Genomic DNA, 57467 nt, shown 5'->3' with positions numbered 1-57467 from the left:
GGAACTGGGCGCGGTGGTCGGCCAGCCAAGCACCATGGGCTGCCGCGTCAGCGTGGAGGAGGCCGAAGGCATGATCTTCGGCTATGTGCTGCTGAACGACTGGTCGGCGCGTGATGTGCAGGCCTGGGAATACCAGCCGCTGGGGCCGTTCCAGTCCAAGGCCCTGGGCACCACCATCGGTCCCTGGATCGTCACCCAGGCCGCGCTGGAACCGTTCCGCAGCAAGGGCGCCGAACGGGCGAACCCGCTTCTGCCCTATCTGCAGGAAAGCCGTCCTGGCCTTTACGACCTGGAGATCGGCTGGAGCCTGAACGGGCAGGTCATGGCGCGCACGAACTACAACGTGATGTATTACTCCTCGGCCCAGCAACTGGCGCATCACACCTCTTCGGGCTGCCCGATGCGGGTGGGCGACCTGCTGGGATCGGGCACGATCAGCGGCCCAGCCCCCGACCAGACCGGCGCCCTGCTGGAGATGACCCAGGGCGGCAAGACGCCGGTCACGGTGAACGGCCAGGCCCGCACCTTCCTCGAGGACGGCGACGAGGTGGCGCTGTTCGCGACAGCCCAGGGCGACGGATACAGGATCGGCTTCGGCCCCTGCACAGGAACCGTGCTGCCAGCACAGCCGTGAACGGGGGGCCGACTGATGGGGTTCGTCAGCCGCCGCGGACGGGCCACATGCGCGACCAGACACCGTCTCGCCGGATCAGCGCGTGCTGCGCCGCCGCAGCCACATGGATCGCCAGAACCGCGATCAGGGTAAAGGCGCCGACGGCATGGATCCCCTGGGCGATGTCCGCGACCCGTTCGGACTTCGCCAGCCACGGTCCCACGCCCAGGCGGTCCAGAAGCTCGATGGGAAACCCCCCTGCCCGGACGCGGATGAAGCCGCTGATCGGCATCACGACCAGCAGGACATAAAGCAGCGCGTGGGACAGGCGCGCCGCGCCGCGCTGCCAGCCGGGGATCGAGGCGGGCAGCGGCGGCGGCCTGTGGGTCAGGCGATAGGCGATGCGCGCCAGGATCACCGGGACCAGCAGGACGCCGATGTTCTTGTGGAACAGATACAGCGCATCCTGCACCGGACGGGCCAGACCCTCGCGCGTCATGATCAGGCCGGCGGGGATCATCAGCAGCACGGCGACCGCGACGGTCCAGTGGAACCATCGGGCGGGCGGGCGATACCTGGGCGGGTGGTCGGCCATGGCGGCTCCTTTCCGGGGACAGCCTAGCAGAAAATGCGGATTTGGCACAGCCGATGCGCTTGACGGATTTCGGGCTTCGCATAGGCTTCCGACATGCGCGACGCCCCCCAGATCCGGCCGATCCGACCGCTCCGCCCCGGCGGCGTCATTCCCGCGCAGATCGCCCTGACCGCCGCAGGGGGCGCCCTGCTGATCGCCGCATCGGGGACGGTGCTTGCGGGCGATGCGGCCGGGGTGATGGCGGGGATCGCGGCCTATCTTCTGGTCTGCGGGGCCGTGGCGGCGCTGATGGGGCGCAGCTATCCCCACCACCGGATCGGCGGCTGCAATGCGGTGACGCTGCTGCGGGCGGCGCTGACCTGCGCGCTGCTGGCGCCGCTGGTGACGGGACAGACGGCGGGCTGGGCCGTGGCAGGGGTGGCGGGCACGGCCCTGGTCCTTGACGGGGTGGACGGTCACCTGGCGCGGAAAAGCGGCTTCGTGTCCCGCTTCGGCGCCCGCTTCGACATGGAGGTGGACGCGGCGCTCGCCCTGGTCCTGTCCCTGCATGTCATCGCCGGAACCGTCGTCGGCCCCGAGATCCTGGTGCTGGGGCTTGCCCGCTATGGCTTCGTGCTGGCGGGGACGGTCCTGCCCTGGATGCGGGCGGATCTGCCCGATCGCCGCTGGCGCAAGGTGATCTGCGTGGTCCAGATCGCCGCGCTGATCCTGTTGCAACTGCCGGTCCTGACGCCCGACCAGGCGATCTGGCTGGCCCGGATCGCCGCCTTGCTGGTCGTCGCGTCCTTCGCAACCGACATCCGCTGGCTGTGGATGCGGCGGCCATGACGGGCCTGCGGCTGCTGGCGGCGGCCTGCGTCATCCATCTTGTGCTGATCCTGCCCGCCGCGCCCATGCCCGTGGGTCAGGCGCTGCTGCGGATCGCGCCGGAACTGCCGCTGATCCTGCTGGCGCTGCCCCTGCTGGGCCGGGTGGGGCGGGCGGCGGTCTTTCTGGCGCTGTCGGTGCTGGCGGTGCAGAAGATCGCCGATCTTGCGATGACCGCGGCCCTGGGGCGGCCGTTCAACGTCCTGGCCGACATGGCGCTGATCGGCGCGGGGGCGGACCTTTTGGCCCAAACGCTGGGCATGGCGCGGCTTCTGGCGGGATCGGCGGCACTGGCGGTTGCAGTCCTTGCCGCCGGGGCGGCGCTGTGGTGGGCCACGGGCACCTGGTCGCGCCTGGCATGGCGGCCCGCCGGGCGGCTGGCCCTGGTGTCCGTGGCGGCCCTGTCGATTGTCCTGGCGGGGATGGGCCTGGGGTGGACCGGCAACGCCCCCTATACCCTGACCCGGGTCGAGCTTCTGCGCCAGACCGCGCAGGATCTGCGCCAGATCAGGACGCTTGCCGCGCGGGACGATCTGGCCGGGGCGACCGGCCTGCTGGCGGAGATCGACCGCGACGTGCTGGTGATCTTTGTCGAAAGCTATGGCCGCGCCAGTTTCGATGCGCCCTATCACGCCAAAAGGCATCTTGAAACGCTGCGCCGGGCGCAAGGGCGGCTGGCAGAGGCTGGGCTGGCGATGCGGTCGGGGTTCCTGACCGCGCCGACCCAGGGCGGGCAAAGCTGGCTGTCGCACGCGACCTTCGCCAACGGCTTGTGGATCGCGGACCAGACGCGCTATGGCGCGGTCCTGGCCAGCGGGCGGCAGGGGCTGTTCCATCATGCGCGGCGGGCCGGATTCCGCACGGCGGCGGTGATGCCCGCCATCACCCGGCCTTGGCCCGAAGGCGACACCATGGGCTTCGACCGCATCCTTGCGGCGGGCGACCTGGGCTATCGCGGGCAGCCCTTCAACTGGGTGACGATGCCCGACCAGTTCACCCTGGCGGCCACCGACCGACTGCTGCGCGGCACGGGCGGGCCGCATCTGTTCGCGCAGGTGGCGCTGATTTCGTCGCACGCGCCATGGGTGCCGGTGCCGCGTCTTCTGGACTGGGACCGGATGGGCGACGGGACCGTCTTCGATGCCATGGCCCAGACCGGCGACCCGCCCGAGGTGGTCTGGCAAGACCGCAACCGGGTGCGCGCGGCCTATCGCGACGCGGTGGATTACAGCTTGGCCACGGTCATGGACTATGCCCTGCGGCACGCGGACGACCCCCCGCTTCTGATCGTCCTGGGCGATCACCAGGCCGTGCCCTGGGTCGCGCAGGACGATGGACCCGATACGGCCATCCACCTGATCGGCCCCGCCCATCTGGTGGACCGGGCGGCGGACTGGGGCTTCGCGCCCGGTCTGATCCCGCCTTCGGAACAACAGGCCCTGCCCATGGACCGGATGCGCGACCTGATCCTGCGCGGCTTCGGCGGCAAGATGCCGCAATCATGACGGGCTTGCCTGATGCCCTGCGGCCGTCCCATGATGCAGGTGACGCCTTTCCCCTGAACGGAGTTCGCCGATGCCCTCCATCCCCCTGACACGACGCGCCATGATCCAGGCCGGGGCGGCGGGGCTGGCCCTGGGGGGAATGGGCCTGATGCGGCCGGCAGCCGCGCAGACGCCCGTCGCGCTGCAACTGTCCTGGCTGCATTCGGTCCAGTTCGCGGGCAGCTATATCGCCAAGGACCGGGGATGGTGGCACGACGCGGGCCTGGATGTCACGCTGCTGCAAGGGGGTCCGAACGCGCCGGTGGAACCGCCGGTGGTGGCGGGAACGGCGCTGATCGGCATTTCGGCCGCCGACTATACCGCGGCGGCGGTCGCGCAGGGCGCACCCTTCAGGATCATCGGCGTGGCGATGCAGAAAAACCCCTTTGCCATCGCCTCGCTGCCCGAAAATCCGGTCCGCACACCAGCCGACCTGCCCGGCAAGCGCATCGGCATGGCGGTGGCGAACACCCCCGTCCTGCAGGCGCTTTGCACCCTGAACGGCATCGAGATTGGCGATATCCAGATCGTGCCCACCCAGTATTCCGCCCAACCCCTGCTGGCGGGCGAGGTCGATTGCCTGCTGTGCTGGGAAACCGACCTGCCCGTCGCGATGGAGATGGAAGGCATTCAGGCCCAGACCATGCTGCTGGCCGATCACGGCTATGTCCTGCATTCCCAGACCTATATCGCCACCGACGACAGCCTTGCCAATCGCCGTGACGAGTTGATCGCCCTTCTGGGCGGAGAGGCCCGGGGCTGGGACGCCTATCGCGCCGACACCGACGCGGCGGCGGAGCTGACCGTCAGGATGTTCCCCGATGCCGGACTGGATCTGGAAACCCAGAAGCTGCAGGCCCGCCGCCAGGTCCCGCTGATGTTTTCCGACCTGACCGACGCCCACGGCTTCGGCTGGTGGAGCGAGGAGTCCGTCGAGGCGACGATCCGCACCCTGTCCCTGATGGACCGGACGGTGACGCCCGACCTGTGGGACCGTTCGATCCTTGAAGCCATCCATGGATAAGCCGGGGCCGCCCGCCTCCATCGAATGCACCGGCCTGTCGCGCCTGTTCGACGGCAGCATCCTGGCCGTGGACGGCATCGACATCACCTTCGCCGCGGGCCGCACCACGGCACTGCTGGGACCGTCGGGCTGCGGCAAGTCCACCCTGCTGCGCCTGATCGCAGGACTGGAGGAGCCGACCACAGGTCAGGTCCGCATCGCGGGCGAGCCCCCCGCCGCCCTGTGCCGCCAAGGGGGGCTGTCCATCGCGTTTCAGGATCCCTGCCTGCTGCCCTGGTTGACGGTGGCGCGGAACGTGGCGCTTGGGCGCAAGCTGGCGCGGCAGGCCCCCGACCCGCAGGGGGTCGACCAGATCATCAATCTGGTGGGCCTTGGCGGGTTCCAGAACGCCCGGCCCGCATCCCTGTCGGGCGGGATGCGGCAGCGGGCGGCCATCGCCCGCGCCCTGATCACCCGGCCGCGCGTCCTGTTGCTGGACGAACCCTTCGGCGCGCTCGACGCCCTGACGCGCAGGCAACTGGCCCAGGATCTGCCGCCCCTGTGGCAGGACCAGGCGGCGACCACGCTGCTTGTGACCCATTCGGTGGACGAGGCGGTGATGCTGGCCCATCGCATCGTCATCCTGTCCCCGCGCCCGGCACGGGTGGTGGCCGACATCGCCGTTCCCCTGCCGCAGCCGCGCAACCCTGAATCGCCGGCCTTCCGGCGGATCGTGGGCGAGGTCCTGGCCCAGCTGGCGCGCGGCGGCGAGATGGCGCAGTCGCTGGCGGCGCAATGACGCCTGCGGCCCGCTGGACAGGATTGGCCGCGCTTCTGGCCTTGTGGCAGGGGCTGGCGCTTGCCGGCGGCGGCTGGCCGCTGGCCGGACCGCTGGAGGTGGCCGGCTGGCTGTGGTCGAACCCCGGCCTGACGGGCCGCGCCGTGGCGGTCACGCTGGCGAATGCCGCCTGGGGCTTCGTGCTGGGCAACGCGGCCGCCCTCGGCCTTGCCGTGATCGCCGCGCTGTGGCCGCGCGCGCAGAACCTGGTGGCGGGGCTGGCGCTTGTGGTCTTCTGCCTGCCCCTGATCGCCACCGGGCCGATCCTGCGCGTGTTGATGGGACCGGGCGACGGACCGCAGATCGTGCTGGCGGCACTTGCCGTGTATTACACCACGCTGATCCCGATGCTGGCGGGGCTGCGGGCGATCCCGTCTGCCTGGCTGGATCTGGTGCAAAGCTATGGCCGGGGCCGATGGGCCGAACTGGCCCATGTCCGCGCCCGCGCCTCGCTGCCCTATCTGCTGGCGGGGCTGCAAATCTCGGCCCCCGCTGCGATCCTGGGCGCCATGGTGGGCGAGTTCACGGGGGCTGAACGAGGCCTGGGCGTCCTGACGATCCGCTTTACCCGCGACCTGGACATTGCCGCGCTGTGGTCGATGGCGGTCGTCGCGGCGGGGTTGTCGATCGCCGTCTATGCCGCGATTGGCTGGGCCGGGCGCAGGGCCTTGCCCGGCGCGCCGCCGGTGATCCTGGCACCCCCGCGCCTGATCCGCGGATCGCCCGCCCGCAGGCTGGCAGACACCGCCCTGCTGACCGCCGCTGCCCTGACGCTGTGGTGGGCGGGGGTAGAGCTTCTGGACCTGAACCCCTTCCTTGCCAAGCGCCCGCCCGATGTCGCGGCGGCCTTTTTCGGATCGCCCGACACGCGGGCGGCCCTGCTTGACGCTGCGGCGAAGACCCTGGCACTGGCGGTTCCCGGATACCTGGCCGGGCTGGCCCTGGGGGCCGGGCTTGCGGTGCTTCTGTCGCTGCGGCCGGGCCTTGCGGGATTGACGGTGCCGCTTGCCGTGGCGCTGCGGTCCATTCCGATCGTGACGACCGCGCCGTTGATCGTGTTGCTGCTGGGGCGGGGCGCAGCGGGAACGGTAACGCTGGTCGCGGTGATGGTGTTCTTTCCCACCTTCGTCGCCTGCCAGCAGGGCTTGCGCCAGGCGCCCGGCCCGATCCTGGATCTGTTCCGCAGCCATGCAAGCGGGCCTTGGCGACAGATGCTGCATGTCCGCATCCCCGCCATGCTGCCCGCCCTGTTCGCATCCGCCAGGATGAGCGTGCCCGCCGCCATCCTGGCCGCGACCGTCGCCGAATGGCTGGCGACCGGGCGGGGCCTGGGCAACCTGATGGCGCTGTCGGCCTCGGTGTCGGATTATACCATGCTGTGGCTGGCGATGGTGGCGGTGACGCTGATCTCGGCGACGATCTATGGGGGCATCGCCTGGGCGGAACGGCGGGTGCTGTCGGTCATGGCCCCCGAACAGGTGCGCCCGTGACGCGCCCGCTGGCCTTTGCCATTCCGGGCGACATCGCCACCCTGACCGGGGGCTTCATCTATGAACGCCGCCTGCTGATGGGGCTGCGGCAGGCGGGCCATGACGTGCGGCACCTGGTGCTGCCCGCCAGCTTTCCCGACCCCTCGGATACCGACACGGCGGCGGCGGTCGCGGCCTTGGCAGAGGTTCCCCCCGACCGGCCCTTGATCCTGGACGGGCTGGTCTTCGGCGCGATTGATACGGCCGGGCTGGCACAGGTCCGTGCGCCGCTGGTGGCGATGATCCATCATCCGCTGGCCCTGGAAACCGGGCTTTCGCCCGCGCGCCGCGACCAGTTGTTCCGCACCGAGCGGGACAATCTGCGGCTGGTCCGGCATGTGCTGGTGCCCAGCCCGCATACCCGCCGCATCCTGACCGACCGCTATGGCGTGGTTCCCGATGCCATCACCGTCCTGCGCCCCGGCGTCGATCGCCCGACGCTGCCCCCTGCCCCCTCCACCCCGCCGCTGATCCTGTCGGTCGGGATCCTGCACCCGCGCAAGGGCCATGACGTGCTGATCGACGCGCTGTCCCGGCTGGCGGATCTGGACTGGCAGGCGGTGATCGTGGGCAATCCCTGGAACCGCGACCATGCCGCAGCCCTGGAACGCCAGCGGGCGGCAAGTCCCGTCACCCCCCGGATCCGCCTGGCGGGCCGTGTTTCGGCGGATGAGCTTGAGACGCTTTATTCGCGCGCCTCGGTCTTTGCCTTGGCGACCTGGTATGAAGGCCACGGCATCGTCTTCGACGAGGCCCTGGTCCGGGGCTTGCCCATCGTCAGCTGCCACGCGGGCGCGGTCCCGGACACCGTGCCGCCGGCGGCGGGCCTGCTGGTCCCGCCGGGGGACGCGGCGGCCTTTGCCGATGCCCTGCGCGGCCTCCTTCGGGACAGGGGCAGGCGGCAGGCGATGGCAGATGCCGCCATGGCCGCAGGCGCGGCGTTGCCGGGCTGGCAGCAGATGGCGGACCACGCCAGCCGGGTGCTGTCAGGCCTGTAACCGCTCAGGCGGGGCGCGCCTCCTCCAGCCGGGCGGCCGGGAAGGCCGCCATCAGCCCGTCCAGTTCGTCCCGGTTCCGCATCAGACAGGCGGCGGTGGACAGCGCATCGGCAAGCGCGGCGCTTGGCGCGGAAATCGTGATGGCTTCCCAGGGTGAAGCCACCGGCCCGCCCGTGCGCGGATCCAGGATGTGCCCGTCCCGCCCGCCCGCGTCGAAGCAGGTGCCCAGAGGCGCTGAACTCGCCAGGGCACGCGCCGACAGCGGGACGCTGCCGCCCTGGGCTGTGCGCACCGGCCAGGACCGCTGGCCCAAGGCGCGCAACTCGCCCGTGTCTATCAGGATGTCGGTCAGCCCCTGCGCTTCCAGCAGCGCCGCCACGCGGTCGGCGACATAGCCCTGGCCGCTGCCGTTCAGGGTCAGCGCCTGGCCGGGGCGCAGGATGATCGCCTCGGGCGACATCCGCACCCCGTCCCAGCCGCCCCGTTCCAGGGCCGCTTCGCGTTCGGCGGGTGTCGGGCGGCGGCCCTGCACAGCGGCTTCGGCCCACACGGCCCACAGCGGTTGCACCGTCACGTCGAACGCCCCGCCGCTGGCGCGATGCACCGCGCCCGCCTGCGACAGGCAGTCCAGCAGCTCGAACGGCGGATTGTCCAGCCGCCCCGTCCGGTTCAACTGCGACAGGGCGCTGTCTGCGCGGTAAAGCGACAGGATGTTTTCCAGCCTGTCGATCTCGGCCAGGCAGCGGGCGGTGATCGCGGGCGCGTCCGGGTGGTCCAGCCGGATCGAGGCGCGCGCGCCAAGCGCCTGCCCCGACCAATACCGGGGCGCGGCGGCAAGCGCGCCAGGCAGGCAGGCTGCGGTGGCGGAAATGGCCAGGAAGCGGCGGCGGGTCAGGGTCATGGCTTATCCCCTCGGCTCGCGCGACAAGGCGCGCAGGCGGTTCTCGAAATCGGCATCGTCGGCGGTTTCCTCGGGGGCGGTTTCCTCGGGCGTCAGGACCAGATCATCGGGGATGTCCCCCAGGCGCATCACTGTGCCGCCTTCCTGCGCGGCAAAGGCCTGGGCTGCGTCATTGGTGCCAAAGGGCACGGCCTCGGGCGCACCCATGCCGCCGGTCCGCGCGGAACCCAGGACGAAGAAGGCGTCATCGGCATCGATCCAGTTGCCTCGGCCCGGATCGTCCCAGGTCGCGCCGGCCGCGCCCATGTCGTTGACCTGCATTGCCAGAATGGGGTGGCTTTGTTCGGGCAGGCGGGCATAGGCGATGGCGTCCCGGACCTGGCTGAAGAACAGGGGCGTGCCGGGCATCCCTTCCAGATGCACCTGCGCCTTGGGGCCGGGATGTTCCAGAAGGTTCATCTGGCAGAAATGGCCCAGCGTCTCGGCGGTCAGTTCGACGGGTGTGGTGTCCTGCGCGACCTCCTCGCGGCAGGCGGCGAGGGACAGGCACAGGGCCAGGATCAGGGCGGGTCTCATGGCGTGACCTTTCGGAAGGCGGCCACGGCCAGCATCAGGGCCAGCAGCGGCCAAAGGGCGATGGACAGTGCCGATTGCCACAGGGGAATGGCCGCCGCCGCGCCGCCCATCCCGCCCGCGGCGGCACTGGCTTCTGCCGCGGCCAGGTTGAACAGGCGGAAGGCATCGGCAGGATTGGCCAGCAGCGCGAAGGGCAGGCCTTGGGTCGTCAGCGCGCCGCCCCCATCCGACACGATCAGCGCCAGCAGCACCAGGTCGTAAAGGACCACCGCCCCCAGCCACAGCCCGACCGCCAGCCCCGCCGCGCCGGACGGGCGGCGCGCCAGGGCCGACAGCGCATAGCCCGCCCCCAGGAAGGTCGCGCCCAGCAGGACGGAACTGGCCACCAGCCGCAGCAGCGCGGGCAGGCCGGCCACCGATGCCGGATCCATCCAGAAGGCCGCCCCCGCCGCCGCGCCATAGCCGGCACAAACCGCCAGCGTCAGGATCGCCAGATGCGCCAGCAGCTTGCCCGCCAGGACCTGCGCCCGCGAAACGGGATAGGTCAGCAGCAGCGGCAGGGTGCCGCGTTCCACCTCGCCCGCGATGGCATCAAAGCTCATCAGAAGCGCGATCAGCGGCACCAGATAGACCGCCAGCGAGGTCAGCGAGGCCACGATGACCGACAGCCGGTCGGCGCCGATGTCGCCCGTGGGCGCGGCCCCTGCGGCGGCCAGGACCAGGGCGAAGACCACCATCAGCAGGACGGCGATGGCGACCCAGCGGTTGCGCAGCGCGATGCGGAATTCGACACCGGCGGTGGACAGGATCCGGTTCATTGCCCGTCCCTTCTGCTGAAATGGGAATAGATGTCTTCCAGGCTGGGCGGGATCACCTCCAGATCCTCGACCTGCGGCAGGCCGGTGATGCGCGCCAGGATCGCCAGCTTGTCGCCTTGGGCGATGTCCAGGTGCAGCCGCCCGTCGCCATTGGCCCGCGCCATCGGCAGCGCGGCGGACAGCGCCGCCTTCTGGCCCTGTGCGGGCGCCACGCTGATTGCGACCGGCAGGGCGGCCTTGCGGCGCAGGTCGGCCAGTGACCCTTCGGCCATCAACCGCCCCCCCGACAGAATCAGGATACGGTCGGTCCGCGCCTCGACCTCGGTCAGGGCGTGCGATGACAGCAGGATCGCCGTGCCCCCCGCCGCCAGATCGTCCAGCAGCGCATAGAAATCGCGCCGCGACACCGGATCAAGCCCCGAGGTGGGTTCGTCCAGGACCAGCAGGCGCGGCCTGCCGATCAGCGCCTGCGCCAGGCCCACGCGCTGCCGCATCCCCTTGGAATAGGTGCCGATGCGCCGTTTCGCGGCACCCTCCAGCCCCACGCGGGCCAGCAGGTCCAGGGCCTGCGCCGGGCGTTCGCCGCGCAGGGACAGGTAATGGCGGATCTGCTCCTCGCCCGTCAGGGCCGGGTGGAAGGCCGCGTTTTCCGGCAGATAGGCCACCTGCGCGCGCGCCGCAGCAGACCCGGGGGCCGCGCCGCAGACCGTGACCGCGCCTTCGTCAAAGGGGATCAGGCCCAGGATGATCTTCATCATCGTGGACTTGCCCGCGCCGTTATGGCCCAGCAGCGCCACCCGCTGCCCGGCTTCCACCGTCAGCGACACGTCGCGCAGCGCCTCGACCCCCGCGAAGCGTTTAGTGAGATGCGATATCGTCAGGGTCGATGTCATCGTAATTTCCTTTGGCCCAGCGTCCGGCGACCTCGGCCTCGAAGGCCTGGATGTCTGGGGCGACGGGGATGGTCAGGGGGCGCATCAGCGGATGGCTGTCGGTGACGCCGCCCGGCAGCGTGGCGGGAAAGCTCGACTGGCTCCAGCGGACAAGCTGCACGGCGGGCGATCCGGTCAGAAGGGCCGCCGCCGGTTGCGACCACAGGATATGGTCGATCAGGTCGTTCGGGCGATAGGTGCCGTCGGCCACCCCGTCGCCGTTCAGGTCATAGGCCGGGTGGTCGGACCAGAAGTTGCCGCGCCCCTCGTGGCTCCATTCCATGAAGCGGGTGCCGACGTATTTCACCTGTTCGCGGTTGCCCACAAAGGCATTGCCGGTCAGCACGTTCTTTTCCGAACCGGCGGTGAAGTGGATGCCGATGCCGCAACCTTCGAAGCGGTTGTCCCAGATCAGGTTCTTGTGGGCGTTATAGATGAACAGGCATTTCTTGGTCCCGCCCCGGATCAGGTTCCCGGTCACGTCGGCATTGTTGGCATAGTTCAGCATCAAGCCGTGTTCCCGATCTCCCAGGCTGAGGTTGTTGAGAATCTTCGCCCGGTCGGAAAACATGATGGCGAAGCCCAGGTGGTTGCCGATGCTGATGTTGCCCGACACTTCCGTGTTGCGGGTATACATGAAATGCACGGCAAAGCGCAGGTCGCGCATGACATTGTTGCGATAGATGCTGGAGGCGCTTGCGTTGGAAAAGATGCCGTCGCGGCCGTATCGGATCACGTTGCCGTCCAGCAGCGTGCCGGGGCTGTTCCAGACATAGATGCCGTTGCCGCGCTTGTTCATGTGCAGGTCCTGACGTCCGGTGATGCGGTTTCCCGTCACCTGGGCGTCGCGTCCGCCATGCACGTCGATGCCGTGCATGTTGTCGGTCAAAACCAGCCGGTCGATCACCGCGCGGTCGGCGCCCTTCAGGATCTTCACGCCCGCGTCCAGATCCTCGTTCTTGCCGCCGGACCCGGTGACGGTGAAGCCGCGCAGCACCACGTCGGGCGCGTCGATGGTGATGACCGTCCCCTGGCGCTGCCCGTCCACCACCGCGCCTTCGGGGCCGGTGATCGTCAGGGGGCGGTCGATGGTGACGGGGCCGGGATAGGCCCCGTCGGTCAGCACCAGCACATCGCCGGGGGCTGCCCCGGCGATGGCAGCGGCCAGCCTGCCCGGTCCGGGCGCCACGTCCTGCTCTGCCCCAAGGGCAGGCAGGGCGCTCAGCAGGCCAAGGATCAGGACAAGCAGGCGCATGGTCAGGCGGCTTTCGGTTCGACGAACATGCGGCCGCGCATCTCCATGTGGAGCGCGTGGCAGAACCACTGGCAGTAATACCAGTAAACGCCGGGCGCGCCCGCCACGAAGGTGACCGAGCTGGTCTGCTGCGGCCCGATCTCCATCGCGACGCTGTGGTTGCCCATGGTGAAGCCGTGGGTCAGGTCGTCGATCTCGTCCATGTTGGTGATGATGACCGTCACCTCGTCGCCTTCCTTCACCGTGAAGCTTTCCAGGCTGAAGTTCGGCGCCACGCTGGTCATGTAGACGCGGACCTTGTTGCCGTCGCGGATCACCGTGTCGGTCCAGTCGTCGATGTTGACGCCGTCCGCCTCGGCCTGCTTGCGGGTCTCGGCCCACATCGGATCCTGACGGTCCCAGACCGACTTGATCCCCGACAGGATCGCCGGATCGACGGCGATCGCGTCATGGGGTTCGGCGAAGGTCGGGCCGTCATGGACCAGCACCATCTTGTCGCCCGAGATGTCGATCAGCTGGTCGTTCTCGGGCTTCAAGGGACCCACGTTCAGGAAGCGGTCCTTCGAGAACTTGCACAGGCAGACCAGCCAGTCGTTCTGCGCGTCCAGCGTCTCGCCCATGACGATCTTCAGGTGGCCCGGCTGGTATTGCACGTCCAGCTTGTCCTTGATCGGATCGACCTGTTCGCCCCCATAGGCGCGGATGGCGTCGGCGATGTTCCACTTGACGACCTGGCTGTCCAAAAACAGCGAGGTATAGGCGTTGCCGCGCCCGTCAAAGGCGGTGTGAAGCGGCCCGAGGCCCAGTTCCGGTTCGGCCACCACCGCGCTGCGCGGATCGGCGTTTTCGGTGAACAGGGCGTCGAATTTCGTCACGTCCAGCACCGTCACCGTGGGCGACAGCTTGCCGCCGATGCACAGGTGCTTCCTGTCAGGGGCCATGTTGCAGCCATGCGGGTTGTTTGCCACCGGGATGTATCGGGTGAACTGGCTGTTGGCTTCCTTGCGGCCGTCCAGAACCTTGACGCCGTTCACTTCCTGATAACGGCCCTCGGCCACGGCCTTTTCGATTTCCGCGATGTTGAAGACGACGACATGGTCCATCTCGGATTCCGTCATCTCGGCCAGGGTCATCCCCATTTCCGAGTTGTAGGAGGTCGAGAAGGCGTATTTGCCGTCGTAATCCGCGTCGCAGTTGTCCAGGTTGCCCGACACCTGCACCTGCCAGGCCACGTCCCACTTGTCGGCATCGACGGCGGTGAAGATGTTCACATAGGTGGACACGTCCGTCATGGTCGAGCCGTCGTTGATCAGCGGCGCCTCGTCCTCGCCATTGCAGAAGACATAGTTCGAGCGCGGCCATTTCTGCGGGCGCAACCCGTGGATGCTTTTCGCGTTCGGGATCTCCAGGATCGCGTCGGCCTTCATCACATCGCAGCGCACGCGGGCCACGCGGGTGTTGGCCTTGTCGTTCATGAACAGATAGCGGCCGTCATACTTGCCCTCGGTGAAGGACATGTGGACGTGGTGCAAGTCGCCGTTGTCGGGGATGCGCTTGTTGTTGGCGGCCAGGATCTTTTTCGTCTTCTCGGTCATCGACCGTTCCAGGACGCGCAGCGATTCGTTCGTCTGCCCCCAGCCGGTCGCGGAACAGCGGTTGAACACCGGCACCCGCATCAGTTCGCGCATGGACGGGATGCCCAGAATGCGCATTTCCCCGGTCTGGCCGGACGACCAGAAGCCGTAATAGGTGTCCAACTGGCCCGGCGCGATGCTGCCGTCCGCCCCGGTGGCCGCAGCTGCCGCGCCTGCGGTTGCCGCGGTCACGCCCGCAGCCCCGCCCAGGCCAAGCGCCAGCCGCCCGCCGAAGGCCGTGGCGGCCGCAGCACCCCCGGCCGTCGCGCCCAGCAGCATCCGCCGGCTGAGGCCCCGTCTTTCGTTGATCTCCATGGTTGTCTCCTGTTGTTGTCTTAGAGAGAGGGTTCGGTGACGCGCGCCGCGTTCGGGTGGCCCGCAGGGGGCCGTCCCAGGTCGGGGATCGCGCTTGCCGCCAGCTTGTCGCGCCGCTTCATCTTCTTGATGACGACGGGACAGACCTTGGGCGAGTGATAGAGCACCTGGCAATGCAGGCAGTTGACGCATTCGTTCGGATTGATCTCTCCGGTCGGATGGATCGCCTGCACGGGGCATTCATGGGCGCAGATCTGGCAGGGATTGCCGCATTCGTGATAGCGCTTCAGCCAGTCGAACATGCGGATCCGCGCCGGGATCGCCAGGGCCGCACCCAGCGGGCACAGATACCGGCAATAGAACCGTTCGACGAACAGCCCCGCCACCAGCAGCGCCACCGCATAGGCGACAAAAGGCCAGGCGCGCACGAATTTCAGGATGATCGCGGTCTTGAACGGCTCGACCTCGGCCAGGCGCTCGGCTTGCTCGACGCTCATCAGGCTGACGCCGAACAGGCCCAGGAAGATCATGTATTTCAAGGGCCAAAGCCGTTCGTGCAGGCCCCAGGGCAGGGTCCATTGCGGGATGCGCAGCTTGCGCGCGACCTGGTTGGTCAGTTCCTGAAGCGCGCCGAACGGGCACAGCCAGCCGCAATAGGCGCCGCGCCCCCAGAACAGCAGGGCGGCGGCGACCGCGAACCACAGGATGAAGGTCAGCGGGTCCAGCAGGAAGGCCTGCCAGCTGAAGCCGGTTGTCAGCGCGCCGAACAGCGCCATCAGGTTCACGACCGACAGTTGCGCGTTGAACATCCAGCCCAGCACCACCAGCGTCACCGCCAGATAGGCCATGCGGAAGATGTAGAAGTGCCGTTCGTTCCTGACCACGTAATGCTGGAAGAAGAACACGCCCGTCAGCACCGCCAGCATGACCCCCAGCACGGCGATCTTGCCCTGCGCGTCCAGCCAGATGCGCTTCCACAATTCGGCCTGGGCCTGGGTTTCCTCGGTCGCGGCCGGGGTGGCGGCGGCAGGCGCGGCAACGGGCGCGGGGGCTGCGATCTGGCGCAGGTATTGCGGCGGCAGTTCATAGCCCAGATCGAAGGTGTGGAAGACCTTCTCGATCGGCCCGACCTCTCGATGCACCAGCAACTGGATGCGGAAGGGTTTGGTCGGATCGAAGCCGGTGCCCGCCGGGATGCGGAACAGGTCCATCTCGGCGAAACCGGGGGCGCCTTCGGCGGCGATGCCGTTGATGCGGCGGTGATCGCGGTCGCGGAAACGCACCGACACGTCGTCCTGGATCAGCACGATCCGGTCAAAGATGCCCCCGCGCACATAGCCCGACCCCTTGAAGCTGTAGAGACCGTCGCCAAAGACCGCGATGGCCTGATCACCCTCGGCCAGCCAGCCGCGCAGGTTCGCATCCGCCGCCTCGCCCAGGATCGCGCGGCCGATGGCGGGGACGGACACAAGCGCCACCTGCATGTCGATGAAGGTGGTCTCGGGTGCCTCGGTCAGGGCACGCTGGCCCGCGCGGGTGTCAGGATTGGCCGCAAAGGCCCCGTTCACCTGGCCGACATCCAGCGACAGGCGGCGCAGGGTGCCGTCGCCCTCCATCGTGGCCCAGTCGGCGGGGGCCGGGGCGGTCATGTCGATCTCGTATCGCGGGCCGGTCGCGGCAGCCTCGGGGGCCAGGCCGCCCAGGCCCAGGGCGCGCGCGACCTTCAGGCCCGACCGCACGATGGAATCGTCGATCACCATCACCGTCACCGTGGCGCCGGATATGATGTCCACCTCGTGCGTGGTGCCGCCCGACTGCGCCTCGGCCACCAGGTCGAGGCCCTTGTAGCCCTCGACCAGGGCGCGGACCTTGGCTTCGGGAATGCCGATCAGGACGATGGGTTCGGAATGCTTGACCAGCCGGACGCCCGCGATCCTGGCGTCAGGGTCCACGGCCACCAGCGTATGGATGGGCTTGCCGGAATAGCCCGTCGTCCCCACGAAATCCGAGGTGACGAAGGCCCAGGCCACCGTCTCGCCCCCCTTCAGGACGGGGGCCACGGCCAGGTCCTCGCGCAGCGGGCCGAAGCCCTCGGCGCCGGGCACCAGGTCGGATGCGATCTGGTCGGGAAGAAGCTGGGCCAGCACCGTCTGGGCGGCGGCAGGCAGCGGGACCGACAACACAAGCCAGGTCAGCGCCACGATGGCCGACAGCAGCAGGCGATGCGGGGACAGGCGGAAGGACATCATGCGCGGAACCAGGGAGATTGACGTGGAGGACCGCGCGACAGGGGACCACAGGCGCTGCGGGTCAGGACGGCGGCATCGGTCCCGCCTGGATGGATGGCGGATCCCCGGTCCGCAGGGCGCGGAGCCGGGGCGGCCGGGGCAAGGGCTGCGGGAAGCGGCGGCGCGCAGGCCGGGCAATCGCGGCAGTCCTGCGGATCGTGGCCGGTATCCTCGGGATCAAGCGTGACGGTCTTCATCACGCCGTCGCTGCACAGGACCACGGTCATCGGCTCGGCCGCATAGGCGAAGCCCTGCCCCCATGTTCCCGCCAAAAGCAGAAACACCGGCAGAATCAGCAGCAAAAGCCGCAGATTATATGGATATGTGGCGCGTTCCATGCGGTCTGAATAGGTTGCGGCCGGGACCGCGTCTTTGCTTTAGATCAAAAAGCACACCCATTACGCGTTCCGAATGAATCGCATCCCATGCAGGAGATCGAGGAAATCCTTGGCCGGTCCGGCTAGCGGGCGCAGGGCCTTACCCTTGTCGATCACAGGAATTTCGAGCGATCAGAGACCGCAGCAAAGGCCGGAACACGGGTTTTGCAGATGGGCGGCCTTGCGGAAATGCAGCGCCTTTCTCATCCGGCCCAGGACCAGCGAGGCGCCGATCCCTGCGGCGCCCATCGATGCGCCGCGCCTAGGAGGATCACTCGGCGGCGCGGGCGGCGCGGGCGTAGAGAAGCTCGCTGAGGGTCTGGTGCAGCGAGGCGGGGGGAAAGGGCTTCTGGATCAGCGGCGCCTCGTCAAAGCCGGGCGGCAGGTGTTCGCGGCCATAGCCGGACACGAAGCAGAACGGCACGGCCTCGCGGCGCAGCCGGTCGGCCACCTGATCGACGGGCTGCCCCTTCAGGTTCCCGTCCAGCAGCGCCAGATCGAACCGCACCTCGGCCAGGGCTGACAGGGCCATGTCCACGGTGCGGGCGACATGGACCTGGCCCGCGCCGGCATGTTCCAGTTCGGCCTGGATATCCATCGCCACCAGCGGCTCGTCCTCGACCACCAGGATGTTGCGGCCGCGCAGGATCGTCGCCCGGCCCGGCACCGCGCTTGGCGGCGCCTCGACGGCGGCGGCTTTGCTGACCAGCGGGCTGACGCCCTCGGACAGGCGAAGGGTCCAGACGACGCCTTCGGGGCGCCAGTCCGCATGGACGGAATCGTTGTCGCCCCCGGTCACGGCGGCGATCAGGTCCGATCCGAAACCCGTGTGGTCGGGCGGCGTGACGGCAGGTCCGCCGCTTTCCCGCCAGGTCAGCACAAGGCCGCCGTCCCGCACCGCCCAGTCCAGATGCACCGCCCCTTGCGGAACCGACAACGCGCCGTATTTGGCGGCGTTCGTGGCCAGTTCGTGCAGGGTCAGCGCCATTCGCAGCATGGTGTCGGGGGTCAGTTGCACCGCAGGCCCGCTGCGGCGCAGCCGGTCGGCGTCCAGCGTGCCCGCCCGGATCAGGTCGTCGATCAACTGGTCCAGGGGCGCACTGGACCAGGTCGAATCCGACAGGATCGAATGAGCGCGCGACAGGGCCTGAAGGCGGCCGACGAAACCCTGTTCGAATTCGGCCAGGTTGCCCGACCGGCGCAGACCCTGCCGCGCGATCGCCTGGACATTGGCCAGCGTGTTCTTGATCCGGTGGTTCAACTCGCCCACCAGCAGGGACCGCACCTCCTCGGCGCGCCGGCGTTCGGTGATGTCCAGGATCTGCAGCGACAGGGTGCGCCGGTTGCCGCCCGTCAGGATCGAGCCATGGATCTCGCAGGGGATCGCGCCCCGGTCGGCATGGCCCAGGGGCAGTTCCGCCGAATGGCGCGGCGCCAGATCGCCGGGCGACAGCCAGCCCGCCAGCACCTCTGCCCCCGCCTTATCCAGCCAGCCGGTCTCGGTCGCGGGCCGGCCCAGAAGGTCGGCGGCATCGCGGCGGAACATCCGTTCGGCCCCCTTCGACCAGGCGCGGATCACCAGATCCTGGTCCAGCGTCACGAAGGCCAGGGGCGAATTGTCGGTATGGGCGCGCAGCAGGCTGGCCGCGCGGTCGCGGTCATGGGCGATGCGCTCCATCTCGTCGTGCTGGCGTTGCAGGTCGCGGGCCTGCCTGCCGATGCGGAAGAACACCTCGGCCTTGGATTTCATCACCAGCGGGTCGATGGGCTTGAAGATGTAGTCCACCGCGCCCGCCTCGTATCCGCGGAAGCGGCGCGTTTCGTCGCGTTCGGCGGCGGTCACGAAGATGATCGGCACGCCCCGCGTCCGTTCGGTGGACCGCATCAGTTCGGCCAGGTCGTAACCGTCGGTCCCCGGCAGATGCACGTCCAGAAGCGCCAGGGCATAGTCGTGGACCAGCATCAGTTCCAGCGCCTCGGCGGCGGTCTGGGCGTGGTCGATCACCAGCCCGTCGCGACGCAGCAGCGCGTCAAGCGCCTGGATGTTCTCGGCGATGTCGTCCACGATCAGGAACCGGATGGGTCTGTCAGGCATGGGCGTCTTCCGGGCTGGCGATGCGCCGCCAGATGCGGCCGGGTTCGTCGAAGGCCGCGAAGTGCCGCGCATGGGCCGAAAAGCGCAGCGTCTCGTGCGAGCCAAGGCCCAGGAAGCCGCCGCGCGCCAGCCCTTCGGCGAACAGGCCCAGGGCGCGGTCCTGAAGCGAGGCGTCGAAATAGATCAGCACGTTGCGGCAGGACACCAGATGCACCTCGGAAAAGACCTGGTCGGCGGCCAGGTTGTGTTCGGTAAAGACCGTCCGCTCGCGCAGGCGACGGTCGAAGGCCACCCGACCATAAGCCGCCGTGTAATGATCCGCCAGTGTCCCCGCCCCGCCTGCACGCTGATAATTCTGCGAAAAATCCGGCAGCCGGTCAATCGGATAGACGCCGGCCTCGGCCCGGGCCAGGGCGCGGCGGTTCAGATCGGTCGCATAGAACAGCGTCCGGTCCAGCAATCCCTCCTCTCGGAACAGGATGGCCAGGGAATACAGCTCCTCTCCGTCCGCGCAGCCCGCCACCCAGACCTTGAGCGACGGAAAGGTCCGCAGATGCGGGATCACCTCGCGGCGCAGCGCCAGGTAATAGGTCGGGTCGCGGAACAGTTCGCTGACCTGCACGGTCATCGCGTCGATCACGTCGGGCAGCACGGCCGCGTCGCGCAGGATCCGCCCCTGCAGTTCCGACAGGCTGGCGCAGCCCAGCCGCTGCCGCGCCAGATCCGCCCGCCGGACCAGCGAGGCACGGGAATAGGACCGGAAGTCGTAGTGCCACCGGCGATGCAGCGCCTCGAGAAACAGGTCCAGTTCCACCACATCCGCAGGATCGGCGGCGACGGGGGCAAGCGTCATCGCGGCATCCAGACCCGGGTCAGCGACAACAGCTTGTCCACGTCCAGGGGCTTGGACAGATAGTCGTTGGCCCCCGCCTCGATGCAGCGGTTCTGGTCCTCGGCCATGGCCTTGGCGGTCAGCATGATGATGGGCAGCGTCTTCCAGCGGTCGATCTTGCGGATCTCGCGCGTGGCGGTCAGCCCGTCCATTTCCGGCATCATCACGTCCATCAGGACCAGATCGACCTTGGGCGCGGCCCCGTCGTTGATCCGGCCAAGCGCCTCCAGCGCCTCGCGACCGTTCCGCGCGATCTGCACGGTGGCGCCGTGCGGTTCGAACACGCCGGTCAGGGCATAGATGTTGCGGATGTCGTCCTCGACCACCAGGATGCGCCGTCCTTCAAGCTGCGCGTCGCGATTGAGCGACGCGGCCAGCATCTGCCGCTGCTTTTCGGGCAGTTCCGACACCACCTGGTGCAGGAACAGCGTCACCTCGTTCACCAGGCGTTCGGGCGATTTCGCGCCCTTGATGATGATCGACTTGGAGTATCGCCGCAGCCGCTGTTCCTCGACCTCGTCGAGCGCGCGGGCCGTATAGACGATCACCGGCGGGAAGGACGCGGTGCCATCGCCGTCCAGCCGTTCCAGCAGATCGAACCCGGACGCGTCGGGCAGCGTCATGTCCAGGACGATGCAATCGACGGTCTGGCTGCGGCAGATCTCGAAGGCTTGCGCCGCGGTGCCCGCGCCCACGGTCTCGACCTCGTCGCTGGCCAGAAGGGCGCGCAGTCCCTCCATCTGGGCGGGATCGTCCTCGACGATCAGCACGCGGCGCAGCCGGCCCTCCAGGCGCTGTTCCAGGTTGCGGATGGCGGTTTCCAGCTGTTCGCGCGCTACCGGCTTCAGCATATAGCTGATCGCCCCCTGGGCCATCGCCTCGCGCATGTAATCCTCGGCTGATATGACATGCACGGGGATATGGCGCGTTGCCGTGTCGCGCTTCAGCCGGTCAAGCGCCGACAGGCCGGAATGATCGGGCAGGCGGATGTCCAGCACGATCGCATGGGGCATGAAGCGCCGCGCCGCGCGCACCGCATCATCGGCCCGATCCACGCAGACGCAGCGGAAGCCCAGTTCGCGCGCCAGATCGCACAGGATCCCCGCGAAGGCCGCGTCGTCCTCGACCACCAGCATGACCCGGTCGCCCGGCTCGATCCGGTCGCGATCGTCCGACAGGCCGGGCAGCGCGGCCAGGGGTGCGTTGTCCTCCTCTGGCTCCTCCCCTGCCCCGGCGACATCCGGCGCGGGCCGGGACGGGGCCAGGGGCGCGGGCGCGGCCTTGTCGGCCCCATCGGGCAGGATCAGGGTGAAGGTGCTGCCCTGCCCCTTCCGGCTTTCCAGCACGATCCGTCCGCCCAGAAGGTCGGCCAGTTCGCGCGAAATCGACAAGCCCAGGCCGGTGCCGCCAAAGCGGCGGGAAATCGTGCCGTCGGCCTGACGGAACGCCTCGAACACCGCGTCCTGCTGGTCGGGGTCGATGCCGATGCCGGTATCGGCGACGGCAAAGGCGATGCCGTCGGGCGCGGGCGCGATGCGCAGCGTCACCCGGCCGCGTTCGGTGAATTTCAACGCGTTCGACAGGAAGTTGCGCAAGACCTGTTCCAGCCGCGCGGGATCGGTCTGGATCGAGCGCAGCCCCGGCGCCAGCTCAAACCCCAGTTCCAGCCCCTTGGTGCGGGCCTGTTCCTCGAAGGCGCGGACCAGCTTCCTGGCGACTTGGCCCGGATCGACGGTTTCGCGCGCGACCTCCATCTTGCCCGCCTCGATCTTGGACAGGTCCAGGATGTCGTTGATCAGGACCAGCAGATCCTTGCCGGAACTTTCGATGGTTTCGGCCCAGCGGACCTGTTCGTCGGTCAGGGTGCGACTGCGATTCTCGGCCAGAAGCCGCGACATGATCAGCAGCGCGTTCAGCGGCGTGCGCAATTCATGCGACATGTTCGCCACGAATTCCGACTTGTAGCGGCTTTCGCGCGCCAGCTCGATGGTCTTGGCTTCCAGGCTGCGGCGCGACCGGGCCAGGGCGTCGCGCTGATCCTCAAGCTCCTGGGTCTGGATTTCAAGCCGGCCGTTCTGCTGTTCCAGTTCGACCTGCTGTTCCTCAAGCCGCCGCTGGCTGTCCTGCAGGGCGCGGCTCTGCTCCTCAAGCTCCTCGTTGGTGGCGGCCAGTTCCTCGGCATGGCTGCGCAGTTCCTCGGCCTGGTGGCGGGTTTCCTCCAGCAGATCCTGCAGGCGCCGCCGATAGGCCACCGACCGCAGCGCCAGGGCCACCCGTTCGCCGACCCGGTCCAGCAGGTCGATCGCCCTGCCCGGCGGCGGCGCGTCGAAGCCGAATTCCAGCACGCCGTCGGTCAGCCGTCCTTCGCGCGTGGGCACGATCAGCGCATGGGCCGCGCGCCCCCGCGCCAGGCCCGACCCCCAGCCAAGCGCCTGACCAGGGTCCAGCGTCAGATGCACCGCCCGACCTTCGGCGATTGCGCGGGTCAGGTGGCCGGGCGTGCCCCGGTCCCGATCTGGGTTGTCCCCGTCATCGACGCCCCAAGCCGCCAGCCGTTCCACCCCCTGCCCGTCCACGGCATAGGCGACGGCGGCACGGGCGCCCAGCCGGTCTGCCAGGACCCGCAGCACATCCCGGCCCAGTTGCGCGGCCGTGGGATCGCCCTGCACCGCCTGCGCGACCTGGCCCTCTCCCTCGCGGATCCAGGCCTCGCGGTGCATGGCCTCGCGGTTGCCGATCAGCATGCGGCCCATGTTGCCCAGAATCAGATAGACGATCCCGGCCATCGTGCGGTTGACCGCGGCGATGCGCGGGTCGATGCCGGCTTGTCCGTCCAGGAAGAATCCGGCCGCCATCGCCCCGCAGGATATCGCCGCAACGGCGACCGGCGCCCAGGGCAAGGCGGTCGAAAAGCTGAGTGCGAGCGGGATGATATAGATCAGCCAGACCGCCGTCCCCAGGCGGACATAAAGGTCAAGGATGAACACCGCACATATCAAAACGGCGATCAGGGACAGGATCGCCAGGTCTCTCGTCTTCGTCACGTTCTCTCCCCGAACCGACCGACTGGTCGAAAGGACCAGCCGGAACGCCGAAAGCGCCCCCCGGTTCCTGTCGCAGGAATGCCAGGGGTTCCAGATTCTGTTCGGCAGGCAACATGGGCAATGGATGCCCGCCGGTAAACCTTGACCTTACGTCAACTTCGGGGTTTCGCCGCGAAACCTACCGTTCCAGAAGCGCGCGAATCTCCAGCATCAGGCTTTCCATCAGGTCGTTGTCGATCATGCTCCCTTCGATGCGCAGGATATGGGCCTTGCCGTCGCGGGCGTGCCTGATGGTGACGCCGCTGCTGGTGCGGAGGGTCTGGTCATCGAGCCAGCCATACTGGGCAGGTTGGCCTGACCGAGGACGTCCGCCGCGCGAGGGACTGCGCGGAGCCGCTTCCGCCTGCGAGATCACGGGCTCCAGCAACTGCCATTCCTGGTCTGCATCCTCGGCGGCGCCCGACGACAGGGCCTGGCGCAGCTTGCCTTCGGACCCGTTGCGCAAGGCCGCAGACAGGCGCAGGCCGCGCTTTTCGGTCAGCGCCTCGGGGAAGCGCAGCATGTCGCCCAGTTCCTCGAAGATCAGCGCGAAGGACCGGACCTTCGACCGCTTGGCCTTGGACCCGGTCGCGTAAAGGCGGTTCACCGCGTCCTCGACATTGGCGAAAGCGCCCTGGTTGGCAGCGATCACGGCGATGCGGCCGCGTTCGAAATGGCTCAGCTCCTCGCGAACCTCGTTCTCCTCGACCATCGCGACGAAGGCGGCGTCGGCCTCGGTCCGGGGGCGGACCAGGGCGCGGATGCGGCCATATCTTTCCGACCCCGCCAAGTCACGCAGGGCGCGAAAGGCCTGCAGGCGGCGATAGCCGGACAACAGCCCATAAGGCGCCCCCTGCCCGTCCGATCCCTCCAGCCTGAACACCTCGATTGGAAGCCGCAGTCCGTTGGCGGCGATGGACAGGCGCAGTTCCATCATCTCGTCCTCGCCCATGACCATCCGGTCGCGGATCATCGCGCCTTCGTCGATCTGGTCCAGCGGGATTTCGGCGATCAGCAGCCCCTGCCCTTCGGCGTGCCGCAGCCGCTCGGCATCGGCCTGGTCGCGCGCCCGCGCGGCACGCGCATCGGCCCCTTCGGTGGGCGCGACCGCTGCGCTGTCGGCCGCCACCTGGGCGATCGGGGCGATCCCCGGCCCGACCGAGGGGCGGCCATGGGTTTCGCGGCGAAACTCCTCTTCGATCCGGGTCAGGTCGTCGCTGCTGGGGGTTTCGAGGCGCCTGCGCTTAACCATCTGCCTTCTCCTGTTCGGCTTGTTCCATCTGAAGATCGCGCCACCAAGCCCCCAGGATCAGCTCCTTGACCTCGGCCCAGGTGCGGTCGAAGGTCTCCCGGCCCCGGACATAGGTGTCGCGGTTGAATTCGCGATAATCGGCCTCGTAGATTCCGTTCACCTGCTCGCCCGCCTGGCCGATCATGGCGGTGACTTCCTGGCGGAAGGTGGTCATGAAATCGCCAAAATAGGCCTGGATCACATTGGCCAGATCGGTCTGCTGGGCGGCGTCGAAGCGGGTGATGATCGCGCGCACGGCGTCCCATTCGAAGCGGATTTCCGGCAACCCCTCGCGTCGGCGGGCGGCATTCTCTCCGTCCTCGACGCTGGCGAAGGTGGAATAAAGCATGTCGAAGAAGCGGCCTGTCGAATCGAACTCCAGGAAGGACGCGCCCAGAGGCACCAGCAGGATGTCGGCCGCGGCCAAGGCATTGATGGTCAGATAGCCAAGCGCCGGCGGCGTATCCAGGATGATGATGTCATAGTCGTTGACGATCCGGTCCTTGGTCAGCGCATTGCCAAGCGCGTCCCACAACGGCCAGCCGCGCAGGCCCATCCGCCAGACCGGCACCTGGAATTCCGCCCAGTAGAGGTTCAGCTGCGCCCCCACCAGGTCGATGTTGGGCCAATGCGTGGGCTGGATCAGGTCGCGGGCCGTGATGGTCAGCGCCTCGGTCAGGGTCTCGTCGAAGGGCAGGGGGGGGTGGCCCGCAGCCTCGCGGACGCGGTTCTCGTCCTGAAGGGCGAGGGCATAGTCACGGGCAAGCAGCGGAAAGGCCGTGGACCATTCGTCGGCCACCCTGCCGCCCATGATCGACGTCATGCTGCCCTGGCTGTCGAGGTCGATCACCAGCACCTTGTATCCGTCAAGCGCCGCCGACATGGCCAGATGCGCCGCGGTCGAGGTCTTGCCGACGCCGCCCTTGAAATTGGCCACCGCGATCGTCTTGGCGGGCAGCCCCTCGGGGCGCCAGGGGCGGTATTCGCGGCCCGCCGCGCCCTCGGCCGCGAAATGGTCGCGCAGGCGCAGCACGTCTTCCAACGTGAACCACTTCGAATTGCCTTCACCGGTGCCCTGGGGCAGGTCGGGGAACTTGCGCAAGACCCGGCGGAAATGGGCGGGGGCCACCGGGATCAGGTATCGGCAGACCTCCCAGGTCGAGAAGCGGCGCAGGCGCTTCTGGCCGTCGGGGGCATAGCCGCGTTCCGCCAGATCCTGGCGGCCTCGGGTGGCGAAGGCGGCGGCCTTGGCGAATCGGGCGGTGTCGATGGGATCGGACAGCCGCCGCGCTGCTTTGGCAGGGTCTATGTTGAAGTAAGGGGGCAAGGGATCTTTGCCAGAGGACATGTCACGTTTCCAACGATGTGCTGTAGTTGCAGGTATTTCCGTAAAGCTTGTGACATGGAAGGGGTAAATTCCGCATATCGCCCCCCGTTTCGCCGCGAAACCCTAAGACTTTCCTCAAGAAATCGCCCCTCGCTTTCAAGCTCTATGACTCTCTTTAAGAGGTTTCAGGCGCACATTCCCTATCATATTCAAACAATTAAACATGAAAAGGAACCTGTTTCCGGGATAAAAGGCACCCGATTCCGGGATCAAGGGTGCCCGATTCCGGGGCGAGAGGCACCGATTCGCAGGAAACGTCGTTTTCCGCCGGAAAAACTGCCGAACCGCCTTTTTGACCGGGGTGGAGACCGGTTCTCCATCCTGCAAACGGATGCCTTTGATGCCTCCCGAAACAGTCAGGCACCCGTTTCCGGGATCACTGCGTGCGGTGCAAAGGCGCGTCCAAGGTGCCTGTCACGGCATTGCAGGCGGGCACCCTTCGCGCCATAATGCCAGGAAGATACATCCGAACCGGACAGGCCCATGCAGGACATTCCCCGCGATCAGTTGACGGGCGCGTTGCGCCGGGGCGCGGTCAAGAAGCATGTGGCGGCGATCCATGTGTCGGGCAAGCTGACGCTGTTGCAGCGCAAGCTGTCGAATGTCCTGCTGCTGAATGCCTATGACACGCTGATCAGCAGCACGCGCCACCAGATCGACGCGCGGACCCTGTGCCTGATGATCGGATACAATTCCAACGACCTCGACACGCTGAAGCAGTCGCTGCGGGGCCTGGCCGAAACGGTCGCGGAATGGGACATGCTGGACGAGAAGGGCCAGCAGGAATGGGGCGTCAGCAGTCTGTTGTCCTTTGCGCGCCTGAAGGGGGGCGTGTGCGAATACGCCTATTCCCCGGCCTTGGCCGAGAAGCTGCATGATCCCAAGGTCTTTGCGCTGATCAACCTGAACATTCAGCGGCGCTTTACCAGCGGCCATGCGCTGGCGCTGTACGAGAACTGCTATCGCTTCGTCAGGACCGGATCGACCGGCTGGTGGCCGATCGAGCTGTTCCGCCGCCTGATGGGGGTGGACGGGTCCGCCTATTACGAGACGTTCAAGCACCTGAACGCCAAGATCATCAAGCCCGCCGTGGCCGAGGTCAGCCGGACCAGCAACATCATCCTGACGCCGGAGACGAAGAAGACCGGACGCGCGGTCACCGACATCCGTTTCCTGATCCGGGAAAACCCGCAGCTTGCGATCCTGGACATGGACGACGGGGAAGGGGCGCGGCACGGCCCGGTCTATGCCCGGCTGCGCGCCCTGGGCGTCAGTGACCGGCTGGCCCGCCAATGGCTGAACCTGCACGGCGAGGCGCAGGTGATGGCCAAGCTGGCCTATGTCGAGGGCAAGGAGGGGGTGCGCAGCAAGATCGGCTATCTGACGGCGGCGCTTGACGGCAAACCCGCCGAGAAGGCCGAAACGCCCGCGCCATCCTCGCCCCGGGCCGAGCGGCTGCGCCGCATCCTTGCGGCGGTGAAGGCGCGCACCCCCACGCAGCGCGACGCCGACCGGCGCCTGTTCATGAGCCAGCTTGCCGATGCCCGACTACGCGAGGATTTCGAGCGTCATGGATGGATGTCGCCCCTGAACGCCGCCCGTATCGCGGCATTCTGGCAGGACATGTCGCCCGAACTGATGGCCGAGACCGAGGGGGAATAGGGCAGGGGGAAACCATCGCCGCCGGGGGGCGTTGGCCCGTTGACGCCCGACAGGAAGGAACCCCCCGTGGCCAGTCTCTCTGCCCCCCGATCAAGCGTTGCGCCGCCCCGGCCGCTGCATCCGCTTCACGCCATTCTTCTGGCCTTCCTGTTCCCGCTGTTTTTGGGGACGCTGGCCAGCGACCTGGCCTATGCCCGGACCTTCCAGATCCAGTGGGCGAATTTTGCGCAATGGCTGAATGCCGGGGGCCTGCTGCTGGGGGGCCTTGCGCTGTTGTGGTCGCTGGCGGGGCTGATCCGCCACCGGGGCGGCGACCGGCGGCGGCTGGTTCATGCCCTGTTGCTGCTGGCGGCCTGGGGCTTTGGGCTGGTGAATGCCCTGGTCCATGCCAAGGACGCCTGGGCCATGATGCCCGAGGGGTTGTGGCTGTCGGCGATTGCCGCCGTCCTGGCGCTGCTGGCGTCCTGGACCGGCTATCTTGGTTTCCGGGAGTGGGCGTGATGCGCGGATTGCTGATGATGACTGTTCTGGCGGTCCTGCCGCTGGGTTCCGCCGCGCAATCCCCCGCGACCGGGGCGACACCCGAATTGCCCGAACCGCAACGCGGGCTTCTGCCCGAGATGGTGATTCCCCGCCCGGCGCAATGGGGCGACGACCTTCCCACCGTCCCCGATGGGTTCACCGTCACCGCCATCGCCACCGGGCTGAAGATTCCCCGCCAGACGCTGGTGCTGCCCAATGGCGACATCCTGGTGGCCGAGGGCAAGGGGCAGGGCGCCCCGGCCCTGCGGCCCAAGGACGTGATCGCGGGCTTCATCAAGGCCCTGGGCAAAAGCCCGGTGGAGGGCGGCAACCGGCTGACCCTGCTGCGCGATGCCGATGGCGACAGCACCTATGAAACGCAAGGGGTCTTTGCCGAGGGGCTGAATTCGCCCTATGGTCTGGCGCTGATTGACGGCGGGCTGTTCGTGGCCAACCAGGACGCCGTGGTCCGGTTCGACTATATCGATGGCCAGACCCAGGCCGAGGGGCCTCCGGTGACGCTGACCAAGCTGCCGTCCGTCATCAACCACCACTGGACCAAGGCCATGACCGCAAGCGCGGACGGGCGGTTCCTGTATGTGGGGATCGGGTCAAACAGCAACATCACCGAACGCGGGATGGAGGCCGAGGAGGACCGGGCGATGATCTGGCAGATCGATGCCCGGACCGGGATGCACCGTCCCTATGCCACGGGCCTGCGCAATCCGACCGCGCTGACCATCCAGCCCGACACCGGCCGGCTGTGGGCCGTGGTCAACGAACGCGACGAGATCGGGCCGAACCTGGTGCCCGACTATCTGACCGAGGTGCAGGAGGGTGGCTTTTACGGCTGGCCCTACAGCTATTGGGGGCAGACCGTCGATCCGCGCGCGCAGCTGCAGGACCCTGAAAAGGTCGCGCAGGCGATCGTGCCCGACTATGCCCTGGGTGCGCATGTGGCGGCGCTTGGGGTGGCGTTCTCGGACCCGGTGATGGGCGCGGAATTCGCGGAAGGGGTTTTCGTGGGGATGCACGGAAGCTGGAACCGAAATCCGCCGGTCGGCTACAAGGTGGTGTTCGTGCCGTTCCGCGACGGACGCCCGGCGGGCGAGCCGGTGGACTTCATGACGGGCTTCCTGGTAGACGAGGACAACACCCGCGGCCGCCCGGTGGGCGTCACGCTGGATCCGCGCGGGGCGCTGATCGTGGCGGACGACCTGTCGAACACCATCTGGCGGATAGCGCCCGCCCGCTGACCCGTCAGGCCTGGCGCCCCGGCCAGCCGCAGGGCCAGCGGCCATGGGCGGGGTTGTCCCAGGCGGGCATGTCCAGCCAGGGATACCAGCACAGCCCCGCCACCGGCACGCCCGACAACGCGATTTCCGCCTGCACATGGGCCAGCCAGTCCCAGCGGTCGCGGACATGGGGAAAGCGGCGGTGCGCCGCGCGCAGGCCCTGGTGCCAGCCGGTCTCGGTGATCATCACCGGCAGGCGGTAGCGGTCCGCGACGGCGCGCAGCACCCGGTGCAGCGGCTCGACCGCGTGGTGGGGGTAATAGTTGACGCCGACCATCCGCACATGGCCACTGGCGACCAGCCGGTCGGTGGCCCGGAACACCCTGGGATGCAGGTGGTGGAAGGGATCGCAGGTCGCAAAGCGCGGCGGGTCGGGAAGGCAGGCGGCGGCGGCCATGATCCGCAGCGCCATGTCGGTGGCCCGGCCGGGCGTCATGCCCGACACGCGCCGCCCGACCGAGGGTTCGTTGACCGCGATCGCCCAGGATCCTGGCGGCAGCGCCTGGCAACAGGCCAGGGCGTGCTGCACGGGCCGGGGCGGGGCGTCGAAATGAACGAGATCCCAGATCACCGGAAATCCGGCCGGCGCGGCACCCACCCGCGCGGCGATGTCGTGGCGCCAGGACAGCCCGTCCCGCGCCCCCGCCACCCCCTGCTCGCGGGCGACCGCATAGTGATGGGCCATGGCCGCATCGGGCAGGTGGCCGGTCGAATGCAGCAGGTCGTGCCCGTTCCAGTGCAGCCTGCCGCATTCAAAACCCGCAAGGATCGGCGTGGTCTCGGCCGCCCAGGGCAGGGCCAGGGCGTGGGTCAGGGGGATGTTCATGGCGTGGTCCGAACGGCACCGGCCCCGGGCGAAGGCCTGGCCGGCAGGAAGGAATGGGGGGAAATGTCAGCCAGGCGGCGATACCGGGTAAAAGGCGACAGGACAACAGGCGCCGCCAGGCTGATAAGGCTTTTATGTCTGGCGATCGCTTCCGGGGGAACCTGTCCTTTCGGGCAGGGGGGCTGCGTTTCCTGCGGAACAATCCCCTCGCCAGTCCCGTTTTTCCGCAATGGCGGGGCAGGGGGACGACGGCATGGCGGACATTGCGGAGCGGGCACGCGAACTGGGCATCCAGCCCGAATACGAGGGGATGGGCGGAACCCGCAACCGGGTTCCCGACAGCACCTTGGAGGGCCTGGTCAAGGCCTTCGGGCACGATGCTGCGGCGATGCGGCCCCAGGCGTTGGAGGCCCCGCCGGGAGTGCGCTGCCATCTGCCCGACGCCGGACGATGCTGGGGCGTGGCCGTGCAGCTTTACCAGCTGCGGTCGGCGCGCAACTGGGGCATCGGCGACTTCGCCGATCTGGAAGATCTGATCCCCGTTCTGGCGGAACGGGGCGCGGATTTCATCGGCCTCAACCCCTTGCACGCGCTGTTCCTGGCCGATCCGGCGCGGTGCAGCCCGTTTTCGCCGTCGAACCGGCGGTTTCTCAACCCCCTTTACCTGGCTGTGGACCGGATCCCCGGCTTTGATCCCGGCATGGTCGAGGCTGCCGAGCTTGACCGGCTGCGGGCGACCGAACTGGTCGATTATCCCGGCGTCGCCCGCGTCAAGATGGCGGCGCTGCGGGCAGTCTGGCAAGCCCTGGACAGGCCTGACGCCACCGAGGATTTCAGGCGACAGGGCGGGGCCGACCTGGACCGGCACGCGCTGTTCGACGCGATCTCGGCCGATATGGCCGCGAAGGGGCACGGCGCGGGATGGAGGGCCTGGCCCGACGACTGGCACGACCCCGAGGGCCAGGCGGTTGCGGATTTCGCCGCGGACCATGCGGGCGATGTCGCCTTCTACCGATGGCTTCAGGAGCAGGCCGATATCCAGCTTGCCCGCGCGCAGGAGGCCTGCAAGACGGCGGGCATGGCGATCGGGCTTTACCTCGACGTCGCCGTGGGCGAGGCCGGGGACGGGTCGGGAAGCTGGGGCCATCCCGACGTGCTGTCCAGCGTGCGCATCGGCGCGCCGCCCGATTACTTCAACGAACAGGGCCAGGACTGGGGCCTGGCGCCGCTGTCGCCCGCCGCCATGGCCGCCAGCCGCGCCGCGCCCCTGGGCACGCTGATGGGCCGCGTGATGCGCCGGGCAGGGGCGGTCAGGATCGATCACGCCCTGGGGCTGTGGCAGCTTTTCCTGATCCCCGAGGGCGCGGGGGCGGATGCGGGCGCCTATGCCCGTTATCCGCTGGACGACATGCTGCGGGCGCTTGCCCAGGCCTCGAACGACAGCCGGACCATCGTCATCGGCGAGGATCTGGGCAACGTCCCCCCCGGTTTCCGCGAGATGATGGAGCAGGCGGGCATCCTGTCATACCGCATCCTGTTCTTCGAACGGGACGGCGCGGCCTTCCTTGCCCCCGAGGATTATCCCGAAACCGCCCTGGCCTGCCTGTCCACCCATGATCTGCCCACCTTCCTGGGATGGTGGGCCGGGAAGGACATCGCCCTGCGCGTGGAATTCGGGCTGATTGGCGCCGAAACCGGCCGCGAGCAGGCCGACGCCCGCCCGGCCGAGCGGCGGGAGCTGGTCCGCGCGCTGTGCGAGGCGGGGTTGCTGGCGAAGGCCGATGACATCGGCGAGAGCGACGACGTGCCGCTGGAGTTGATGGTGGCGGTTCACCGCTATGTCGCGCGCACGCCCGCGCGCCTGATGGCCGCCCGGCTGGAGGATCTGGCCCAGGACAGACGGCCCGTGAACCTGCCCAGCACCGCGGGGGAATATCCCAACTGGCGCCCCCGGCTGGCGGCCACCATCGACCAGATCGCCGCCAGTCCCGCCTTCGAGGCGATCGTGGCCGGGATCGCAGCCGAACGGCCCCGGACCAGCGGCGCGGGGTAAGGTCAGACCAGCCTGCGCATCCGGGGGATGTCCTTGACATGCAGCAGATGCACCCCGGTCTTGCGCGACAGGGCCTTGGCGCTTGGCGTGTAATGGCCGGTCGTGATCACCACGGCCGCGTCCACCCGGTGAAAGGCGCGGCCCGAAAAGGCCTCTTGCACCGCCTTGTTGCCGACCGGGCCGTCGTAGCGCTTGCACTGGACGCCGATCTTGCGGCCGTCGCGCCGGGCGATGATGTCCAGCCCCTGATCGCCCGATCCGGCGGTCACATCGACCCGCCAGCCATGCGCTTCCATCTTGTCGGCGACCCATTGTTCGAAGGCCAGGCCGTCGCGGGGGCAGGAAGCGGGGCTTGGCTTGGAACGCGGACTGGATCGCGGGCGGGGCCGGGGGCCGGGCTTCTTGCGCCTACGGCTGGCGGTCCGCCGCCGCGTCTTGGCGCGGGGCAGCAGCAGCGCCGGCAGCAGCAGCGCCGCCAGCACCATCCCCGCCGCCGCGTGCTGCCGGATCGGTTCGCCAGCCCCCGCGCCCGCCGCGAAGGTCGCCATCAGGAAGCCGCCGATCACGATCAGCGTGGCCGACAGGATGCCGTAGCGGAACAGATAGAAGGCGGTCGAGATCAGACGGCGCATGGTCGTTCGGGGGAAAGAGGACGGGCCAGCGTGCCGCCCGGACCATGCAGCCTAGAACAAAAGCAGGCCATGGGCAATCACGGGTTGTGGCATGGCCTTGGAAAACCGCAATTTCTTGTGGCTGGTTGAACCCTCGCGACGGCGTGGAGGGAACCAATGGCGGGTCCAGCGGGTAGGGTGGCTGAAGAAGCCGCTGGAAAGCCCTGCCATGGACGAATACTGGATCTGCCGCCGCGACAATCCGCATTTCCGCCTGACCCGGGACGGGCGCGATTTTTCCACCAGCGTGGCGCCGATGGTCTTTGCCAGCCATGACGAGGCCTTCGCCTATATGACGCGCGAAAACACCAACCCGCCGCTGGAAGGGCTGTCGCTGGAAATCGTCAAGGCCGAGGCCTGATCCCCGACGACGCCCCTTTCCGCCGTTCGTTCTGCGTGGCTATGATCGGCCAGGACTGTCTGAAGGTGCCGCATGAGCCGTGATCCCGCCCCGACCCGAGAGGGCGCCATCGCCGCCGCGCTTCGGATCCTGGACTCGGGCCGCTTCGAGGCCGATCTGGCGCGCCGGGTGGCGATGCCCACCGTCTCGCGCGAAGCGGCGCACGGGTCCGACCTGCAAGCCTATCTCGACCGGGAACTGGTCCCGGTCTTCGACCGCCTGGGCTTCGGGGTCCGGGTGTTTCGCCGCGACGATGCGCCCGGCGCCTTCCTGCTGGCCAGCCGGATCGAGGAGCCGGGTCTGCCCACCGTGCTGATGTATGGGCATGGCGACGTCGTGACGGGCCTGGCCGAAAAGTGGTCGCCCGGATTGTCGCCCTTCGCGATGACGGAACGCGACGGGTGCTGGTATGGCCGCGGCACCGCCGACAACAAGGGCCAGCATTCGGTGAACCTTGCCGCGATCGAGGCGGTCCTGGCCCAAGGCGGAGCGCTTGGCTTCAACCTGAAGGTGCTGACCGAGATGGGCGAGGAATGCGGATCGCCCGGACTGGCCGCCCTGGTGGCCGACGAGGCACAGGTTTTCGCCGCCGACATGCTGATCGCATCCGACGGGCCGCGCATCGGGCTGGACCAGCCCACGATCTTCTTGGGCGCGCGCGGCTGCATGGACCTCCACCTGGAGGTCGTGGCCCGCGACGGCTATCACCATTCGGGCAACTGGGGCGGCTTGCTGGCCAATCCGGCCGTGGAACTGGCCCATGCCATCGCCGCCCTGATCGGTCCGACCGGCGAATGCCTGGTCCCGGAACTGACCCCCGGCACCATCCCCGACGACGTGCGCCAGGCGCTGTCGCGCTGCACCATCCAGACCGCGCCGGGCGATCCCGGCCTGGACGCCTGGTGGGGCGCCCCTGGCCTGACCCAGGCCGAACGCGTCTATGGCTGGTCCACGCTCGAGGTGCTGGAGATCGAGGCAGGCAACATCGCGGGTCCCCTCAATGCCATTCCGCCCCAGGCGCGGGCGCGGCTGCAACTGCGCCATCCGGTCGAGGTCGATACCGATGCCGTGCTGCCCGCCGTCCGGCGCAGGCTGGACGATGCGGGACTGCACCGTGTCGGGATCGTGCCCGCCGGGGCGGCCTTTCCCGCCAGCCGGTCGGATCTGGACAACGAATGGGTGCGCCTTGTGGCGGCGTCGATGCAGCGCACGCTGGGCAGGCCGCCGGTGATCCTGCCGAACCTGGGCGGCTCGCTGCCCAACACGATCTTCACGGACACGCTGGGCCTGCCGACGATCTGGGTGCCGCATTCCTATCCCGGCTGCGGCCAGCATGGCGCCGACGAACACCTGCCCATCGGCATCGCGCGCGAGGGGCTGGCGATCATGGCGGGCATCTTCTGGGACCTGGGGCATCCCCCGCCTGCCTGACAGGATCGGGATCCGGCTGTGCCAGCCCCTCGAACCAGTCCGCATAGACGGTGTTCTTCGCCATCCTGCGGTTCAGGTCCGGCGCGCCGTCATCCCACCAGACCGGACCGCGTTCGCCCAGGGCGATCTTGGCCTGGTTGACCCCGTCGCGGGCCACCTTCTCGGCCCCGGCATCGCCTGCCGCCAGGGCGGCCCCGACTGCGCGGCGGGCTGCCATCAACTGCCGGACCAGCCGCGCGCGATCGGCATCGTCCAGATGGGGATTGGCCGCGCGCCACAGCCTGCCCCGCACGACGATATAGCGCCCGTCGGGGGTGCGAAGGGTCACGGCCGAACCGCCTGGCCGCAAAGGGCGATCATCCGGTGCGGTCCTGGGTCCGGCGGCAGGGCTGTCCGTCGAAGAAGGTCCGCAGGATCCGGTCGAAGACATCGGGCGCATCCGGCACCGCCGCGAACAGCGTGGCCGAGGACCGCAGCTTGGCGGCATCGACCGACCCGAAGATCGCCTCGGCCGAAAGGGCGTCATGCGCAAGGACCGCCCTGGCCGATTCCACCAGCCGTGGGCCAAGCACGGGATGGGCCAGGTATTGGCGCGCCTCGTCCAGGTCTGCGATGCCGTAATGGTGCGACATCGGCGAATGTCCAAGCCCGCGCAACTGGGGAAAGATGAACCACATCCAGTGGCTTTCCTTGCGCCCGCGCTTCAGTTCGGACAGCGCGACATCGTGGACGCCGTCCTGCGCCTCGACAAAGCGTTCCAGCGTATCGGCGTCGTCTTGCGGCATGGCAGTCTCCGGTGCTGTCGGGAATAACGCCCCCGGCGGAATCGGGTTCAGGATGTCGCACTAGAAGCTGGGGGGCGTGCAGGCGCTGACGACCTCGCAGACGGACGTTCCGATGTTGCGAAACCGGTGGGGCAGGGCGCTGCTGAAGTAATAGCCGTCCCCGGCATTCAGGACATGCACTTCGTCGCCGATGGTCACCTCCAGGGTGCCGCTGATGACCAGGCCGCATTCCTCGCCGGCATGGGACAGGGCGTGGCGCCCGGAACTGGCGCCGGGTTCGTAATATTCGTGCAGCATCTGGATGTTGCGCCCGGACCGCTGCGCGCCCAGCAGCAGATATTTGATGCCCGGCGCGCCGATGTCCACATGCTCGCCCCGCCGGAAGACGCGGGCTTGGTCCTGCGACAGCTCGAAGCTGAAGAAGGTCGCCAGATCCATGGGCACGCCGTCCAGGATCCGCTTGAGGACCGAGACCGAGGGTTTCAGCGCCATGGATTCGATCTGCGATATGGTGCCGCTGCCCACGCCCGCGCGCCGCGCCAGTTCGCGTTGGGAAAGCCCCTTGGACCGCCGCACGATGCGCAGCCGCATCGCGACCAGCCGGTCTTCCTTGTCGTCGCAGCTTCTGGCCATCGCTTTCGTGCTTCGGATTCGAAGCGGATCGTGACAGAGCTTCGTGAAATCAACAAGCTGGCCTGTTCCGAAAAATCGCCGTTGCCCAAATGCCGTTATCCCGCGACAGTCGGATGATCCACAGTCGCCGCGCGCGACCCTTTAGACCGGAGTCTGCCATGTCCCTCGATCATCCCGTCAACGACCTGTCCCATGTCGTCGCCGCTGACAAGGCGCATGTCTGGCACCACCTGTCGCAGCACAAGCAATATGAAACCGCCGACCCCCGCGTCTTCGTCGAGGGCAAGGGGATGCGCCTGTGGGACACCAACGGGCGCGAATATCTGGACGGGCTGTCGGGCGGGGTCTGGACGGTCAACGTGGGTTACGGCCGGGAAAGCATCGCCAATGCCGTGCGCGACCAGCTGGTCAAGCTGAACTATTATGCGGGGGCGGCGGGGACCGTGCCGGCGGCGCTGTTCGCCGAACGCCTGATCGCCAAGATGCCGGGCATGAGCCGGGTCTATTATTCGAATTCGGGGTCCGAGGCCAACGAGAAGGCCTACAAGATGGTCCGCCAGATCGCCGCGCGCCAGCATGGCGGCAGGAAGTGGAAGATCCTGTATCGCGACCGCGATTATCACGGCACCACCATCGGCACGCTGGCGACCTCGGGCCAGGACCAGCGGGCGGCGCAATACGGACCCTATCCCGACGGCTTCGTCCGTGTGCCCCATTGCCTGGAATATCGGGCGCAGTGGGACGTGGAAAACTATGGCGAACGCGCGGCTGATGCCATCGAGGAGGTGATCCTGCGCGAAGGTCCCGACACGGTGGGCGCCATCGTGCTGGAACCGATCACGGCGGGCGGCGGCGTGATCACGCCCCCCGAGGGATATTGGCCGCGCGTCCAGGAGATCTGCCGCAAGTATGGCGTTCTGCTGCATATCGACGAGGTGGTCTGCGGGCTGGGTCGCACCGGCACCTGGTTCGGATACCAGCATTACGGCATCCAGCCCGACATCGTGACCATGGCCAAGGGCGTGGCCTCGGGCTATGCGGCGATTTCCTGCACGGTGACGACCGAGGCCGTCTTCGAGATGTTCAAGGACGACGCGAGCGACCCGATGGGCTATTTCCGCGACATCTCGACCTTCGGCGGCTGCACGGCCGGACCGGTGGCGGCGCTGGAAAACATGCGCATCATCGAGGACGAGGGCCTGCTGGACAACACCGTCGCCATGGGCCAGCGGGTGTTGGCCAACCTTCACGCCTTGCAGGACAAGCATCCGGTGATCGGCCAGGTGCGGGGCAAGGGTCTGTTCTGCGGGGCGGAACTGGTGGCCGACCGCAACAGCCGCGAGCCGCTGGAGGAAAAGCGCGTGCAGGCCGTGGTGGCCGAATGCCTGGCCCAGGGCGTGATCATCGGCGCCACCAACCGCAGCCTGCCGGGGCTGAACAACACGCTGTGCCTGTCGCCCGCGCTGATCGCCACGCCCGACGATATCGACCGCATCACGGACGCCATCGACGCCGCGCTGACAAAGGTCATGGGGTGACCAAACGGCCTGCCGCGCGGCGGGCCGAAGAAAATGATTGACGTCTTTCATTTGCCGTCCGATGGTGGGTCCGGGAGGACAATCGGACAATGCGCAATCCGACGCTGCATGATGTGGCGCGGGCTGCTGGGGTCAGCTATTCGACCGCCGACCGTGTCCTGAACGGGCGCGGCGGGGTCGCGATGAAGTCGATCCAGCGGGTCCGCCAGGCCATCGAGGATCTGGGCTATCGCCGCGACATCACGGCGGCCAATCTGTCGCGTCGGCGCAGCTATCGCTTTGCGGCCTATGTCCCCCCCGGCGATCACGGGTTCTTTTCCGCCATCCGCCGCGCCTTCCTGGACCAGGCCGAGGCGCGGGCCGGTCAGCGGATCACCGTCGATCTGCGCGACGAACTGGACGGTCCCCCCGCCGATTGCGATTGCGCGGTGCTGGCGGGGGCCGGGCAGGAACGGATCGACGCGCTGATCGCGGGCGATGTGCCGGTAGTCGCGCTTGTCACCGACATGCCCGGCGCTCGCGCCTATATCGGCATCGACAACCTAGCGGCCGGGCGCACGGCCGGGCGGCTGCACCGGATCGCGCATCGCGGCAGGCATGCGCGCGTCCTGCCGGTGATGGGTTCGGCCAGCCTGCGCGATCACCGCGACCGCCTGGCCGGCATGGCGGAAATCCTGGGCGCGGACAGCCTGCTGCCCCCGATCGAGGTTCGGGACAATCCCGACCGGATGCGCGACCTTCTGGGCCAGGCGCTGCGCGCCGATCCCGGCATCACTGGCATCTATTCGATCGGCGCCGGCAATCGCGGGCTGATCCCCCTGATGCGCGACATGGGCGGCAACCGCCCCTTCGTCGTGCTGCACGAACTGACGCCGCATTCCCGCGCGGGATTGCTGGACGACCTGATCGACGTGGTGATCGACCAGAAGCCGGCCGAGGAGGTCGCCTGCGCGCTTGATGTGATGAAGGCCATCGCCGATGGCGAGACGCCCGGATCGGTCACCATCACCCCCGCCATCTTCTTCAAGGAAAACCTTCCCGGAGTCCCTGCATGACCGGCTATTTCGACGCCATTCCGACCCTGACGCTTGATCCCGATGCCGATGGTCCGGCCTTCCGCCATTACGACCCCAACGAGACGGTCATGGGCAAGCGGGCCGAGGATCAGCTGCGCTTTGCCGTGGCCTATTGGCACAGCTTCGGCTGGGAGGGCGGCGATCCCTTCGGCGGGCGCACCTTCGACCGGCCGTGGTTTCCCGCCGACACGATGGAACAGGCCGAGGCCCGCGTGGATGCGGCCTTCGACTTCTTCCGCATCCTGGGCGCGCCCTTCTTCTGCTTCCACGACCATGACGTGCGGCCCGAAGGCGCAAGCCTGTCCAAAAGCCGCGACCGGTTGAACCGCATCGCCGACCTGATGGCCGCGAAGATGGAAGGGGGCGGGCCGCGCCTGCTGTGGGGCACGGCGAACCTGTTTTCCAACCGCCGCTACATGGCGGGGGCGGCCACGAACCCGGACCCCGACGTCTTCGCCTATGCCGCGGCCACCGTGCGCGACTGCATGGACGTGACGCACCGGCTTGGCGGCGAGAACTATGTGTTGTGGGGCGGGCGAGAGGGGTATGAGACCCTGCTGAACACCGACCTGGGCCGCGAACTGGACCAGATGGGCCGCTTCCTGTCGATGGTGGTCGATTACAAGCACAAGATCGGCTTCGGGGGGACCATCCTGATCGAACCCAAGCCGCAGGAACCCACAAAGCACCAGTATGACTTCGACGTGGCGACGGTTTACGGCTTCCTGAAGCGGTATGGCCTCGAGAACGAGGTCAAGGTCAACATCGAACAGGGCCATGCGATCCTGGCGGGCCACAGCTTCGAACACGAGATCGCGCTTGCCAACGCGCTTGGCATCTTCGGGTCGATCGACATGAACCGCAACGACCAGCAGTCGGGCTGGGACACGGACCAGTTCCCGAACAACGTGGCCGAGGTGACACTGGCCTATTACGAGATCCTCAAGGGTGGCGGCTTCACCACCGGCGGCACCAATTTCGATGCCAAGATCCGGCGGCAGTCGCTGGACCCGCTGGATCTGGTGATGGCCCATGCGGGGGCCATGGATGTCTGCGCGCGGGGGCTGAAGGCCGCGGCGCGGATGCTGGAGGACGACCGGCTGGAGGCCGCGCGCCGCGACCGCTATGCCGGATGGCAGCGCGAGGAAGCGCAAGCCATGCTCGCACCCGGCGCGACGCTGGATGATATCGCCGACCGGGCGGTGGCGGCGGGGCTGGATCCGCAGCCGGTCTCGGGTCGGCAGGAAATCCTGGAAAATCTGGTCAACCGGTATGTCTGAAGGGGGAAGACCATGAAGACCATCAAGGGTCCGGCGCTGTTCCTGGCACAATTCGCGGGCGATCAGGCGCCGTTCGATACCTGGGACGGCATCACGAAATGGGCGGCCGATTGCGGCTATGTCGGCGTGCAGGTGCCAAGCTGGGACGGGCGGCTGTTCGATCTGGGCCGCGCGGCCGAGAGCAAGGATTACTGCGACGAGATCGCGGGCGTGGCCGCGGCGAACGGCGTGCAGATCACCGAACTGTCCACCCATCTGCAGGGCCAGCTTGTCGCCGTCCACCCGGCCTATGACGAGGCCTTCGACGGCTTCACCGTGCCCGAGATGCGCGGCAATTCGAAGGCACGGCAGGAATGGGCGGTCGATCAGGTGAAGAAGGCCCTGACCGCCAGCCGCAACCTGGGCATGACGGCCATGGCCAGTTTTTCCGGCGCGCTTGCCTGGCCCTTTGTCTATCCCTGGCCGCAGCGCCCGGCGGGCTTGGTGGAAGCCGCCTTCGATGAACTCGCCCGCCGCTGGCGCCCGATCCTGGATCATGCCGAGGACTGCGGCGTCGATATCTGCTACGAGATCCATCCGGGCGAGGATCTGCACGACGGCGACAGCTTCGAGATGTTCCTGGACCGCGTGAACGGCCATGCGCGGGCGAACATGCTGTATGATCCGTCGCATTATGTCCTGCAATGCCTGGATTACCTGGACAATATCGACATCTACAAGGACCGCATCCGCATGTTCCACGTCAAGGATGCGGAGTTCAACCCGACCGGGCGCAAGGGCGTCTATGGCGGCTTCCAGCCCTGGGTTGATCGCGCGGGCCGGTTCCGGTCGCTGGGCGACGGACAGGTCGATTTCGGGGCTATCTTCTCCAAGATGGCGGCCAACGATTTCGACGGCTGGGCCGTGGTCGAGTGGGAATGCTGCCTCAAGCACCCCGAGGACGGCGCGCGGGAAGGGGCCGAGTTCGTGCGCAGCCATATCATCCGCGTGACGGAAAAGGCCTTCGACGATTTCGCGGACGGTGGCACCGACGATGCCGCGAACCGCCGGATGCTGGGGATTTCGTGATGGCGCGCATCAGGCTTGGCATGGTCGGCGGCGGCAAGGATGCCTTCATTGGCGCGGTCCACCGCATCGCTGCCCGCATCGACGGGGAATTCGATCTGGTCGCCGGGGCGCTGTCCTCGACACCGGAAAAGTCGCGCGACAGCGGCGCGGCCCTGGGGCTGGACCCGGACCGCTGCTATGGCAGTTTCGAGGAGATGGCCGAGGCCGAGGCTAACCGCGAAGGCGGGATCGAGGCCGTGGCGATCGTCACCCCCAATCACGTCCATGGGCCTGCCGCCGCGGCCTTCCTGCGGCGCGGCATCCATGTGATCTGCGACAAGCCGCTGACCGCCACGATGGCGCAGGCGCAGGAGCTGGAAGCCGCGATCCGACAGTCGGACGCGCTGTTCATCCTGACCCACAACTATACCGGCTATCCGATGATCCGGCAGGCCCGCGCAATGATCGAGGCGGGCGATCTGGGACAGGTCCGCGTGGTTCAGGTCGAATACGCGCAGGATTGGCTGACCGAGGCATCTGAAACCACCGGCACCAACAAGCAGGCCGAATGGCGCACCGATCCCGAACGCAGCGGCGGAGGCGGCTCCATCGGGGATATCGGCACCCATGCCTATAACCTCGCCTGTTTCGTGACGGGGCTGTCGGTGGAAAAACTCTCTGCCGACCTGCAAAGCTTTGTTCCGGGCCGCAGGCTGGACGACAACGCCCACGTCATGCTGCGTTTCGGCGGCGGCGCGCGGGGGATGCTGTGGTGTTCGCAGATCGCGCCGGGCAATGAAAACGCCCTGCGCCTGCGCGTCTATGGTGAAAAGGGCGGGCTGGAATGGGCGCAGGAGGATCCGAACTATCTGTGGTTCACGCCCTTCGGCGAACCCAAGCGCCTGCTGACGCGGCGGGGCGCGGGGGCGACAGATGCGGCCAACGCCGTCAGCCGCACGCCGGGTGGCCATCCCGAAGGCTATCTGGAAGGTTTCGCCAATATCTATGCCGGTGCCGCGCGGGCGATCCGGGCGGCGCAGCGGGGCGAACGCGATCCGGTGCTGGACATCCTGCCGGGGCTGGAGGAAGGGCTGGCGGGGATGCGCTTCATCGACGCCTGCATCCGGTCGTCCCGTGACGACGCGGCCTGGATGACGCCGTGACCGTGCTTGCCCTGCGCGATGTCAGCCGCAGCTTCGGCCCGATCGAGGTGCTGCACGGCGTGGACATCGCCCTGCGCCCCGGCCGGGTCCATGCGCTGATCGGCGAAAACGGCGCGGGCAAGTCCACGACCATGAAGATCATGACCGGCTATCAGCCGCCGTCATCGGGGCAGGTGCTGCTGGACGGCCAGCCGGTCAGCTTCGCCAACATGGGTGCGGCCGAGGATCAGGGGATCTCGATGATCCACCAGGAATTCAACCTGGCCGAACAGTTGACGGTGGAACAGAACATCTTTCTGGGCCGCGAACTGAAGCGTGGTCCCTTCCTTGACAAGACAGCGATGCGGGCGCGGACGCGCGAACTGCTGGACCGGCTGGAATGCCGCGTGTCGCCCGACCGGGTGGTGTCCACGCTGTCCAACAGCGACAAGCAGATGGTGGAGATCGCCAAGGCCCTGCTGCGCGAAACCCGCGTGCTGGTGATGGACGAGCCGACGGCCGTGCTGACGCGCGCGGAAACCGCGATCCTGCTGCGCCAGGTCCGCGCGCTGCGCGAGGCGGGGACGGCGGTGCTGTTCACATCCCACAAGCTGGACGAGGTGGAAGAAATCGCCGACGACCTGACCATCATGCGCGACGGTCGCGTGGTCTGGACCGGTGAGGCGTCGCTGATGAACCAGCACGCGATGGCCAACGCCATGGTCGGGCGCGAGATGTCGGATCTGTTCCCCGCCAAGGTCAGCGCGCCCGGCGAGGTCGCTTTGGAGGTCGCGAACCTCTCGGTGCCGGGCTTTTCCCGCGATGTCGGCTTCACCCTGTGCCGGGGCGAGGTGCTGGGTGTCGCGGGTCTGATCGGATCGGGCCGGACCGAAACCTTCGAGGGGTTGTGCGGCCTGCGTCCTGCCACGGGCGAGGTGCGGGTCTTCGGGCAGCCCGCCCGCATCGATCATCCCTGGCAGGCGCAGGCGCTTGGTCTGTGCTACCTGACCGAGGATCGCAAGACCCGGGGCCTGTTGCTGGGCAAGGGGCTGCGGGAAAACCTGACGCTGCAGGCGCTGTCGCGGTTCGACCGGGGATTGCTGGATACCGGGGCCGAGGAACGCGCCTTGGATCAGGCTATCGCAGATTTCGACATTCGCGGCCATCGGGATGCCCTGGTCGGCAACCTGTCGGGCGGCAACCAGCAGAAACTGCTGTTCGCCAAGACCATGCTGGCCGATCCGCAGATCATCGTCATCGACGAGCCGACACGCGGCATCGACATCGGCACCAAGCAGCAGATGTATGTCCTGATCCGCCGCCTTGCCGCCGAGGGTCGCGCCATCGTCGTCATATCCTCGGAAATGCAGGAGGTGATCGGGCTTGCCGACCGCATCCTGGTCATGCGCCACGGTCGCATCACCGGCGAGTTGGGCGCAGACGCGACCGAGGATGCCATCGTCAAGCTGGCCATGGGCGTGGCCACGGAAAGGGAACCCGCATGACCGACGCCGCCGCACCAGCCGCCCCCCGCCGCATCCGCATGACCGTGATCGGGCCGATCCTGGCCCTGGTCCTGCTGGTGATCGCGGGCGCGCTGATGAATCCCAACTTCCTGGGCTGGGACAACGTGACCAACGTGCTGGCCCGGTCGGCCTTTATCGGCATCATCGCCGTGGGCATGACCTTCGTGATCACGGCTGGCGGGCTGGACCTGTCGGTCGGGTCAATGGCGGCCTTCATCGCGGGGCTGATGATCCTGGTGATGAACAGCCTTGTGCCAAGCATGGGCGTCGGCGTGCCCGTGATCCTGGTCGGCATGGCGGTGGCGCTGCTGGCGGGCCTTGCGGCGGGGATGCTGAACGGCATTCTCATCACCCGCCTGGGGATCGAGGCTTTCATCGTCACCCTTGGGTCCATGGGCATCTATCGCAGCCTTGTCACCTGGCTGGCCGACGGGGGCACCCTGTCGCTGGATTTCGGGCTGCGCAGCCTTTACCAGCCGGTCTATTACGGCGGCATCTTCGGCATCACCTGGCCGATCATCGTCTTTGCGGTGGTCGTGGTGATTGGAGAGATCGTCATGCGTTCGACCGCCTTTGGCCGCTATTGCGCGGCCATCGGATCGAACGAGCAGGTCGCCAAGTATTCGTCCGTCCGCGTGGACCGGGTGCGGCTGATGACCTATGCCGCGCTTGGCCTGCTGGTTGGGATCGCCACCATCATGTATGTGCCGCGCCTCGGTTCGGCCTCCTCCGCCACGGGGATGCTGTGGGAACTGGAGGCCATCGCCGCCGTCATCATCGGCGGCACCGTGCTCAAGGGCGGCTTCGGGCGCGTCTGGGGCACTGTCATCGGCGTCCTGATCCTGACGCTGATCGGCAACCTGCTGAACCTGACGGATTTCGTATCGCCCTATCTGAACGGTGCCATTCAGGGGGCCATCATCGTTCTCGCTGTGGTGTTGCAGCGCGAAGGCAAAGCCCGCTGAGCCGGGCCAATATGGGAGGGAAAACATGAAGCATTTCGTATCGGGAGTGGCAATCGCCGCCGCACTGGCCGCGCCTGCCTGGGCGCAGGACGGGGAAACCAAGGTGATCGGCGTGTCGATCCCGGCAGCGACCCATGGCTGGGCCGGGGGCATGAACTATTTCGCGCAAGCCACCGTGGACCGGCTGGAGGAAACCTATCCGCAGCTTGATTTCGTCCTGGCGACGGCCTCCGACCCCGCCAAGCAGGTCAACGACATCGAGGACATGGTGGCCACGCGCAATATCGACGCGCTTGTGGTGCTGCCCTTCGAATCCGAGCCGCTGACCGGCCCGGTCCAGAACGTCAAGGCGTCCGGCGCCTGGATCACGGTCGTCGACCGCGGCCTGTCGCAGGAGGGGATCGAGGATCTGTATGTCGCGGGCGACAACCCCGGCTTCGGGCGTGTCTCTGGCGAGTTCATGGCAAGCGCCCTGCCCGAAGGCGGCAAGATCGTCGTGCTGCGCGGCATCCCGACCACCATCGACAATGAACGCGTCGAAGGCTTCCAGGCCGCCATCGAGGGCAAGAACATCGAGATCCTGGGCATGGAACACGGCGACTGGAACCGTGACAAGGCCTTCACGGTCATGCAGGACTTCCTGTCCAAGCACCCGCAGATCGATGCGGTCTGGGCATCCGACGACGACATGGCCGTGGGTGTCCTGGGCGCCATCGAGGCGGCGGGCCGCGACGACATCAAGTTCGTCCTGGGCGGCGCGGGCATGAAGGAGATGATCAAGCGCACCATGGACGGCGACGCGATGATCCCCGCCAACGTCACCTATCCGCCCTCGATGATCGCCACCGCCATCGAGATCACGGCCGTGGGCATGGTGTCCCAGGCGCCGGTGTCGGGCGATTTCATCATCGGATCGGTTCTGGTGACGCCGGAAAACGCCGAAACCTATTACTATCCCGACAGCCCGTTCTGATCGGACCGGGACGCGGCCCTCTCAGGGGGCCGCGACCGCAGCGGACTTGCGCCGTTCGGCCATCACCGCCTGGAAGTTCGACAACAGGATGATGCCCCCGCCCAGGAAGACCCACAGGTCGATGGCTTCCGCGTAGAAGTAATACCCCACGACAGCCGCCATCGGCACGCGCAGGAAGTCGATGGGGATCAGGATCGAGGCGTCCAGCCGCTTCAATGCCTGCGCCTGGCAGTAATGCGCGCCAAGCGCGCCCACGCCCGCGACCAGCATCCAGGGCACGTCCGTGATCGCCACAGGCTGCCAGTCGGTCAGCGCGGCGATCAGGCCCAGGGGCAACTGGATCAGGATCATCCAGACCACGATGGCGCCGGGCGAACAATGCTGCGTCAGGCGTTTCACCAGGATCAGCGACAGCCCGTATCCGGCGGCCGCGATCAGCACCAGGACAGCCGCCGGATCAACCATGCCCACGCCGGGGCGCACGATCACCATGACGCCGATGAACCCGCCGATCGTCGCCAGCAGGCGCGGACCGGTCAGCCTTTCGCGCAGCAGCAGCCAGGCGAATAGCGTCACCCAGATCGGCATGGTGAATTCCAGCGCAAAGACCGAGGCCAGCGGCAGCAGCACCACGCCGATGGTCCAGAAATACTGCGCGGTGAAATGGATCACGTTGCGCGCCAGGTGCAGGCGCAGCTTGGCCGCGCGGCGCACTTCGGGGAACAGGGCGCGGCCCAGGGCCAGGATCACGAACAGGCCGACAAGCGCGCGGAAGAACAGCACCTGCCGGATCGACAGGGTTTCCGCCATTTCCCGCGATCCGACCGACATGCCGATGAAGGCCGTCATGGACAGCGCCATCCAGATCAGCCCCTGGGTAAAATCGGACCGCTCTGCCGGAATCGTGGTGGTGCTGGCCATTCAATCCCCCGGATTTCAAACCGCCGGACCATAGGCCGGATCGCCGGCCGGTTGGAAGGCCGGAAAAACAAAAGGCCCGCCATTGGCGGGCCGGGTCATCGGATTGCCGCAGCTCTCAGGCGCGCGACAGGGCGGCCATGGCGGTCCGGGTCGGCGTGATCCCCAGGCGGCGCAGGTCGGACACGGCGGGCGCATGGTGCGAACGCACCGCGGCCGAGGCGGAAATCGCGGCATCCATCACGTCCAGAAACGCGCGGATGCGGATCATGGCGTTGCGGAGGGCGGTCATGGTCAAACTCTCTTTCTGTCCTTGGTTGACAGCACAGAAATAGTCCCGCGACCGCCTTGCCGCAATGCGGCATCTGCGCACACCCGCCATGCAGGGGGTGCAGGGCTGTCAGCCCATCCGGTATCCGGGGGTGGATTCCGAAAGCGCGCGTTCCTCCTCGTCCATGTCCTCGGCAAAGGGTTCGAACAGGGGGGTGGACAGATAGCGTTCGCCGGTATCGGGCATCATCGACAGAATGACGGTGCCGGGTTCGGCCTGTTCCGCAATGCGCATGGCCACGGCGAAGGTGGACCCGCCCGACACGCCGGTCAGGATGCCTTCGCGCGCGGCCAGCTTGCGCGCCCAGTCCATGCCCTCGGCCCCCGGAATGGGGATCAGGTCGTCATAGCCGCCGTTGTCCAGGGCTTCCTGCAGGACCCAGGGGATGAAGTCGGGGGTCCAGCCCTGGATCGGATGCGGCTCGAAGGCGGGGTGGCTGGCGGCGGGGGCGTGGTCCGCGCCGCGATCCTGCGGGGTGCCGCTGCTGACCAGGGCGGCGTTGGCGGGTTCGGTCAGGATGATTTTCACCTCGGGGCGTTCGCGGCGCAAGACGCGCGACAAGCCGCTGACGGTGCCGCCGGTGCCGTATCCGGTCACGATGTAATCCAGCCGCTGCCCCGCGAAGTCGCCGAGGATTTCCTGCGCGGTGGTGGATTCGTGGATGTCGGCATTGGCATCGGTTTCGAACTGGCGGGCCAGGAACCAGCCGTGCTTTTCGGCCAGTTCCACCGCCTTGTTGTACATGCCGGTGCCCTTCTGCGCCTTGGGCGTCAGCACCACCTTGGCGCCCAGCATCCGCATCAGCCGCCGCCGTTCCACGGAAAAGCTTTCGGCCATGGTCACCACCAGGGGATAGCCCTTCTGCGCGCAGACCATGGCAAGGCCGATGCCGGTGTTGCCGCTGGTCGCCTCGACCACGGTTTGCCCCGGCTTCAGGGCGCCGGACCGTTCGGCGGCCTCGATGATGTTCAGGGCCAGACGGTCCTTGACGGATGCGGCGGGGTTGAAGAACTCGGCCTTGACGTAAATGGTCACGCCTTCGGGGGCCAGGTTGTTGACGCGGATCACCGGCGTGTCGCCCACGGTGTCCAGGATGCTGTCGTAAAGCCTGCCGCGACCCGTGGTCGTCCTGATGGTTCCTGACATGCCAACCCCCTTTGCAATCATATCGCCGGGCAGCATAGCACCGAACCCGGCGCGACCGCTACATCACCGCGCCGATCTGCCAGGGCACGAATTCGTTGCGGCCATAGCCCAAGTCCTCGGACTTCGTCTTCTGCCCCGAGGCGACGGCCAGGATGGCATCGAAGATTTCGGCGCCCTTTTCCTCCAGCGACACGCCCTCGACGATATCGCCGCAGTTGATGTCCATGTCATCCGGCATCCGCTGGAACAGAGGCGTGTTCGTCGCCAGCTTGATGGACGGCACCGGCTTGCAGCCATAGGCCGAACCGCGTCCGGTGGTGAAGCACAGCACGTTTGCGCCCCCCGCCACCTGGCCCGTGGCGGCCACCGGGTCGTAACCCGGCGTGTCCATATAGACGAAGCCCTTGCGGTCGATCCGTTCGGCATAGCGATAGACGCCCCGCAGGGTGGATGTGCCGCCCTTGGCGACCGCGCCCAGCGACTTTTCCAGGATCGTCGTCAGCCCTCCCGCCTTGTTGCCGGGCGAGGGGTTGTTGTTCATCTCGCCCCCGTTGCGGGTGGTATAGTCCGTCCACCAGTCGATCAGGTCCACGATCTTCCGCCCGATCTCGGGCGTCTCTGCCCGGCGGGTCAGCAGGTGTTCGGCCCCGAAGATCTCGGGCGTCTCGGACAGGATCGCGGTGCCGCCCTGGCGCACCAGCATGTCGGCGGCGATGCCAAGGGCGGGATTGGCCGTCAGGCCGGAATAGCCGTCCGATCCCCCGCATTGCAGGGCCAGCGTCAGTTCGGACGCCGGCACCGCCTCACGCCGCGCGCGCGCCGCCACGGGCAGCATGTCGCGCAGGCGTTCCACGCCCGCGTCGATGGTGCGGCGGGTGCCGCCCGTGTCCTGGATGGTCAGCGACTGGAAGTGGTCCCCTTCGGCAATGCCATAGGTTTCCTTCAGGCGGGCGATCTGGAATACCTCGCATCCCAGGCCCACCAGCAGCACGGCGGCGAAGTTCGGATGGCTGGCATAGCCCCATTGCGTGCGCGCCAGCAGGTCATAGCTTTCGCCCTTGCTGGCCATCCCGCAGCCCTGGCCGTGGGGCAGGGCGACGATGCCGTCGATGTCGGGGTAATCGTCCAGCATCCCCGACCGCACCGCCTGGTCGGCGATGTAATCCACGACGGTGGCCGAACAGTTCACGCTGGACAGGATGCCGATGTAATTGCGCGTGCCCACGCGCCCGTCGCCCCGGCGGAAGCCCTGGAAATGCGCCGGAACCTCGCCCTGGCGCAGGCCCTCGTGTGGGCGGGCCTCGGAGGCGAAGGCATAGTCGCGTTCGAAGTCGCCGCCCATGGTGACGTTCTGTTCATGGACCCAGTCGCCGGGCGCGATGTCGGTGCCGGCAAAGCCGATGATCTGGCCGAACTTGCGGACGGGCGCGCCCTGCGCGATCGGGTGGGACGCAATCTTGTGGCCGCGCGGAATCCGGCGAAGGGTGCGGACGGCCCCTTCGACCGGTGTGCCGGACGCCAGATCCGCTATCGCCACCACGATGTTGTCGGCGTCGTTCAGGCGCAGGATCTGCGGCTTGGTCATGGCTGGCATCCCTCTGGTGTCCCGACCGGGCCGGGGCTTTGCGACCCGAGGAGGTTTAGCGCAAACGGAGGGCGATATCCACATGCCCCGGATCCGAATCGTGTCGCCGGAACGTCCTGTCCCGTTCAGGCGGTCCGACGGCGCCTTCGGACCAAGACAAGCGCGCCGATGCCCAGCGGAAGCAAGGCAGCCGAGGCGGGCAAGGGAACCGGGGCCAGTTGGATCGTGCCCGTCACCATGCGATCCCAGACATGATCCTGTTCATCATAGTAATAGTAAACGGACCCCGTGGTGCCATCCCACGATATGTGGAAATCGTAATCGTCGCCTTGCGGATCATGATTGCTGTAATAGCCGATCCCATTTCTTGTATCGAAATAGTCGCCGCCAAATCCGGCATCACCTGCGTAAGACGAGAACCAGATGGGAATGCCGCTGAAATAATCGCCGGGTGTTCCTGTGAAATCGCCGAACGAAAGAACTCCGCGCAGAATGGTGCCGATTGGCGCGGTAAAGAACACGCCACCATAATCCCGGGATGGAAATCCGTCGCAGTCGCCCCCCTCGCAGATCAGCGTTTCGGTCAGACGAACCATGACATTGAAGTCCTGCCCCTCATACGTTGCCGCGTCCGCGGCTTGCCCCAACCCGACTGCAATGGCTGCCGCCGCGAAGAATGATCTGATACCCATGTAACCCCCTGAACCTGCGAATCGTGCGGCGTAATCGCCGCAACAGGGATCATCGGATCGGCAAAGGGTGCGAGTCTTGGGGAAACCGCGACCCGCACTTCAACCAAGGGCAGAACGGCGGCGGCCTGGCGCGGTCAGCGCAGCAGGCTGTCTGCCTGCGATGCCGTCAGATAGCCGGTCGCCTGAAGCCCGTTCGCCTGCTGCCACGCGGCGATGGCGCCACGGGTGCCGCGTCCGAAGACGCCGTCGATGCCGCGCGTATCATAGCCCTGCCGGGTCAAGCTGGCCTGGATGGCGGAACGCTGCGACCGGCTCAGCCCCAGGTCGCCCTCGGCACCGGCCGCGCCCACGCCCGACGCGCTGCCCGAGGTGGTCTCGAATACGCGGGTGCCCGCCGAGGTGCCCCCTGTGCCGCGCAGGATCTCGTTGGCCTGCGCGGTGCTGAGCGACCCGGTCTGCGAGTAGCCCCGGTCCCGCTGCCACAGCGCGATGGCGCGGCGGGTGCCGGGGCCGAAATTGCCGTCCGCGCCATTGGTGCTGTAGCCAAGGGCGTTCAGTTGCCGCTGGATGCTGACGCGCTGCTGCCGGCTCAGCCCGCTTGTGTCGCCCTGATAGGGATCGTTGCGCGTGGCGGTCGTTCCACCCAGGCGGGCGATCTGGTCGCGGGCCTGTTGCGAATAGCGGCCTCTGGGAAACTGCTGCAGATAGGTTTGATAGCTGCGCAGCGTGCCCTGGCTCTGGGCTTGTTCGAAGGCGGCGCGATCCTGTTCCATCGACAGGTATTCGCGGGCGACGCCGCCCACGATGTCGCCCAGATCCTGGGCTGCGACCGGTGCGGTCAAAGATGCGGCGACAAAGGCCGCAGAAAGCATCGTCCTGACCATGGATAATCTCCTGTGTCTGCCCCTTTCGCGGGGCGCCGGAGATATAGCGCGGACGGGCCATTCCGGGTTCCGGCGGATTATCCTTGCGGTGTCATGGCCTTGCGCTGCCTGCTGCGTTCCAGTCCAAGCTGGCGTTCGCGCCAGATGATCATGATGCCCGCCAGGATCACCAGGGACGCGCCGATCAGCACCACGCGGGCCGGCGCCTCGCCGAAGACATACCAGCCGATCGCGATCGCCAGCAGCATCGAGACATATTCGAAGGGCGCCACCAGCGAGGCATCGGCAAAGCGATAGGCCGAGGTCAGCAGGATCTGCGCCACGCCCCCCAGGATGCCGCTGCCGACCAGCAGCATCGCGGTCGTGGCGTCGGGCCAGACCCAGCCGAAGGGCAGCGTGGCAAGGCCCAGGATCGTCGAAGTGAAGGAAAACCAGAACACGATGGCCGAGGTGCGTTCCTCCTGCACCAGCTTGCGCACGAAGATCTGCGCCAGGGCCGATCCGGCTGCGCCGCCCATGGCGACGACAGCGCCCAGCATCCGGTAAGGGTCGGCATCGGCGTCCAGGCGCAGTTGCGGGGACAGGACGATCAGCACCCCGGTCAGCCCGATCCCCACCATCGACAGACGGAACAGGCGCACGTCCTCGCCCAGAAACATCGCCGCGAAGATCACGACCAGAAGCGGCGCGGCATAGCCGATGGCCGTCGCCTCGGGGAAGGACAGCAGCGCCAGGGCCCAGAAGTTCAGCGCCATGGCGACGGTGCCCACGATGCCGCGATAGACATGGCCCATCGGCCGGACGGTGCGCAGGCCCACGCCCAGTTCGCCCCGAAGCGCCAGCCAGATCAGGATCACGGGAATGGCGAACAGCGACCTGAAGAACACCTGCTGGCCCGCCGGGACCGAGGCGGTTTCCGACGTGGACTTGACCATGGCCGCCATCACCGTGAAGACCGCCACGCTGGCGCATTTCAGCAGGATCCCCTGCATCGGATTGGGGTGGGGCATAAGGGGAAACCGTCTGTGTCGGATGCCCTTGGTTAGGACGCGGCGCGGCGGGCCACAAGGGGCGGCTTGCAGGATGTGCAGTTTTCCCGGGGCGCCGTCAGCGCAGGGCGAAGAACTCCTGGTGGAAGCGCCCAGCGGGCAGGCCGTGGCCGCGCAGGTCGTCCCGCAGGGCGTGGCCAAAGCCCGCCGGTCCGCAGAACCAGACGCTTGCCTCGCGCCAGCCCGGCACCATGGCTCGCAGCCGGTCCCCCGTCAGCCGGCCATCGCGGGCATCGACAAGCACATGCAGCGTCACGCCCGCCGCTTGCGCATCCGCCTTCAGGCGACGGATGGCGTCTTCCTCGTAATCGGTGGTCGTGTGGAACAGGTCGATCTGCTGCGGACCTTTAGCAGGGGTCATGGCCAAGTGCTTCATGCGGGCGATGAAGGGCGTGATGCCGATGCCGCCGCCGATCCAGATCTGGCGGGGACACCCGTCGTCAAAGGTGAAGCAGCCGTAGGGCCCCTCGACCTGCACCGCCTGGCCCACGCGCAGCGTTTCGCGCAGGCGCCGCGTCCAGTCGCCCAGTTCCTTGGCGATGACGGTGATGCGCGGCTGCGCCCCGTCCCAGGCAGATGCGATGGTATAGGGATGCGCGCCTTCGGTCTGGTCCGCCGTGACAAAGGCGAATTGCCCCGCCTCGTGGCCCGGCCAGCCCCAGGGCAGGTCGATTTCGCCCTCCATCACGCGCAGGTCGGGGTGGTATTGCAGCCGGGCGATGCTACCCTGCACCTTGCGGTCCGCGCCGATCCGGCGCGACAGCGCCACGATGGCCGCGAAGCCGCCAGCGGCCATCAGCACGGCCAGCGTCGCGCCCAGGGCCGAGGGCCAGGAGGCGAAGTTCAGCAGGACAATGGCGTGGAACACCAGCACCAGATAGGCCAGCGCGATCAGGCGGTGCGTCTTCTGGAACAGGCGGTAAGGGATGCGCCCGATCAGCGCCACCGCGATCAGCAGCACGGCGGCGTAGAAGGCCCATTTGCCCAGCTGCTCGGCGGTGCCGCGCAGCGATCCCAGCCACTGCTGGACCGCGCTGCCGCCGGGCGCGCGCTGCGGCCGCCTGCCTGGTTCAAGCCAGCCCAGGCTGACCGCCCAGCCAGGCGACTGCGTCCAGGCCCAGTGAAGGACCGCCAGCACCAGGGCACCGATCCCGAACCACTTGTGCAGGCGATACATCTTGTCGAGGCCCCCCAGCCAGCCCTCGGGCCAGCGGGGGCGCAGGGCCAGGATCATCGCCAGGCTCATGCAGGTCATCGCAAGAATGCCCGTCAGCTGGACCATTGCGCCGCGCAGGGCGATGAAGGTTTCGGGCGGCAGGGCAGGCGGGTCCACCGCCAGCCAGAGGGCGCCCATCACCGCAAGGGCGGCCCAGAACGCGACCACGATGCGCCGCATGTTCGGCCTCCGTCATATTTCAGCGGCAGGCTAGACCCGGCTAAGGGGTCAGAGAAGTGCGTTCTGCGCTGATCCGGGTTGCAACTGGCGCCCTGTGTCAGGATGCCGCAGCGATTTCGGGGCGGGCAAGAGCACAGGTTCCAGGCCGGAAAGATCACCGGCGGCGCAGGCCGCGACAGGTCAGTCCACGCCCACCTGCGCCTGCATGTCGCGGAAATGCTGGCGCAGCCGGTCCAGCCCCGCCGCGTCCCAGCCAGGCGGCTGCGTGACGGCCAGCCAGGGTTCGATATGGTCGGTATAGGCATAAAGATGGCCGTGGCCCATCGGCACATGCAGCGACACCGCCATGTCGAAGGCCAGTTGCAGAAAGCTGACGATCGGATACCACCGCAGGTCCGGCGACACGTCGGGACCACGCGGCGGTTCCATCCAGTCGGGGCGGTGCCAGGCGGATCGCGGATCGAAGAACACGATCGGGTCGCTTGCATATTGCAGATAGACGATGCGGATCCCGCCCCAGACATCCCGGGCCGACAGCCCCTGTTGCCCGTCGGTGAAGCGCACGGTCTGCCCCTGCTCCATCCGGGGCAGCCATTCCGGGGATGCCGGGTCGCGTTCGCGCACCAGCGTCTGCCACAGGGGGCTGACGAAGGGCGGCCCGACCCACAGGGCGCCTGCGAAAGGCTGGTCGATCATCTCGGACAGGCGCAGCGACTGCTGCGAGCTGTAGGCCCCCAGGCTGAGACCATAGAGATACAGCCTGGGGCGTTCCTCCTCGGGCAGGGTCAGCCAGCGGCGATAGACGGCGTTGAACAGCGCGCGCCCGGCCTCGGCCGAATATTCGGGCTCGACCAGCAGCGAAATCCAGCTTTGCAGATAGGAATACTGGATCGCGACCGTCGCCACGTCGCCCCGGTGCAGGTATTCCAGCGTCAGCATCGCCGCCGGATCCAGCCAGCCGGTGCCGGTGGGCATCGCCACGACCAGGATGCTGCGCCCGAACCCGCCGATGCGGTCAAGCTCGGCAACGGCCAATGCGGCGCGATCTTCGGCCGTGTTGGCGGCGTTCAGACCGACATAGGCACGCAGGGGCTGCATCGTCCTGCCCCCGGTGACGGCGGCGATGGCCTCGGCCGTGGGGGTGGTGGCGATATGGTTGCGGCCTTCGCGGCCCAGATCCTCCCACGCGATCAGGGATGCGGGGCTGCCTGTCCGCAGCGGGTCCGTCGGCGGCTGGATGTCGGGCGGGATCACGGCGTCAAGCGCGCGGGCGGATGTGTCCGCGGTGCGGATGAAGCCGCTGAACAGGACGCCGTTGGCCAGCGACCACAGCAGCACGGCCCCGATGATCAGGCCCAGAAGATGCGCCGCCCGGCGCGGCACCACACGGGCGATCCGGGCGATCAGGCGGCGGACGAACAGGGCCGCCAGCTTGCCCAGGATCAGGATCACCGCAGCCACCACCAAGGCCATGGCGCCGATCATCAGCGGCAGTCCGGGCGGCGCAAGCTCCATCCCCATGGCCGCGCGGATTCCGTTCTGCCAGCCGGTCGCCCGCCACAGGAACCATCCCACGATCAGCGCCGCGATCGCCGCCGACGCGCAGAGCAGCCACCAGCCCCTGCGCCCCTCGATCAGCGGCAGATCCAGCGTGACCCAGATCCACCGAAGCAGCACCGCCACCCCATAGCCTGCCGCAAAGCAGACGCCGGCAAGCGCGCCCTGCACCCCTTCGCCGCGCGGGATCAGGCTGGGGGTCAGCGACGCCGCCATGAACAGCGCGCCCAGAACCAGCCCCACGCCCGAGACATTCCCGGCGATCCCGAAAAGGATGCGTTCCGGCAGGATCCGTCGCTGTCTGGTCATCGCCCATCCCTTGCCGCCTTTCCCCGATCAGCATCCATCGGGGCAGGGGCGTCAAGTCCCCCCGCCGGACGGGCCATGCGAAACTCTGCCGGCACGGGACGGGTTGACCCGACAACAAGCACAGGAGGTTTCAATGTCCGCAACCCCCCACACCGTCGCCCATGTCGATCTGGACCGCTATCTTGGCACCTGGTTCGAGATTTGCCGCCTGCCGCTGAAATGGGAACCGGACGGCGCGCGGGACATCACCGCGACCTACAGCCTGAACGACGACGGCACGATCCGCGTGGACAACCGCTGCCTGGACGAGGAAGGCAAGCCCACGCAGGCCCTGGGCCAGGCCAAGCCCGTCGATGACAGCAATGCGCGCCTGACGGTCAGCTTCCTGCCGGAATACCTGCGCTGGATCCCGTTCACCAAGGGCGATTACTGGATCCTGCGCCTGGCCGACGATTACAGTGTTTCGCTGGTGGGCACGCCCGACCGCAAGAACCTGTGGCTGCTGTCGCGCAGCCGCGATCTGCCGCAGGCGGTGCGCGACGATTACCTGGCGACCGCGCGGGCCGAAGGGTTCGACCTGTCCGCGCTGATCACCCCGGCCCAAAGCGGCAAGATGGTGGAAATTCCGCCGTCCTGATCGCAGGCCTAAAGCCCCGCCGCGATTTCCTGCCGGACCTGGGACAGCAGCGACCCGACATGCGGGGCGAAGCTGCGCCAGATGTCCATGCGGAAATCGGTCGGGCCGTCGCGCCACAGGATCACGGTGGCGCTGTCGAACACCGTCCGCGCGGCGCTGCCCACGGGCATGGCCGCGACATTGCGCGGGCAGCAGGCTGCCAGCAGGTCCAGCACGGCAGGGCCGGTCAGGCGCAGCGTGATTTCGCGGTCGCTGATGTCCACCAGGCTGTGCGGCGCATCCGCGTAAACCGCGCGGGCGGGGGCCGCCAGATCGGTGCCCTCGGGCGCCACGATCAGCCATTCGTCGGGGCCGAGGCACAGCGCCTCGGTTCCCCCCGCCGCCACGCGGGCACCGACGCGGGTGGGCAGGTCCAGGCCAAGCGCCTGGCCCAGGGTCGCCCGATGCGCGGGCTTGACGCGCAGCGACATGCGCGGGGCGGGGGCCAGATCCTCGACCAGGACGGGCGAGGCGTCGAACTGATGCTTCTGGTTGGTCATCCTTGTCTCTCCTTACGCCTTCAGCCGTTCGTTCTGGGGATCGTAGAACACGGTCGAGGTGATCTTCGCCTTCCGCACGCCGTCCGGCATGGGGATGAAGACCGTCTCGCCCATCTTGTCGAAGCCCCCCTCGATCACCGCCATGGCGATGGGATGGCCCATGGTGGACTGGTAGGAGGAGGTGACATGCCCCACCATCTTCATCGGCTTTGGCTGGTTCGGGTCCAGCACGATCTGCGCCCCTTCCTGCAACAGGCTGCCGTCTTCCGTCAGCAGGCCCACAAGCTGCTTGCGGCCCTTGGCGACAATGTCGGGACGCGACAAGGACCGCTTGCCCACGAAGTCCTTCTTGGCCTTGCCGATGGCCCATTCCAGTCCCGCATCGGCGGGCGTCACCGTGCCATCGGTGTCCTGGCCCACGATGATATAACCCTTTTCGGCCCGCAACACGTGCATCGTCTCGGTGCCATAGGGGCAGATGTCATAGGGCTTGCCGGCCTCCATCAACGCCTTCCACAGGGTCAGGCCGTGGCGGGCGGGGACGTTGACCTCGAAGCCGACCTCGCCGGTGAAGGACAGGCGGAACAGGCGCGCGGGCAGGCCCGCCACGGTGCATTCCGCACAGGACATGTGCGGGAAGTCGTCCCAGTTGACGCCTTCCACCAGCGGCTTCAGCATCGTCAGCGCGTTCGGCCCGTTCAGCGCAACCGTCGCCCACTGTTCCGTGGTCGAGGTCAGCCAGACGTCAAGCTCGGGCCATTCGGTCTG

At 67.7% G+C, this 57467-nt stretch carries 52 protein-coding genes (2 of these 52 running past the window's edge); 22 read left to right on the top strand and 30 right to left on the bottom strand.

The window, feature by feature from the left end; translation table 11 throughout:
* Positions 1-634 carry the 3' portion of a fumarylacetoacetase gene (fahA, locus tag RAH32_RS14160; protein WP_306608598.1) on the top strand. Its footprint begins 572 nt before the window's first position, so the window shows 634 of its 1206 coding nt (coding positions 573-1206); its start codon lies beyond the left edge, outside the window; the stop codon is at positions 632-634.
* Positions 635-659: 25 nt separating this feature from the next.
* On the opposite strand, the gene RAH32_RS14155 is transcribed toward fahA, so the two are convergent.
* On the bottom strand, positions 660-1208 hold the full coding sequence (locus RAH32_RS14155; protein WP_306608597.1) for a cytochrome b: 549 nt from the start codon (positions 1206-1208) through the stop codon (positions 660-662).
* A gap of 93 nt (positions 1209-1301) precedes the next feature.
* Between RAH32_RS14155 and RAH32_RS14150 the strand changes: the two genes are divergently transcribed.
* The 6 genes from RAH32_RS14150 to RAH32_RS14125 all read left to right on the top strand — a co-directional run bounded on the left by RAH32_RS14150 (position 1302) and on the right by RAH32_RS14125 (position 7987).
* Positions 1302-2036, top strand: coding sequence for a CDP-alcohol phosphatidyltransferase family protein (locus RAH32_RS14150; protein WP_306608596.1), 735 nt, complete (start codon positions 1302-1304; stop codon positions 2034-2036).
* Entirely contained in the window at positions 2033-3580 is a 1548-nt protein-coding gene (locus RAH32_RS14145; protein WP_306608595.1) for a sulfatase-like hydrolase/transferase, read from the top strand. The genes RAH32_RS14150 and RAH32_RS14145 overlap by 4 nt, the downstream gene beginning before the upstream one ends.
* A 70-nt stretch (positions 3581-3650) precedes the next feature.
* A complete protein-coding gene (locus RAH32_RS14140) occupies positions 3651-4643 on the top strand; it encodes an ABC transporter substrate-binding protein (RefSeq protein WP_306608594.1) in 993 nt (330 codons plus the stop codon).
* On the top strand, positions 4636-5421 hold the full coding sequence (locus tag RAH32_RS14135; protein WP_306608593.1) for an ABC transporter ATP-binding protein: 786 nt from the start codon (positions 4636-4638) through the stop codon (positions 5419-5421). Before RAH32_RS14140 ends, RAH32_RS14135 begins: the two co-directional genes overlap by 8 nt.
* Positions 5418-6950 (top strand): ABC transporter permease, encoded by a 1533-nt coding sequence (locus RAH32_RS14130; RefSeq protein ID WP_306608592.1) that lies wholly within the window; start codon positions 5418-5420, stop codon positions 6948-6950. Before RAH32_RS14135 ends, RAH32_RS14130 begins: the two co-directional genes overlap by 4 nt.
* Positions 6947-7987, top strand: a complete 1041-nt coding sequence (locus RAH32_RS14125) for a glycosyltransferase family 4 protein (RefSeq protein ID WP_306608591.1) — start codon at positions 6947-6949, stop codon at positions 7985-7987. Before RAH32_RS14130 ends, RAH32_RS14125 begins: the two co-directional genes overlap by 4 nt.
* Before the next feature lie 4 nt (positions 7988-7991).
* On the opposite strand, the gene RAH32_RS14120 is transcribed toward RAH32_RS14125, so the two are convergent.
* The 13 genes from RAH32_RS14120 to RAH32_RS14060 all read right to left on the bottom strand — a co-directional run bounded on the left by RAH32_RS14120 (position 7992) and on the right by RAH32_RS14060 (position 25792).
* Complete coding sequence (locus RAH32_RS14120; RefSeq protein WP_306608590.1) at positions 7992-8888, bottom strand: FAD:protein FMN transferase; 897 nt, start codon at positions 8886-8888, stop codon at positions 7992-7994.
* A 3-nt stretch (positions 8889-8891) separates the two neighbouring features.
* Positions 8892-9464: a nitrous oxide reductase accessory protein NosL gene (locus RAH32_RS14115; RefSeq protein ID WP_306608589.1), complete on the bottom strand. Its 573-nt coding sequence runs from the start codon at positions 9462-9464 to the stop codon at positions 8892-8894.
* Complete coding sequence (locus RAH32_RS14110; protein ID WP_306608588.1) at positions 9461-10282, bottom strand: ABC transporter permease; 822 nt, start codon at positions 10280-10282, stop codon at positions 9461-9463. The genes RAH32_RS14115 and RAH32_RS14110 overlap by 4 nt, the downstream gene beginning before the upstream one ends.
* Positions 10279-11175 carry an ABC transporter ATP-binding protein gene (locus RAH32_RS14105; RefSeq protein WP_306608587.1) on the bottom strand — a complete coding sequence of 299 codons (897 nt, stop codon included), beginning with the start codon at positions 11173-11175 and terminating at the stop codon, positions 10279-10281. The genes RAH32_RS14110 and RAH32_RS14105 overlap by 4 nt, the downstream gene beginning before the upstream one ends.
* On the bottom strand, positions 11141-12469 hold the full coding sequence (locus tag RAH32_RS14100) for a nitrous oxide reductase family maturation protein NosD (RefSeq protein ID WP_306608586.1): 1329 nt from the start codon (positions 12467-12469) through the stop codon (positions 11141-11143). Before RAH32_RS14100 ends, RAH32_RS14105 begins: the two co-directional genes overlap by 35 nt.
* Positions 12470-12471: 2 nt before the next feature.
* Positions 12472-14418, bottom strand: a complete 1947-nt coding sequence (nosZ, locus tag RAH32_RS14095; protein WP_306608585.1) for a TAT-dependent nitrous-oxide reductase — start codon at positions 14416-14418, stop codon at positions 12472-12474.
* A 20-nt stretch (positions 14419-14438) separates the two neighbouring features.
* Positions 14439-16667, bottom strand: coding sequence for a 4Fe-4S binding protein (locus tag RAH32_RS14090; protein WP_373429714.1), 2229 nt, complete (start codon positions 16665-16667; stop codon positions 14439-14441).
* Positions 16664-16990, bottom strand: coding sequence for a hypothetical protein (locus RAH32_RS14085; RefSeq protein ID WP_306608584.1), 327 nt, complete (start codon positions 16988-16990; stop codon positions 16664-16666). Before RAH32_RS14085 ends, RAH32_RS14090 begins: the two co-directional genes overlap by 4 nt.
* A 364-nt stretch (positions 16991-17354) precedes the next feature.
* Entirely contained in the window at positions 17355-19178 is a 1824-nt protein-coding gene (locus RAH32_RS14080; RefSeq protein WP_306608583.1) for a response regulator, read from the bottom strand.
* Positions 19171-20031 carry a CheR family methyltransferase gene (locus RAH32_RS14075; RefSeq protein ID WP_306608582.1) on the bottom strand — a complete coding sequence of 287 codons (861 nt, stop codon included), beginning with the start codon at positions 20029-20031 and terminating at the stop codon, positions 19171-19173. The genes RAH32_RS14080 and RAH32_RS14075 overlap by 8 nt, the downstream gene beginning before the upstream one ends.
* Entirely contained in the window at positions 20028-23114 is a 3087-nt protein-coding gene (locus RAH32_RS14070) for a response regulator (protein ID WP_306608581.1), read from the bottom strand. The genes RAH32_RS14075 and RAH32_RS14070 overlap by 4 nt, the downstream gene beginning before the upstream one ends.
* A 178-nt stretch (positions 23115-23292) precedes the next feature.
* Positions 23293-24405 (bottom strand): ParB/RepB/Spo0J family partition protein, encoded by a 1113-nt coding sequence (locus RAH32_RS14065; RefSeq protein WP_306608580.1) that lies wholly within the window; start codon positions 24403-24405, stop codon positions 23293-23295.
* Positions 24398-25792, bottom strand: a complete 1395-nt coding sequence (locus tag RAH32_RS14060; protein ID WP_306608579.1) for an AAA family ATPase — start codon at positions 25790-25792, stop codon at positions 24398-24400. The genes RAH32_RS14065 and RAH32_RS14060 overlap by 8 nt, the downstream gene beginning before the upstream one ends.
* Before the next feature lie 522 nt (positions 25793-26314).
* Here RAH32_RS14060 and RAH32_RS14055 point away from each other — a divergent pair.
* The 3 genes from RAH32_RS14055 (at position 26315) to RAH32_RS14045 (ending at position 29271) form a co-directional block, all read left to right on the top strand.
* On the top strand, positions 26315-27493 hold the full coding sequence (locus RAH32_RS14055; RefSeq protein WP_306608578.1) for a replication initiation protein: 1179 nt from the start codon (positions 26315-26317) through the stop codon (positions 27491-27493).
* A gap of 66 nt (positions 27494-27559) precedes the next feature.
* Positions 27560-27994, top strand: coding sequence for a DUF2231 domain-containing protein (locus RAH32_RS14050; RefSeq protein ID WP_306608577.1), 435 nt, complete (start codon positions 27560-27562; stop codon positions 27992-27994).
* Between the two features lie 14 nt (positions 27995-28008).
* A complete protein-coding gene (locus RAH32_RS14045; RefSeq protein WP_306608576.1) occupies positions 28009-29271 on the top strand; it encodes a PQQ-dependent sugar dehydrogenase in 1263 nt (420 codons plus the stop codon).
* A 4-nt stretch (positions 29272-29275) separates the two neighbouring features.
* On the opposite strand, the gene RAH32_RS14040 is transcribed toward RAH32_RS14045, so the two are convergent.
* Entirely contained in the window at positions 29276-30136 is an 861-nt protein-coding gene (locus RAH32_RS14040; RefSeq protein ID WP_306608575.1) for a hypothetical protein, read from the bottom strand.
* 253 nt (positions 30137-30389) lie between these two features.
* Between RAH32_RS14040 and malQ the strand changes: the two genes are divergently transcribed.
* The gene (gene malQ, locus RAH32_RS14035; RefSeq protein ID WP_306608574.1) at positions 30390-32189 is read left to right on the top strand and encodes a 4-alpha-glucanotransferase; all 1800 of its coding nucleotides are present in this window, start codon (positions 30390-30392) and stop codon (positions 32187-32189) included.
* Between the two features lie 2 nt (positions 32190-32191).
* On the opposite strand, the gene RAH32_RS14030 is transcribed toward malQ, so the two are convergent.
* Positions 32192-32821, bottom strand: a complete 630-nt coding sequence (locus tag RAH32_RS14030) for a restriction endonuclease (RefSeq protein WP_306608573.1) — start codon at positions 32819-32821, stop codon at positions 32192-32194.
* A gap of 91 nt (positions 32822-32912) precedes the next feature.
* Here RAH32_RS14030 and RAH32_RS14025 point away from each other — a divergent pair, with 91 nt between their 5' ends.
* Both RAH32_RS14025 and RAH32_RS14020 read left to right on the top strand, forming a co-directional pair.
* Positions 32913-33221, top strand: coding sequence for a hypothetical protein (locus RAH32_RS14025; protein ID WP_306608572.1), 309 nt, complete (start codon positions 32913-32915; stop codon positions 33219-33221).
* A gap of 72 nt (positions 33222-33293) precedes the next feature.
* Positions 33294-34691 carry a M20/M25/M40 family metallo-hydrolase gene (locus RAH32_RS14020; protein ID WP_306608571.1) on the top strand — a complete coding sequence of 466 codons (1398 nt, stop codon included), beginning with the start codon at positions 33294-33296 and terminating at the stop codon, positions 34689-34691.
* Here the strand turns inward: RAH32_RS14020 and RAH32_RS14015 are convergent.
* Genes RAH32_RS14015 through RAH32_RS14005 form a run of 3 tightly spaced genes read right to left on the bottom strand, consistent with a single transcriptional unit; the run spans position 34645 to position 36109 of the window.
* On the bottom strand, positions 34645-35019 hold the full coding sequence (locus tag RAH32_RS14015; RefSeq protein ID WP_306608570.1) for a hypothetical protein: 375 nt from the start codon (positions 35017-35019) through the stop codon (positions 34645-34647). The two genes, RAH32_RS14020 and RAH32_RS14015, sit on opposite strands and share 47 nt — an antisense overlap.
* A 28-nt stretch (positions 35020-35047) precedes the next feature.
* On the bottom strand, positions 35048-35476 hold the full coding sequence (locus RAH32_RS14010; RefSeq protein ID WP_306608569.1) for a DUF1810 domain-containing protein: 429 nt from the start codon (positions 35474-35476) through the stop codon (positions 35048-35050).
* 60 nt (positions 35477-35536) lie between these two features.
* A complete protein-coding gene (locus tag RAH32_RS14005; protein ID WP_229665212.1) occupies positions 35537-36109 on the bottom strand; it encodes a cupin domain-containing protein in 573 nt (190 codons plus the stop codon).
* A gap of 158 nt (positions 36110-36267) precedes the next feature.
* Here RAH32_RS14005 and tpa point away from each other — a divergent pair, with 158 nt between their 5' ends.
* The 8 genes from tpa to RAH32_RS13965 all read left to right on the top strand — a co-directional run bounded on the left by tpa (position 36268) and on the right by RAH32_RS13965 (position 45656).
* Positions 36268-37647 (top strand): hypotaurine--pyruvate aminotransferase Tpa, encoded by a 1380-nt coding sequence (gene tpa / locus RAH32_RS14000; RefSeq protein WP_306608568.1) that lies wholly within the window; start codon positions 36268-36270, stop codon positions 37645-37647.
* 89 nt (positions 37648-37736) lie between these two features.
* Entirely contained in the window at positions 37737-38702 is a 966-nt protein-coding gene (locus RAH32_RS13995) for a LacI family DNA-binding transcriptional regulator (protein WP_306608567.1), read from the top strand.
* Positions 38699-40003 (top strand): xylose isomerase, encoded by a 1305-nt coding sequence (xylA, locus tag RAH32_RS13990; RefSeq protein WP_306608566.1) that lies wholly within the window; start codon positions 38699-38701, stop codon positions 40001-40003. Before RAH32_RS13995 ends, xylA begins: the two co-directional genes overlap by 4 nt.
* Before the next feature lie 12 nt (positions 40004-40015).
* Positions 40016-41071 carry a sugar phosphate isomerase/epimerase family protein gene (locus RAH32_RS13985; protein ID WP_306608565.1) on the top strand — a complete coding sequence of 352 codons (1056 nt, stop codon included), beginning with the start codon at positions 40016-40018 and terminating at the stop codon, positions 41069-41071.
* Positions 41071-42213: a Gfo/Idh/MocA family protein gene (locus RAH32_RS13980; protein WP_306608564.1), complete on the top strand. Its 1143-nt coding sequence runs from the start codon at positions 41071-41073 to the stop codon at positions 42211-42213. The genes RAH32_RS13985 and RAH32_RS13980 overlap by 1 nt, the downstream gene beginning before the upstream one ends.
* Positions 42210-43697 (top strand): sugar ABC transporter ATP-binding protein, encoded by a 1488-nt coding sequence (locus RAH32_RS13975; protein ID WP_306608563.1) that lies wholly within the window; start codon positions 42210-42212, stop codon positions 43695-43697. Before RAH32_RS13980 ends, RAH32_RS13975 begins: the two co-directional genes overlap by 4 nt.
* Positions 43694-44683, top strand: coding sequence for an ABC transporter permease (locus RAH32_RS13970; RefSeq protein WP_306608562.1), 990 nt, complete (start codon positions 43694-43696; stop codon positions 44681-44683). The genes RAH32_RS13975 and RAH32_RS13970 overlap by 4 nt, the downstream gene beginning before the upstream one ends.
* 25 nt (positions 44684-44708) lie before the next feature.
* Complete coding sequence (locus RAH32_RS13965) at positions 44709-45656, top strand: ABC transporter substrate-binding protein (protein WP_306608561.1); 948 nt, start codon at positions 44709-44711, stop codon at positions 45654-45656.
* 21 nt (positions 45657-45677) lie between these two features.
* Here RAH32_RS13965 and RAH32_RS13960 read toward each other — a convergent pair whose 3' ends face one another.
* The 9 genes from RAH32_RS13960 to RAH32_RS13920 all read right to left on the bottom strand — a co-directional run bounded on the left by RAH32_RS13960 (position 45678) and on the right by RAH32_RS13920 (position 55523).
* The gene (locus RAH32_RS13960; protein ID WP_306608560.1) at positions 45678-46577 is read right to left on the bottom strand and encodes a DMT family transporter; all 900 of its coding nucleotides are present in this window, start codon (positions 46575-46577) and stop codon (positions 45678-45680) included.
* 115 nt (positions 46578-46692) lie between these two features.
* On the bottom strand, positions 46693-46866 hold the full coding sequence (locus RAH32_RS13955; protein ID WP_306608559.1) for a hypothetical protein: 174 nt from the start codon (positions 46864-46866) through the stop codon (positions 46693-46695).
* Positions 46867-46974: 108 nt separating this feature from the next.
* Positions 46975-48051: a PLP-dependent cysteine synthase family protein gene (locus tag RAH32_RS13950; RefSeq protein ID WP_306608558.1), complete on the bottom strand. Its 1077-nt coding sequence runs from the start codon at positions 48049-48051 to the stop codon at positions 46975-46977.
* Between the two features lie 58 nt (positions 48052-48109).
* On the bottom strand, positions 48110-49636 hold the full coding sequence (locus tag RAH32_RS13945) for a UxaA family hydrolase (RefSeq protein ID WP_306608557.1): 1527 nt from the start codon (positions 49634-49636) through the stop codon (positions 48110-48112).
* 125 nt (positions 49637-49761) lie between these two features.
* Complete coding sequence (locus tag RAH32_RS13940) at positions 49762-50283, bottom strand: VPLPA-CTERM sorting domain-containing protein (protein ID WP_306608556.1); 522 nt, start codon at positions 50281-50283, stop codon at positions 49762-49764.
* A 179-nt stretch (positions 50284-50462) separates the two neighbouring features.
* Positions 50463-51212 carry a peptidoglycan-binding domain-containing protein gene (locus tag RAH32_RS13935; protein ID WP_306608555.1) on the bottom strand — a complete coding sequence of 250 codons (750 nt, stop codon included), beginning with the start codon at positions 51210-51212 and terminating at the stop codon, positions 50463-50465.
* Positions 51213-51289: 77 nt separating this feature from the next.
* On the bottom strand, positions 51290-52222 hold the full coding sequence (locus RAH32_RS13930) for a DMT family transporter (protein WP_306608554.1): 933 nt from the start codon (positions 52220-52222) through the stop codon (positions 51290-51292).
* A 97-nt stretch (positions 52223-52319) separates the two neighbouring features.
* Complete coding sequence (locus RAH32_RS13925) at positions 52320-53657, bottom strand: ferredoxin reductase family protein (protein WP_306608553.1); 1338 nt, start codon at positions 53655-53657, stop codon at positions 52320-52322.
* Between the two features lie 180 nt (positions 53658-53837).
* Positions 53838-55523: an alpha/beta hydrolase gene (locus RAH32_RS13920; protein ID WP_306608552.1), complete on the bottom strand. Its 1686-nt coding sequence runs from the start codon at positions 55521-55523 to the stop codon at positions 53838-53840.
* Positions 55524-55656: 133 nt separating this feature from the next.
* Between RAH32_RS13920 and RAH32_RS13915 the strand changes: the two genes are divergently transcribed.
* Positions 55657-56160 (top strand): lipocalin family protein, encoded by a 504-nt coding sequence (locus RAH32_RS13915; protein WP_306608551.1) that lies wholly within the window; start codon positions 55657-55659, stop codon positions 56158-56160.
* 8 nt (positions 56161-56168) lie between these two features.
* Here the strand turns inward: RAH32_RS13915 and RAH32_RS13910 are convergent, their stop codons facing one another.
* Positions 56169-56699, bottom strand: a complete 531-nt coding sequence (locus RAH32_RS13910) for a sarcosine oxidase subunit gamma (protein WP_306608550.1) — start codon at positions 56697-56699, stop codon at positions 56169-56171.
* Between the two features lie 12 nt (positions 56700-56711).
* A protein-coding gene (locus RAH32_RS13905) for a sarcosine oxidase subunit alpha (protein ID WP_306608549.1) crosses the window boundary here: on the bottom strand, positions 56712-57467 show its 3' end. Its footprint extends 2226 nt past the window's final position; the window shows 756 of its 2982 coding nt (coding positions 2227-2982); the start codon falls outside the window, past its right edge — the gene reads right to left on this strand; it ends in the stop codon at positions 56712-56714.

It is taken from the genome of Paracoccus yibinensis, from assembly GCF_030846195.1.
Classification (GTDB): domain Bacteria; phylum Pseudomonadota; class Alphaproteobacteria; order Rhodobacterales; family Rhodobacteraceae; genus Paracoccus; species Paracoccus yibinensis.
This window is presented reverse-complemented; position numbering and strand designations above follow the sequence as displayed.

Coding starts and splice junctions, on each gene's coding strand:
- RAH32_RS14155 (WP_306608597.1), bottom strand. CDS start 1,208: ATGGCCGACCACCCGCCCAGGTATCGCCCGCCCGCCCGATGGTTCCAC.
- RAH32_RS14150 (WP_306608596.1), top strand. CDS start 1,302: ATGCGCGACGCCCCCCAGATCCGGCCGATCCGACCGCTCCGCCCCGGC.
- RAH32_RS14145 (WP_306608595.1), top strand. CDS start 2,033: ATGACGGGCCTGCGGCTGCTGGCGGCGGCCTGCGTCATCCATCTTGTG.
- RAH32_RS14140 (WP_306608594.1), top strand. CDS start 3,651: ATGCCCTCCATCCCCCTGACACGACGCGCCATGATCCAGGCCGGGGCG.
- RAH32_RS14135 (WP_306608593.1), top strand. CDS start 4,636: ATGGATAAGCCGGGGCCGCCCGCCTCCATCGAATGCACCGGCCTGTCG.
- RAH32_RS14130 (WP_306608592.1), top strand. CDS start 5,418: ATGACGCCTGCGGCCCGCTGGACAGGATTGGCCGCGCTTCTGGCCTTG.
- RAH32_RS14120 (WP_306608590.1), bottom strand. CDS start 8,888: ATGACCCTGACCCGCCGCCGCTTCCTGGCCATTTCCGCCACCGCAGCC.
- RAH32_RS14115 (WP_306608589.1), bottom strand. CDS start 9,464: ATGAGACCCGCCCTGATCCTGGCCCTGTGCCTGTCCCTCGCCGCCTGC.
- RAH32_RS14110 (WP_306608588.1), bottom strand. CDS start 10,282: ATGAACCGGATCCTGTCCACCGCCGGTGTCGAATTCCGCATCGCGCTG.
- RAH32_RS14105 (WP_306608587.1), bottom strand. CDS start 11,175: ATGACATCGACCCTGACGATATCGCATCTCACTAAACGCTTCGCGGGG.
- RAH32_RS14100 (WP_306608586.1), bottom strand. CDS start 12,469: ATGCGCCTGCTTGTCCTGATCCTTGGCCTGCTGAGCGCCCTGCCTGCC.
- nosZ (WP_306608585.1), bottom strand. CDS start 14,418: ATGGAGATCAACGAAAGACGGGGCCTCAGCCGGCGGATGCTGCTGGGC.
- RAH32_RS14090 (WP_373429714.1), bottom strand. CDS start 16,667: ATGATGTCCTTCCGCCTGTCCCCGCATCGCCTGCTGCTGTCGGCCATC.
- RAH32_RS14080 (WP_306608583.1), bottom strand. CDS start 19,178: ATGCCTGACAGACCCATCCGGTTCCTGATCGTGGACGACATCGCCGAG.
- RAH32_RS14075 (WP_306608582.1), bottom strand. CDS start 20,031: ATGACGCTTGCCCCCGTCGCCGCCGATCCTGCGGATGTGGTGGAACTG.
- RAH32_RS14065 (WP_306608580.1), bottom strand. CDS start 24,405: ATGGTTAAGCGCAGGCGCCTCGAAACCCCCAGCAGCGACGACCTGACC.
- RAH32_RS14060 (WP_306608579.1), bottom strand. CDS start 25,792: ATGTCCTCTGGCAAAGATCCCTTGCCCCCTTACTTCAACATAGACCCT.
- RAH32_RS14055 (WP_306608578.1), top strand. CDS start 26,315: ATGCAGGACATTCCCCGCGATCAGTTGACGGGCGCGTTGCGCCGGGGC.
- RAH32_RS14045 (WP_306608576.1), top strand. CDS start 28,009: ATGATGACTGTTCTGGCGGTCCTGCCGCTGGGTTCCGCCGCGCAATCC.
- RAH32_RS14040 (WP_306608575.1), bottom strand. CDS start 30,136: ATGAACATCCCCCTGACCCACGCCCTGGCCCTGCCCTGGGCGGCCGAG.
- malQ (WP_306608574.1), top strand. CDS start 30,390: ATGGCGGACATTGCGGAGCGGGCACGCGAACTGGGCATCCAGCCCGAA.
- RAH32_RS14030 (WP_306608573.1), bottom strand. CDS start 32,821: ATGCGCCGTCTGATCTCGACCGCCTTCTATCTGTTCCGCTACGGCATC.
- RAH32_RS14025 (WP_306608572.1), top strand. CDS start 32,913: ATGGCCTTGGAAAACCGCAATTTCTTGTGGCTGGTTGAACCCTCGCGA.
- RAH32_RS14020 (WP_306608571.1), top strand. CDS start 33,294: ATGAGCCGTGATCCCGCCCCGACCCGAGAGGGCGCCATCGCCGCCGCG.
- RAH32_RS14010 (WP_306608569.1), bottom strand. CDS start 35,476: ATGCCGCAAGACGACGCCGATACGCTGGAACGCTTTGTCGAGGCGCAG.
- RAH32_RS14005 (WP_229665212.1), bottom strand. CDS start 36,109: ATGGCCAGAAGCTGCGACGACAAGGAAGACCGGCTGGTCGCGATGCGG.
- tpa (WP_306608568.1), top strand. CDS start 36,268: ATGTCCCTCGATCATCCCGTCAACGACCTGTCCCATGTCGTCGCCGCT.
- RAH32_RS13995 (WP_306608567.1), top strand. CDS start 37,737: ATGCGCAATCCGACGCTGCATGATGTGGCGCGGGCTGCTGGGGTCAGC.
- xylA (WP_306608566.1), top strand. CDS start 38,699: ATGACCGGCTATTTCGACGCCATTCCGACCCTGACGCTTGATCCCGAT.
- RAH32_RS13985 (WP_306608565.1), top strand. CDS start 40,016: ATGAAGACCATCAAGGGTCCGGCGCTGTTCCTGGCACAATTCGCGGGC.
- RAH32_RS13980 (WP_306608564.1), top strand. CDS start 41,071: ATGGCGCGCATCAGGCTTGGCATGGTCGGCGGCGGCAAGGATGCCTTC.
- RAH32_RS13970 (WP_306608562.1), top strand. CDS start 43,694: ATGACCGACGCCGCCGCACCAGCCGCCCCCCGCCGCATCCGCATGACC.
- RAH32_RS13965 (WP_306608561.1), top strand. CDS start 44,709: ATGAAGCATTTCGTATCGGGAGTGGCAATCGCCGCCGCACTGGCCGCG.
- RAH32_RS13960 (WP_306608560.1), bottom strand. CDS start 46,577: ATGGCCAGCACCACCACGATTCCGGCAGAGCGGTCCGATTTTACCCAG.
- RAH32_RS13955 (WP_306608559.1), bottom strand. CDS start 46,866: ATGACCGCCCTCCGCAACGCCATGATCCGCATCCGCGCGTTTCTGGAC.
- RAH32_RS13950 (WP_306608558.1), bottom strand. CDS start 48,051: ATGTCAGGAACCATCAGGACGACCACGGGTCGCGGCAGGCTTTACGAC.
- RAH32_RS13945 (WP_306608557.1), bottom strand. CDS start 49,636: ATGACCAAGCCGCAGATCCTGCGCCTGAACGACGCCGACAACATCGTG.
- RAH32_RS13935 (WP_306608555.1), bottom strand. CDS start 51,212: ATGGTCAGGACGATGCTTTCTGCGGCCTTTGTCGCCGCATCTTTGACC.
- RAH32_RS13930 (WP_306608554.1), bottom strand. CDS start 52,222: ATGCCCCACCCCAATCCGATGCAGGGGATCCTGCTGAAATGCGCCAGC.
- RAH32_RS13925 (WP_306608553.1), bottom strand. CDS start 53,657: ATGCGGCGCATCGTGGTCGCGTTCTGGGCCGCCCTTGCGGTGATGGGC.
- RAH32_RS13920 (WP_306608552.1), bottom strand. CDS start 55,523: ATGACCAGACAGCGACGGATCCTGCCGGAACGCATCCTTTTCGGGATC.
- RAH32_RS13915 (WP_306608551.1), top strand. CDS start 55,657: ATGTCCGCAACCCCCCACACCGTCGCCCATGTCGATCTGGACCGCTAT.
- RAH32_RS13910 (WP_306608550.1), bottom strand. CDS start 56,699: ATGACCAACCAGAAGCATCAGTTCGACGCCTCGCCCGTCCTGGTCGAG.